The organism is Vineibacter terrae, assembly GCF_008039615.1.
In the GTDB taxonomy this organism is placed as follows: domain Bacteria; phylum Pseudomonadota; class Alphaproteobacteria; order Reyranellales; family Reyranellaceae; genus Vineibacter; species Vineibacter terrae.
In genome coordinates, this window is the sequence record NZ_VDUZ01000014.1 from 115,344 (window position 1) to 158,804 (window position 43,461).

Genomic DNA, 43,461 nt, shown 5'->3' on the forward strand with positions numbered 1-43,461 from the left:
GCGCGCATGGCCGCGTTGGACGCCGCCGACATCGTGGTCGAGGCGGCGGCGGCCGATGTCGTGCCCGGGCTGGCCCGGGCGGTCCTGCCCTGCGGCAAGACCCTGGTGGTGACCAGCGTCTCCGGCCTGTGGCGGGAGCCGGGGCTGGACCGGCTCGGCGGCCGCATCATCGTGCCGTCCGGCGCGACCCTGGCGCTGGACGCGCTGAAGGCGCTGGCCTTCCATGAACTTCGCAGCGTGAAGGCCTGCCTGAGCCTGCCCGCCATCCATGCCCCAGGCGAGGTCGACGACTACCGGGGCACGGCACGGGATGCGGCACGGCGCTTTCCCGGCCATGCCAACAACTTCGTCGCAGCCGCGCTGGCGCTGGGTGTCGATGATTACCCGGTCGAGGTGCGGCGCGACGAGACGGTCGAGGGTCCCACCGTCGAGCTCGACGTCGAGACCGACACCGCGGTGCTGTCGGCCCGGCTTTCCCATCGCCCAAGCCCAGATCACCCAGAGGTCTCGCGCAACATCGCGCTCAGCGTGCTGGCCGCGCTGCGCGGGCTGGAGAGCCCGCTGCAGGTCGGGGTGTAGCTGCTGCATACCTTCTCCCCGCGAAGGCCAGGGCATTGGCATATGCCCCTACCGTCATCCCGAGCGTAGCGAGGGATCTCCCGCGAATTGCGCACCGTGCGCCTAGCCGCAGGAGATCCCTCTCCTGAGCCTGTCGAAGGGGGCGCTCGGGATGACAGCGAGGTCAGATGCGAATGCCCTGCCCCGGAGGCGGGGAGAAGGACTCACGGCCGCACCGCAGGCGACTCAAGCGTCATGCCGCGGGCGCGGCTCAAGAGGAACAGCTCGAGCGCGACGTATTCGGGCGCGTCATAGCCGTAGGCTTCGGCGCGCATGCCGACCAGGCAGTTGCGCAGGCGCCGCTTCAGCGATCCCAGGCCCTGCCATTCCAGGCGGTAGATGGGATAGCCCGTCGGATGCGCCTGCGGGATCGTGGCGCCGCCCAGCTTGCGGCCGGCGTTGTCGTCATGGCATTGCGCACAGGACAGGTTCAGCTGGCCCTGGCGGCGGCGATACAAAGCGTCGCCGGCCGCGATGAAGGGCTGCAGGCGCGCATCGTCGGGCGGCGCGATCGGCCGGCCGCGCGACTGCCGCGCCACATAGGCGGCGAGCGCCAGCAGCTCGCGGCTTTCATCGGCCAACGCATCGGCCTTCTGCTTGTCGGTGCGGCACAGGTTGATCCGCTGCTCCAGGTCGACAGGCCGGCCCAGCCCGGCGGCGAAGGCCGGATAGCGGGCCGCCACGCCCGCCATGCCGCCGACATCGCCATGGCAATCGGCACAGGATTTGTCGGCCGAACCGGCGCGCCGGGTCCACAAGGCGGCGCCTTCCTGCACCCAGAGCATGGCCGGATTGGCCATGTCGTCGTCCTGCATGGCCTGCAGCGACCTGCCCATGTCCTGGTACCCCGACCGCCGTGCCGTGTCCTGGGCAACCGCCAGCGGCGCGACGAGCACGCAGCACGCGCACAGTATCCTCGCTGCCAGCCCGAACGGCGGCCAGCCGATCACGCGGTCACCGTGATCGGCACGGTCTCCTCGGCCATGAAATCCTTGTCGCCGGTCCAGCGCAGGGTCAGCGAGCCCGACTCGGTCGCGACGGTGAAGAAGGCGATGTACGGGTTGGCGGCGATCGCCGGCGACAGCGTCAGGCTGAACACCTCGACGCCGTTGTAGGTGCAGGTGAAGCGCTGGATGATGTTGCGCGGCAGCAGCACGCCGTTGGGACCCGGCCGGAAGCCCGTCTCCATCGGATGCGCGATCAGCGCCTTGATCTCGAAGGCATCGCCGCGCTTGACGGAGGCGGGCACGTTGACGAGTGCGTGGCCCATCAGGTGGGATCCTCGACACAGGCTGCCAGGGTGACGATCACATCGGCGCTGGCGGTCCAGAACTCGCCGGCGCTGGTCTGGGCGATGGCGACGACCTTCTGCGAATCGTTGAGCTTGATGCGCACCGACACCTTGGCCTTGCCGGCACGCGGGCCCAGCGTCGCGCTCATCACATGCGGCTGCGGGTTCTTCTCGTTGAAGACGTGGATGGCCGTGACGTGATCCGATTCGGTCATCGGGCTGTCGACCGAGACGGTCATCGGCACCGTGTTGCCGTTCTCCACCAGCGGCGGCAGGTCGAGCGTCACCTTGCCGGCACGCAGCCTGGCGGTGCCGACGACTGCCTTGATCGCGGCGTCCAGCGACTCGGGCGTCGCCTGCGCGGGCGCCACGCCCAGCGCCAGCGCCGCTGCGCTGCCGGTCGAGCACACCAGGAACGCGCGCCGCGTGGTTTCAGGGGAAGTGTCGATCATGGCTGCATTGATCCTCGTTGAGCGGACGCCATGGCTGCTGCGACGAACGATCGGGCTCACTCCTTCAACGTCACCAGGAAGGCGACAACGTCCTCGATCTGCCCGGCCGACAGGATCGGCTTGCCGGCAAACGCTTTCGCCACCCGCTCCAGGCCCTCGGTGCGATAGTAGGGCGGCATGATCGTGTCCGGATTGAGCCTGCCGGCATCGACGATCCGCAGCCGCAGCTGTCCCGCCGACCAGCGCGAGCCTGCACCTGACAGCGACGGCGCCAGTGTGCCCTGGAAGCGCTCCTCGGGAAACGGGCCGCTATGGCACAGCAGGCACAGGCCTACCTGCCGGCTGGCGACGATGGCGCGGCCGCGCTGCGCATCGCCGGGCTGTCCCGTCAGGCTCGACACGATCGCATCGCCGCTGATCGTGTACGGCCTGGGCGCTTCCTGAGCCCGGGCCGGCGCGCCCGCAACCGCCAGCAGCAGCAGGGCCAGGGCGAGACGCATCGGCGTCAGCCGAAGACCTCGGCCGTGATGGTGCGGAACCAGCCTGCCGCCAGCACCGCTTCCTGGGCCCGGAATGCCGCATCGGCGTCCAGCGGGCTGGTGCCGCCGGCGCCGGCGATATCGGCCAGCTGGCCGTTGGTGGGCCGATAGACGCCGGCGACCGAGATGCCGTAGTCCGGCGCCACCAGGCTGTAGCAGGTGTTGATCAGGCGCGGCTCCGGCGCGTCGTGGCCGGCGAGGCGGGCGATGACGGCGGTGGCGCAGACCTTGGCCTGGGCATTGGCCGCGAAGGCCGATTTCGGCATCGCGCCCATGATGGCGGCGTCGCCGATCACGTGGATGCCCGGCTGCAGCGTCGACTCGAAGGTCGCCGGGTTGACCGGGCACCAGCCGCTGCGGTCGGCGACGCCGGCAATCGCCGCGATGCGTGCCGCCTTCTGTGGCGCAATGACGTTCGCGACCGCCGCGCCGTGGCGCGCGAAATCGGTGACGAAAGTCAGGCTCGCCGGCTCGACGGCCGTCACCTTGCCGCCCGCCGACAGGCCGACCCACTCGATCAGTCCGGGATAGAGCGCAGCCCAGGCGTTCTGGAACAGGCGCTGCTTGGAGAAGGCATCCTTGGCGTCGAGCAGGATCAGCTTCGACTTCGGCTTGCGGGTCTTCAGGTAGTAGGCAATGAGGCTGGCGCGCTCGTAGGGGCCGGGCGGGCAGCGGAACGGGTTGGGCGGCGCCGACATCACCACGACGCCGCCATCGTCCATCGCTTCCAGCTGGCGGCGCAGCAGCGCTGTCTGCGCGCCCGCCTTCCAGGCGTGCGGCATGCGCTCGGCGGCCTCGGGCGAATAGCCGGGCAGGGCCTCCCAGTTGATATCGATGCCCGGCGCCAGGACCAGCCGGTCGAACGGCAGGCGGGTGCCGTCGGCGAGCGTCACCGTTCGCCCCGCGGGGTCGATGCTGGTCGCGGTGCCGCGGGCCAGCGCGACGCCATCGCGCGTCACGGCGTCGTAGCCGAAGCGCTGCTGTGACAGGTCGCGCAGCCCGGCGATCACCTCGTTGCTGAACGGGCAGGCGATGAAGTCGGGATTGGTCTCGACCAGGGTCACCGACAGGGCGGGGTTCAGGCGGCGCAGCTCCCGCGCGCAGGTCGCGCCGGCGAAGCCGCCGCCCACCACGACCACGCGCGCGCGATCCTGCGCGCCAACGATGCGCGGCGCCAGGAGGGCGCCGGCCGCGATCCCGGCCGATCGCAGAAAGGCGCGGCGTGATGTCATGGCGTCACCTTCTGCGCGCCGAACCAGGCGGCGAGGGCATCGATCTCCGAATCGGTGAAGCCCTTGGCGATGCGGCCCATCACGGTCGGCGCCCGCCCGCCGGCCTTGAAGTCGCGCAGCGCCGCGGCGATATCGGCCGGCGCCCGTCCGGCCAGCGGCGGCACGGGCGTATCCACGCCCTTGCCGGCTGGGTGACAGCCCGAGCACGCGGCCGCGCCCGCCGGCGCCTCCGGCGACGCGGCCACGGCCGCGCCCGTCCAGGCGAACGCCACAAGCAGGGCGAGGCAGCAACGCGTCTTGCCTTCTCCCTGCGCAGGCGGGGAGAACGGCCTCATGCCCCGCGCTTGAGGTTGGCGTTCATCAGCGGCAGCGAGCGCACGCGCTTGCCCGTGGCGGCGAAGATGGCGTTGAGCACGGCCGGCGCCGCGACGCCGATCGTGGGCTCGCCGACACCGCCCCAGAAGCCGCCCGACGGCATCAGCACCGTCTCGACATGCGGCATCTCGTCCATGCGCAGCACGTTGTAGCTGTCGAAGTTGGTCTGCTCGATGGCGCCGTCCTTGACGGTGCACTCGCCATAGAGCGCCGCCGACAGGCCGTAGACGAACGAGCCTGCCACCTGGCGCTCGATCTGCGCCGGGTTTACGGCCACGCCGCAATCCGTGGCGGCGGCGATGCGATGGATCTTGAGCACACCGGCGTCGCTCACCGAGACCTCGGCGCAGGCTGCGACGTAGCTGCCGAAGCCCATGATCTGCGCCAGCCCATGGAAACGGCCCGGCGGCGCCTTGCCGTAGCCGGCCTTTTCCGCCGCCGCGTTCAGCACCGCCAGGTGCTTGGGCTTCAGCAGCTTGCGGCGGAACTCCAGCGGATCCTGGCCGGCCGCGTGCGCCAGCTCGTCCATGAAGCATTCGACATAGATCGCATTGTGGTTGAGGTTCACGCCGCGCCAGAACCCGGCCACGATGTGCGGGTTGCGCATCGCGTGATCGATCAACAGGTTCGGGATGTTGTAGCCGAACATGCCCTCGGCGCCGCCGGGGTTCAGCCCCTGGAAGGTGACGGGATCCATCCCGTTCTGCAGGTTCTGCGGCAGCAGCGAGGCCAGGATCGACTGGCCCGAGATGCGCATATGCAGGCCGACCAGGTCGCCCTTGGCATCGAGCGCGCCGACCAGCTTGCATTGCGTGATGGGATGAAACTGGCATTGCGCCATGTCCTCCTCGCGCGACCAGATCAGCTTCACCGGCGTGCCCGGCATCTGCTTGGCGATCAGCACCGCCTGGCGCACGTAGTCGGAGCGGCCGCGGCGGCCGAACCCGCCGCCCAGCAGCATCTTGTGCACGTCGCACTTGGCGACCGGCAGCTCGGCCGCTTCAGCGGCGGCGGCGAGCGCCGCCTCGCCGTTCTGCGTCGGGCACCAGACCTCGCACTTGTCGGCCATGTAGAGCGCCGTGGCGTTCATCGGCTCCATGGTGGCGTGGTTCTGGAACGGATAGCTGTAGACGGCCTCGACCTTCTTGGCCGCGCTGGCGATCGCCCCCTTGGCGTCGCCGGTCTTGTTGCCGACGAAGGCCTGATCGGCGTCGAGACCTTCCTTCAGCATCGCCGCGATGGTGGCGCTCGAGACCGACGCATTCGGCCCTGCGTCCCATTCGACCGGCAGCGCCGCCAGGGCGCTGTGCGCCGACCAGTAGGTGTCGGCCACAACGGCCACGGCGATCCCGTCCAGCGCCATGACGCGCTTCACGCCGGGCATCTTTTCGACCTTGGCGGCGTCGAAGCTCTTCAGCTTCCCGCCCGGCACCGGGCAGGCCTTGACCGTGGCGGTCAGCATGTTGGGCAGGCGCAGATCGCTGCCGTAGAGCTGCTTGCCCGTGAGCTTGTCGAGCGTGTCCAGCCGTTTCACCGCCTTGCCCGCGATCTTCCAGTCCTTGGGATCCTTGAGCGGGATGTCCTTGGGCGGCTCCAGCGTCGCGGCCGCCGCCGCGACCTTTCCGAACGTCACCGTGCGGCCCGACGGCTTATGCGTGATCACGCTGTTGGCCGCCGCGCACTCGCTGGCCGGCACCTTCCAGTCCGCCGCCGCGGCCTGGATCAGCATCATGCGTGCCGCGGCGCCGCCCTGGCGCACGTACTCATGCGACTCGCGGATGCCGCGGCTGCCGCCGGTCGAGAAATTGCGCCACACGCGGTTGCGCGCGACGTTCTGGCCGGGCGTCGGGTATTCGGTCGAGATCTTGGTCCAGTCGCACTCCAGCTCCTCGGCGACCAGCTGGGCGAGGCCGGTGAGCGTGCCCTGGCCCATCTCCGAGCGGGCGACGCGGATCACGACCTTGTCGTCCGGGTGGATCACCACCCAGGCGTTGATCTCGCGGACCTGGTTCGCCCGGGCAGGACCGCTGCCGGGAAGGCCGAAGCCCAGCGAGAAGCCACCGCCGGCAGCGGCGGCCGCTACGAGCAGCGTGCGGCGGTTCAGTGTGGCGACGGGCGTTGCGTTGAGGGTCATCGTGGCCTCCCTCACGCCTTGGCCGCGGCGGCATGGATCGCCGCGCGCACCTGCTGATAGGTGCCGCAGCGACAGATGTTGGTCATCGCGGCGTCGATGTCCTGGTCGGTCGGCTTGGGTGTGCTCTTGAGCAGCGCCGTCGCCGCCATGACCATGCCGCTCTGGCAGTAGCCGCACTGGGGCACGTCATTGTCGAGCCAAGCCTGCTGCACCTTGGTGAGCACGCCGTTCTCGGCCAAGCCCTCGATGGTGGTGATCTTGGCGTTGGCCGCGCTTTCCAGCGTCACCTGGCAGGAACGCGTCGCCACGCCGTCGATATGCACCGTGCAGGCGCCGCATTGCGCGATGCCGCAGCCATACTTGGTGCCGGTGAGGCCGATCGTGTCGCGCAGCACCCAGAGCAGGGGCGTGCCGGGATCGACGGTCACATCATGTGTCTTGCCGTTGATGGTGAGAGCGACCACGAGGCTTCCTCCGTCAAGAGACGACGGCATCGTCCGCAGGCGGTGATGGCCGTCGCTGTCCACCTGCGACCGTAGCCCAGCGGCCCGCGGCAGGCCGCTGTCAAAATTCGACTCCTCCCGGAACTGTGATCATGATTGGCAGGTTAGGGCCGGGCCGTGGCCAAGATTTCATTGTGGATTCACCAATGTGCAGGATGACGGCGTGTGTTGCACCAGCCGCTACCGCGATCAATTGGGTTTCACCCGGAATCGGGAGATGGCCGTGACTGTGACACCGGCCGTGATTACGTATGGGAGCAAAGTATTCGTGGCCTAGAGCCATGCGTATTTCATGTCACATCTCCAGAGGATGTTGGCTCGACCAAGACGGATTGCATAAGCCGCCGCAACTGATGCGATCCCGCCACGGCCTGCCGCATGCGCTTCGCCGGCAGTGAACAGGCGCAACCCTCGCTCGTCCAGAGTACGCGTCCGGTGAAGGCCGCGGTTGAGGTGATGCGCTGATCAGGCCGGCAGCTATGCGAGAGCCTTGGTCTCGCCGCGCAGGCGCTTCCAGTTCCAGGGCAGCAGCTCGTCGATGCGCTTGGCCGGGTGATCCTGCAAGCGGGCCAGGACGTCGGCGAGCCAGGCGCGGGGATCGATATCGTTGAGCTTTGCGGTCTCGATGAGGGTGTAGATGGCGGCGGCCCGGCGGCCGCCATCGTCGGAACCGGCGAAGGTCCAGTTGTTGCGGCCCACGGCAATGCCGCGCAGCGCCCGCTCGGCGGCGTTGTTGGACATGCACAGGCGGCCGTCGTCGAGGAAGCGGATGAGTCCGTCCCAGCGGTTGAGGCTGTAGGCGATCGCCTTGGCGACCTGGTTGGCGGCCGACAGCCTGGCCCGCTGCTGGCGCAGCCAGGCCTCCAGGTCCATCGCCAGCGGCAGGCTGCGCTGCTGGCGCACGCGCCGGCGCTCGTCCACCGGCTGGCCGGTGATCTCGCGTTCGATGGCGAACAGCGCATCGATGCGGGCCACCGCCTCCAGCGCGATCGGCGCCTTGTTCAGCCGTGCCAGGTCGAAGAACTTGCGCCGGGCATGGGCCCAGCACATCGCTTCCACGATCGGCCCCGGCTGGCGCGTCGCCTTGTACAGCTGGTTGAACCCGGCATAGGCGTCGGCCTGCATCAGCCCGGCATAGCCGGCCAGATGCGCTTCGGGATGCTTGCCGCCACGGTCGGGCGAGTAGAAGTACACCGCCGCTGGCGGATCGGCGCCGCCGAAGGGCTGGTCGTCGCGCACATAGGTCCACAGCCGGCCGGTGCGGGTCTTGCCCGCGGCCAGCACCGGCACCGTCGTCTCGTCGGCATGGATGCGCTCGGCCGCGAACACGTGCTGGCCGATCCGCTCGATCAGCGGCCGCAGCATCACCGCGGTGGCACCGACCCAGTCGGCCAGGGTCGACACGTCCAGCGGCACACCCTCGCGGGCATAGGTCGCGCTCTGGCGGGTCAGCGGCAGGTGCAGGCCGTACTTGGCGAACAGCACATGCGCCAGCAGCGCCGGCCCGGCCCGGCCGCGGGCGATCGGATGCGACGGCGCCGGCGGCTGCGTGATCGCCTCGCACGCGCGGCACGAATACTTCGGCCGCACGTGCTGGATCACCTTCCACTGCCGCGGCACCAGCTCCAGCGTCTCCGTCACGTCCTCGCCCAGCGCGTGCAGACGCCCGCCGCAGCACGGGCAGGCCTCGGGCACCGGGTAGACCACACGCTCGCGCGGCAGGTGCTCCGGCAGCGGACGGCGCGCGGGCCGGGCCCGCGCGAGGCTGCGCACCGCCACCTGGGCGCGCTCGGCTGCCACCTCCGCCTCGGCCTCGGCCTGCGACGCATCCGCCTGCAGCTCCGACAGCTGCAGCTCCAGCTGCGCCAGCACCGCGCTGCGCTCCGACGACTGGCCGAACCGTTCGTGCCGCAGCTTGGCGATCGTGTGCTTCAGCTGCTCGATCTGCAGCGCCCGCAGCTTGGCTTCGCTCTCCGCCGCCGCGGCCCGCGCCTCTGCCACCACCAGCGCCTCGCGCATCGTCGCGATCAACGCGTGCGCCGACGCAAGGTCGTTGGGCAGGAGCGAAGCTGTCTTGTCGGTCACGGCAGCATCAAAGCACAGCCGCACCCCACAGTCCGTGCCGGCGCATGAGTCATTCAGTCGCGCCGATGCTAGCCTGCCGCCTGTGGCCGCCAGGTCCGCTGCGGCAGGCGCCAGTCGATGCCCTCCAGCAGGTAGCCCAGCTGCCCCGCCGTGATCGTCACCGGCCCGCCGGCTGCCCGCGGCCACACAAAGCGCCCGCGCTCCAGGCGCTTGCTGAACAGGCACAGCCCCTGGCCGTCGTGCCACAACATCTTCAGCAAGCGCCCGCTGCGCCCGCGGAACACGAACAGGTGGCCGCCGTGCGGGTCGCGCTTCAAGACCTCCTGCACCTGCAGCGCCAGGCCGTCGAAGCCACGGCGCATGTCGGTGTGGCCACTGGCCAGCCACACCTGCACCTCGCTGCCCAACGGGATCATCGACCATGTCCTGCCAGGGCCGTCGCCAGCTGCGCTACCCGGCCCACCGCAGCACCCTGCGGCACGCGCAGCACAATGCCATTGCCCAGGCTCACCTCGATCGCTGTCGCGGTCGCGCCGCCCATCGCCGCTTCGCGCTCGTCCGACGCGATCTTGAGCGGCACAAAGCCCGCACCGCGGCCGACGGCTCCTGGCGACGGCACCATGCGCGCCTGACGCCGCCACCCGTGCAGCAGGTTCTCGTGAACGTCGTTGCGGCGCGCCACCTCGCTCACAACGGCGCCCGGCTGCAGGCTTTCCGCAACGATGCGCGCCTTCTCTGACGCCGGCCACCGCCGGCGGCGCTCTGGACCTGATAAGACCGTTACCGTCGTCATGCGCGCCCGTTAACTCCCTCGTTAGCGGGCTCACCTTCTCACGCGACATCCACTCGCAGATAGGTGGCCTTCACCGGACGCGTACCGTCCAGACAAGGTGACATCGCCATATAATGCATCCGAATCGAATCATGGTCGATCACACCATCAGCGTATGCTTTGTCGCCGCACAGTCTCCTGGACGCGCGCTTCTTTCCTGTTTTCTTCCGCTCCTCTCAATTCCTTAATTCGAATCGCCTATTTTGTAACAAGCCCTGAGTCGAAGTTTAGTCATACTGGCGAGCCTGATTGATCCATCCTTCAATCGCGACAGGTGCAGGAGAACCCCTGAAGCGCTGGCGGATAGCGTGATGGCGCTTGACTGCCGTGCGGCGCTTGCCTTCAAGTGCGGCGCGCACCTCAGCCGTCGCGCCAACACTTTCGAAGATGCGCCCGATCTCATCCCACGTTCCAAAGATGCGAGGAGGCGCCGCCTTAAGTGCCTTCAGTTCTTCGGCACACAGTGTGGCGAAGACCTGTTCGGCCATCGTCATGTCAGCGCCCTCTGTCTTCGCCAACTGATCTGATAGCATGACGAACGTCGTACGGAGATTCCTAGCCCTCCTCAGGGCTCGGAGATCATTGGGCAAAAGGCGCGCGACGCGCACTAGAAGATCGCGTTCGCCTAACCAGCGTCCTACGTCACTTAGTCGTTCGAGGATTCCATCGAGTTCTTCGTCGATCCGCATGACAAAGTCGTCCAGCAATTTTGTCTGATCCGCGCGAGCAAGCAAGCGTTGCCAGGCCTTCTGACGCCAATCGCCTACATGCGACACCTTGAAATCGAGCAACCGTTCGAATGTGCCGAGTAGTGCTGCATCCGGCAGTTCATCAACTAGCTTGGCGAGTTCGTCTTCTCCGCCGAAGTTGGCGATCTCGTAGAAGGCTAACGGGTGGAGCGGATGGTTCGGATCGCGCGCTAGGTCGCGTATGACGCGTGTCCAAATAGGACTGCGTGAGTGATGCGTGCCGTACCACCAAAGCGGCTGAGGCCAACCCACGAACATGTGCACGCACGCGGCGAACAGAGACGCTCCCAGCTTCCGCTCAATCTCCTCTGTTGAACGTTCGAGCGAATCGAGATCACCAGTGAGTACTGCGACGAGCGTTGTGGGTGGACGATGGAGTGTGAGTATCGTAGCGGATAGCCAACGCTGATCGACGCGGTGGTCGCCGATCACTTCCTCAAGTAGTGCTCGTTCAGCGGTGCCCAACTCGTCCCAATTGTGAGCGAGCCAGCGAGTGGTTACGATTCTTGCACCTGTGTCGCGAACCCTGAGTAAGCGTTGCAGGATTGGTACTCGCCCACTCTCGGGCGCTACCGCTAGGAGAGGGTCGACGATTGCGAGTTCGGATTCACTCAATAAGTAGCGATCGAGCCGCTGCAGCAGGCGGTCTCCCCAGGCGTCAAGCACAGGCACCAGCTCGTTAGAGGGAACTGCCCGGATGGCGTCGTCGATGGCCACGCAGAAGCGGTCATCGGCGAACGAGACGCTGATCGGGAGATTGGCGATCACGACAGGCATTAGCGTTGTGAATACCTGCCAAGGCGGTTGCTCGCCGAAGCGCTCAACCCGATTGAATAGCACCAGACGGCTGAGCAGGACGCTTGCGCAGCTGGGCGAACGCGCGTGGGCGACGACGGTGGCCAGGACTCGCTCTCGTCTCTCTTTGGGTAGACTCTCCCAGCTGTGCGCGAGCTCATTCAGCAGTGCGGTGGTCATCGTAGGTGTTGCGTCACCTTCAAGGCGAGCAAGAACGTCCTCGTCGTTATATCGAGGAATTCGTGCCCAAATTCGCGCCACCGTCGCGCGGACCACCGCCTCGTCGGCGCGAAGGAAGCGACGCACTGCGGTTCCAGTAAGAGCCGTTGGATGCGCATCGAGTGTCTGAAGGATGCGACGGGAAAGCGATAGATCGAGACCCAACGGTGATCCGTCTTCTATCGCGTCGAGATACGGCTGGACCTCCTCGATCGGTGAGGCAGCGATGGGCCAATCATACCTATTGGATACGAACCCGAATCCATGTGCGACATCAATGTCCTCGAGTTCGATCACCATTCGCTCCGAAAGGCACGGGAAGTCATCTCTCAGCTCTTCAGGAAGGAGATCGGCGAACTCCACCAAAAATTCGAAGCAGCAGTCGCGCGTCGCGGGAAATAGAGAACGGGTACCTTGATGGGCGATATCGAACACCGTGCTCGTTGCGTGACACTGCAACGCCGATCGCGTCCATCTGAGGTTGCGCGCCGCCGCAAGTGACGTAACGGGAGAGGGACATGCGATAGCGCGCTCCAGTTGAGTACGGATACGTTGCAGGTCGGCTGGTATGTCGGGTGTTACGAGCGCCTGCGCGCCAGCGCGCAGGTAAGGATGGGTAAAATTGTATCGGCCATCGCGATCCTCGATGACGCGTCGCCGTTGCAGCACCTCGAGCCCGTGTCGCTGCTGTTCGGATAGCAGCGGCTCAGATGGGTAGGAGGGCGGTGGTCGAGAGTGGCCGATCGTCACAACATCGACTTTGGGGGCGAGGGCGGGGCGATCGTTTCCGCCGCTGATGATGAAGGCAAGATCTGAGGCGGCGGCCCCATCGGATGCCGTCGTGGCGAGCGCCGAGGCGGTTAGAAGGTCGCTGAGCCCCGGCGTTTGCATTGCGAGCGTCCGCGCGAAATCTGATGCGTCCTTTCTCGCCTGGAGCACTATCTCCGCGTCGAGTGGACGGTGGGAAAGCTCGCTCCATGTTTGTGCTAGGTAGGCGAGTGCACCTGGGTCGCGCAGCCCGGGCTCGCGGGAGATTAGCTCCGCCACTCGGGAAACGCCTACCGCGGGGACCAGTTGCGTTTCGGCAGCCGATCGCCATATCGCCTCGGCCCTCTCGACCGGGAGTGGCTCAAGACGTAGCCAGGCACGTCCGCCGAGGCCACAGGCGATGAGATCGGGAGCTGCTTTCGTCTGCAAGAGGACTTGTTCCGTCTGGGCGACGATCAATCGGCGGTTGGCGGGGATGCGCTCGGTCAGCGCACCTAGCGCGGCAAGTCGGGCATTCGCGTCGGTATGTGGTTCACGCGAGCCGATCGGATCATCAAGTACGTAGACACGCTCCGCGCCCATCGGGTCAGTAAGGAACCGTTCGGCTTCCTCCACAAAGGAGCCCTGCCTAACTTCAAACCCGTCGCGTTGCAGTTGGCCGGCCATCGCTCGTGCAGTCCAGGACTTGCCGGCACGGGGCGGGCCGGTAATTAGCAGTGAGCGATCAGTACGCAACCGCGCCTCGAGAGCAGCTTCGATACCGCGTTCAAGGTATCCATGTGGCCCCAGTGCGCTCGGCGCATGTGCGGCGAGCGCCGTCAGGATTGGGCCGAGAGCATCAGACCGGGTGCGCTTGGACTCTGCAAGGAGGTCACCGAACCGAGCGAGGATGCCTCGAATCGAGAGCGTGTCGAAACGCTCGGCTCGCATTGCGGTATGTAGGTGGACCTCGATAGTTTCAGCGGTCTCCTGTTCTCTCAATGCTATCTTGGCGAGCGCTCGTTCGAAGTCCGCGACCGGTCGCCTCGCGAGGTCTTCAAGGTTGGCCAGGCGTTCAAGGGTGAGCTTGCTCGCATTCTTTGGTGGCTTGGTCGCAGCTTTCGCGCTGACTTCATTGCGAAGCGCCTCCGCCAGCGCACGAGGGGCTATCCGCGAGGCGGGTCGGCCTATGAGTGGGCGGGCAAGCAGCAGCGGTGTGAGGTCGTCGGTGCATCGCGCAGTCAGAATGAAGAGTGCATGTCGATCATCCTGCTCCATGAGCCTCTGGAGAAGTGATCCGGTCACCTCGCGGCTGGGATAGTGGACAAGATAGTCGAGTAGCTCGGCCACACCGGCAGAGCCCTTCGCGCCCTTTACTTGTACCTCCAGCGTGAGGAGGGCGCCGTCGTCCCACGTCAGGCTGGCATCCTCTCCTCCTGTTGGTTCAGGCACGAGTGCGAACGGACCGAATGGGCGGAAACTGAGTGCAAGTTCAATGCATGCCATGTCTTGGAACGCGAACTTCTCGGGACCGATGATGGCTATATCCAATTGTCCCTTCTCCCCATTCGCCCGCTGCGTCGCCTACAGCGAAACCATTTCTACCTCGCGTTCGGGATGCCTCAAAACATGATCCACTCGATTCGGAAACCGGGATGACAGTCAGGCCAGACTCACCCCAGCTGCCGTCGATAGAGCGCCAGCAGGCGTTCCCAGTGCCGCTCCGCCGCCGGCTTGTCGTAGATCTTGCGCTGCGGGAAGGCGAAGCCGTGGTGGACGCCGGGATAGATCTCGAGCTCGCCCTTGGCGTTGGACCGCTGGAACAGGCCCTGCAGCTCCTTGACCATGTCGGGCGGGGCAAGCTCGTCGTGCTCGGCGCAGGCGATGTAGAGCTCGCCCTTCGCCTTGCCCAGCGTGAGGTGCGGACTCTCGACCGCATCGCTCACCAGCCACGTGCCGTAGAACGAGGCCGCGGCGGCGACACGGTCGGGATAGCGCGCGGCGGCGGCCAGCGCATAGGGGCCGCTCATGCAGTAGCCGTGGCAGCCCACCGGTCCCTTGCGCACCTCGCTGCTTGCGTCGACGAAGGCCAGCATCGCCGCGATATCGTCCATCACCGGCGGGATGGTCATCCTGGTGCGCACCGCGCGCATGCGCGTGTGCTCGGCGCTGCCGTGCTCCAGCACATCGGGGCCGTATTTCGTGTCGCGTCCGGCGCGGTAGTAGAGGTTGGGCATCAGAACGCAGTAGCCGGCCGTGCCCAGCCGGCGCGCCATGTCGTGCAGCTCCTCGCGGATGCCCGGCGCATCCATCAGGAAGAACACGGCGGGAAACGGCCCGTTGCGCTCGGGGCGGACAATGAAGGTCTCCATCGCGCCGTCCTTGGTGGCGATGTCCAGTATCTCCTCGATCATGGGCGTGTCCTCGCTCGCGATGCTGCTGTTGCGCCGATCACGCCATAGCTCGCGAGGGTGATCAAGCCGGCCGCCCTCGCGGCGGCGCAGACCTGCCCGTCGTGCCGCCGGATTGACAGCGCGGACATGGTTGATACGGTTTGTCGCCGCGGGAAAGCCGACGACACGATCGGCGAACCTGGGCGGAGGAGACGGGCGGGGGCGGTGACGTACACCTTCAATTTCCGCGACGTGTTTGCTGCCTGGGAGTTCCTGGCCGACGGGCTGGCGCTGACCTTGCTGCTGTCGGGCGTCACCATCGTGGCCGGGTTCGTCATCGGCACGCTGTGCGCCGCCGGCCGCGTCCATGGTCCGCCCTGGCTGCGGCTGGCGATCGCCACCTATGTCGAGGCGATCCGCAACACGCCGCTGATCGTGCAGCTGTTCCTGGTGTTCTTCGGCCTGCCCAGCGCCGGCATCAAGTTCGATGCCGTCACCGCCTCGCTGATCGCGCTCACGATCAATCTCGGCGCCTACACGTCGGAGATCGTGCGCGCCGGCATCGAGGCCATCCCGCGCTCGCAGATCGAGGCCGGCGCCGCCATGGGCCTGTCGGGCGTGCAGATCTTCCGCTACATCGTGCTGTTCCCGGCGCTCAAGATCATCTATCCGGCGCTGGCCAGCCAGTTCGTGCTGCTGATGCTGGCCACCAGCATCGTCTCGCAGATCTCGGCGCCGGATCTGTTCCATGCCGCCTCGATCGTGCAGTCGCGCACCTTCCGCGACTTCGAGATCTATGCCGTCGTGGCCGGCGCCTATCTGGCGCTGGCGCTCATCTTCCGCCTGATCCTGGCGGCGATCTACCAGCTGGTGTTCGTGCGCCGATGATCCGCGAGCTGGCTTTCATCGATGTCCTCTACCTGATCGCGGCCATGCGCTGGACGCTGGCCCTGACGGCGATCGCCTTCGCCGGCGGCGCCGTGGTCGGCCTGTCGGTCGCGCTGCTGCGCGTCTCGCCCGTGGCACCGCTGCGCTGGCTGGCCATGCTCTACGTGCACGCCGTGCAGGGCACGCCGCTGCTGGCCTGGCTGTTCGTCTTCTTCTTCGGCCTGTCGATCGTGGGCATCACCGTGTCGCCCTGGATCGCCGCCGCGGCCGCCTACTCGATCTACGCCGGCGCCTTCCTGGGCGAGATATGGCGCGGCTGCCTGCAGTCGATCCCGCGCACGCAATGGGAGGCCGGCGCGTCGCTGGGCCTGAGCTTCACCGAGCAGCTGCGCCATGTGATCATCCCGCAGGCGGTGCGGGTGGCGATCCCGCCCACGGTGGGCTTCCTGGTGCAGCTGATCAAGAACACGTCGCTGGCCGCCGTGATCGGCTTCGTCGAGCTGACGCGCGAAGGGCAGCTCACGACCGCCACGACGTTCCGGCCGTTCAGTGTCTACCTGATCGTGGCAGCGCTCTATTTCGCGCTCTGCTTCCCGCTCACCCGCTGGAGCCGGCGCCTTGAAGGGAGGCTGCATGTCGCTCGTTGATCTGCGCGACGTGGTCAAGCGCTACGGGCCGCTCACGGTGCTCGACGGCGTGTCCCTCTCGGTCGAGAAGGGCGAGATCATCGCCATCATCGGCCGCTCCGGCTCGGGCAAGAGCACCCTGCTGCGCTGCGTCAACGGGCTCGAGCCGATCCAGGGCGGCGCCGTCACGTTCGCCGGCACCGTGGTCAACGATCCCGGCACCGATCTGCGCAAGCTGCGCCAGCAGGTCGGCATCGTGTTCCAGAGCTTCAACCTCTTTCCGCACCTGTCGGTCGAGCGCAACATCACGCTGGCGCCCACGGTCGTGAAGGGCATGGACCGCCGGGCGGCGCGCGAGCTGGCGCGCACGGTGCTGCGCAAGGTCGGCCTGGAGGAGAAGATCGACGCCTATCCCGACCGCCTGTCGGGCGGCCAGCAGCAGCGGGTCGCGATCGCGCGGTCGCTGGCGATGTCGCCGCAGCTGATGCTGTTCGACGAGATCACCTCCGCGCTCGATCCTGAGCTGGTCGGCGAGGTCTTGAAGGTGCTGGAAGAGATGGCGGCCGACGGCATGACCATGATGCTGGTGACGCACGAGATGGGCTTCGCGCGCAAGGTCGCCAGCCGCGTGGTGTTCATGCACCAGGGCAAGGTGTGGGAGCAGGGGCCGGCGGCGCAGACGCTGGCCAGGCCACGCACGCCCGAGCTCGAGACGTTCCTGAGCGCGGTTCTGCATTGAGGGTGTTCAACCGAGGGGGAAGCGACATGAAGCGGATTCTGACCGGCCTGCTGACGCTGACATTCATGGCCTTGGCGGCGACGGCCGCCAGGGCCGACCGTTTCGAGGACATCCTGAAGAAGGGCGTGGTGCGCATCGCCGTGCCGCTCGATGTGCCGCCCTTCGGCTCGCAGAACCAGAACCGCGAGGCCGAGGGCTTCGACGTCGACCTCGCCAACATGGTGGCCAAGGCGCTGGGCGTGAAGCTGGAGATGCAGCAGGTCACCGGCGCCAACCGCATCCCGTTCCTGCTGACCGACAAGGTCGACATCGTGATCTCGGTGATGGGCCTCACGCCCGAGCGCGCCCGGCAGATCATGTTCACGGCGCCCTATGCCGACACCCAGCTCGCGGTGTTCGGCCCCAAGAGCGCCAACGTGACATCGGCCGATGCGCTGGGCAGCCTCAAGGTCGCGGCCGCCAAGGGCACGACGCAGGACCTCGGGCTGTCGGCGATGAACCCCAAGGCGACGATCATGCGCACCGAGGACGATGCCACGGCGGCGGCGGCCTACATCTCCGGCCAGGCCGACCTGATCGCCACCAACAGCCTGATCGTGCCCGACCTGGCCAAGCGCAATCCCAACAAGGAGTTCGAGCTGAAGTTCACCATCCGCCGCAGCCCGGCCCATATGGGCGTGCGCATGGGCGAGCACAACCTGGTGCGCTGGCTCGACGGCTTCATCTTCTTCAACACCATGAACGGCGAGCTCGACAAGCTGCACCGCAAGTGGCTCGGCATCCCCATGGCCCCGCTGCCGTCGCTGTAGCGTTATCTCCTCTCCCGCTGCGCGGGAGAGGAAGGGGCCCATCGCGAAGCGATGGGAAGGTGAGGGCCCAAGGACGAGGTGCCGAGTCCTGAAGCCCTCTCCCGCCGCGCGCTGTCGCGCCCGTCGACCTCTCCCGCTTGCGGGAGAGGTGAAAACAAGGAGTCTCCCATGACTGAAATCGAATGGTCGCGGCTGAAGGCCGCCGAGATCAAGGCGCTGGCCGGGCGCAATGCCGTCGTGATCGTGCCGATCGGCGCCACCGAGCAGCACGGCCCGCATCTGCCCAGCATGGTCGATTGGCGCCTGGTGCAGGAGGTCTCGCACCGGGCGGCACGCCTCATGACGCGCTCGGTGCCGGTGCTGGTGGCGCCCACCATTCCCTACGGCATGTCCGAGCATCACATGTCGCTCAACGGCACCATCGCGCTCGACTACGCCACGATGCATGCCGTGATCCGCTGCGTGGTGGAGTCGGCGATCCGCCACGGCTTCAAGCGCATCTTCGTGCTCAACGGCCATGGCGGCAACACGACGGCATTGCAGAACATGATCGGCGAGCTGACCGTCGCCCACAAGCTGCCGCTGGCCACCGGCACCTACTGGGACATCGCCGCCGCCTCGATCGCCAGGCTGCTCGAGCGGCAGAAGGCGCTGCTGCATGCCTGCGAGGCCGAGACCTCGATGCTGATGGCCGTGGCGCCGGAGCTGGTGAACCCCGACGAGCTGGCGCAGATGCACGGTCCCTACGTGCCTGGCCTGTCGGCGATCCCGGGCGTCAATGCCGGCGTCTACCGCTGGCGCCAGCTCTCCAGCCGCTCGCCCATCGGCGTGATCGGCGACGCCGCCGCCGCCAGCGCCGACAAGGGCGAGAAGCTGCTGCAGGCCATCGCCGCCGACGTCGCCGAGGCGCTGGCCGACGAGCGGCTATGGAACGCGCCGATCTGATGTCTCTCCTCTCCCGCTCCCACGCAGGGCTGTCCGGGGAAAAGCCTTCATGGTGAGCTTGTCGAACCATGAAGGCCGCGCACGACGGCTCGTGCGAGACGCTTCATGGTTCGACAAGCTCACCATGAAGCGTTGCTGCAGCGAAAAGTGCCACATTCTACCGGGCATCCTCCCCGGACAGCCCTGCGCTCCCGCGGGGAGAGGGATTACCGCTTCGGTGCGCTGGGCTGGCGCGGCAGCAGCGCCGTCAGCAGCCCTAGCAGCAGCAGGTACGGTGTCGCCTTGTAGACCGCATCGATGCCGGCGACGTCGGCAAGCTGACCGAGCGCCGCGGCCCCCAGGCCGCCCAGCCCGAACGAGAAGCCGAAGAACATGCCGGCCACCAGGCCGACGCGGCCGGGCATCAGGTCCTGGGCGTAGACCAGGATCGCGGAGAACGCCGAGGCCATGATCATCGCGACCACCACCGCCAGCACGCCGGTCCAGAACAGGTTGGCGTAGGGCAGCATCAAGGCGAAGGGCAGCGCGCCCAGGATCGAGAACCACATCACCGGGATGCGGCCGACCCTGTCGCCCACGACGCCGCCCACGATCGTGCCGGCGACGATGCCGATCAGGAAGGCGAACAGGTAGAGCTGCGCCGTCTGCACGTCGACGCCGAACTTGGCGATCAGGTAGAGCGTGAAATAGGAGCCCAGGCTGGCGCTGTAGACGTTCTTGGAGAACAGCAGCGCCACCAGGACGGCCACGGCCATGCTGACGCGGCGGCGCGACAGCGTCGGCATGCCGCCGCCCATTGTCGGGGCCTTGGCGCGGGCCGCCGGCTTCTGCGCGGGACGGCGGGCGCGGTACCAGCCGCCGACCTGGAACAGCACCATCATCGCCACCAGGGCCGCGGCGGAAAACCACACGATGCTCTGCTGGCCGTGGGGCACGACGACGAAGGCCGCCAGCAGCGGGCCGGCCGCGGATCCGATGTTGCCGCCGACCTGGAAGAGCGATTGCGCCAGGCCGAAGCGGCCGCCGGCGGCCATGCGCGCCACACGCGAGGCCTCGGGATGGAACACCGACGAGCCCATGCCGATCAGCGCCGCCGCCAGCAGGATCATGGGATAGCTGTGCGCCTGGGACATCAGCAGCAGGCCGACCAGGGTGAAGCCCATGCCGATCATCAGGGAATAGGGCTGCGGCCGCTTGTCGGTGTAGAGGCCGACCACCGGCTGCAGCATCGAGGCGGTGCACTGGAAGGCCAGCGTGATGAAGCCGATCTGCCCGAACGACAGCCCGTGCGAATCCTTGAGGATCGGATAGAGCGCCGGCACCAGCGACTGCATCATGTCGTTGAGCAGGTGGCAGAAGCTCAGCGACAGGATGATGGCGAAGGTCGTGCTCGTGGCCGACGCCGCAGTCGCCGGCGGGGCCTGTACCGCCGCCTCGGCTTCGTGGGCGGCCATCGTGCTGTTGCTCATCGAGGCATGGTAGCAGCGGCTACCCGCGGCGCCACCGCTGGCTCGGCAGGTCTGCGTTGCATGCCGGAGTTCGGTTGCATGACGCCTGCCTGACGGGTTGAGCATCAATCGACGAACGCAATCGATATGCCGCTCCCGCGGCCAAAAAGTGAATCCCATTCACATTGACAAGCCCGATCGGTGCCGTGTTGAATATGCACACGCAAGCTCGGTCGCAAATCCGTGCGCGTGAGGGGTGGAAATGGTGATTGCGCGCCGAGGAGCTGCAGTCCAGCCAATACGGGTCGTTGACGCATGCCGGTGCTGACGGGCGCCAGTGGCGCGCAGGCGGCCGTCGGCGGACCGGCGTTGCGCTGCACCGACATCCAGCGCTCGTTCGGCGGCGTGCAGGCGCTCAAGGGCGTGAGCTTTGACCTGCAGCAGGGCGAGATCTTCGGCCTAGTCGGCCCCAACGGCAGCGGCAAGACCACGATGGTCAACGTCGCCACCGGGTTCTACCCGCCCAATCAGGGCCGCGTGGCGCTGTTCGGCGAGGACATCACCGGCTGGTCGCCGCATCGCATCGCCCGCCACGGCGTCGCCCGCACCTTCCAGAACCTGGCCCTGTTCAAGGGCATGAGCGTGCTCGACAACATCCTGGTCGGCCGCCACATCCACATGCGGCCCAGCGCCCTCGCGACCCTGTTCTACTGGGTCGCCGCCGTGCGCGAGGAGGTGGCGCACCGGCGCGTGGTCGAGGAGATCATCGACTTCATGCAGCTGCAGGACATCCGGTACGAGCCGGTCGAGATCGTGCCGCTGGGCATGCAGAAGCGCGTCGAGCTGGCGCGCGCGCTGGCGGCCGAGCCGCGGCTGCTGATCCTGGACGAGCCCATGGCCGGCATGAACCAGGAGGAGAAGGAGTACATCGCCCGCTTCGTGCTCGACGCGCGTGTCGAGCGCGATCTGTCGGTGCTGGTCATCGAGCACCACATGGACGTCGTCACCGCCATCTGTGATCGCGTGCTGGTGCTGAGCGAGGGCGCGCCGCTGGCCCAGGGCAAGCCGCGCGAGGCGATGGCCGACCCCGCGGTCGTGGCGGCCTATCTCGGCCAGGGCGCTACGGCCGGGCCGGCCCGGGCAAGCGCATGAGCGCTGCCGCCGACGGCCCGCCGACCCTCATCGCGGCGCTGGCGCGCAACGCCGCCGAGCACGGCCGCACCGTCGCGGTGCGCGAGCGCGACCTCGGCATCTGGCAGGAATACAGCTGGACGGCATTCTTCGACGACGTGATGGCCGCCGCCGCCGGCCTGGAGGCGCTGGGGCTGAAGCCGGGCACGGCCATGACGGTGATCGGCGACAACCGCTACAACCTCTACGTCGCGATGCTGGGGGCGGTGGCGCTGGGCGCCTTTCCATCGCCTGTCTTCCCGGACGTGCCGCCGCAGGAGCTGACGCACTACACGCGGCACGGCGCGCCCGACATCGCCGTTGCCGAGGACCAGGAGCAGGTCGACAAGCTGATCGAGCTGCGCGGCCGCATCGGCCGGCCGGCGCATATCATCTACGACGACCGGCGCGGCCTGGGCGAGTACACGGCCGAGGGGCTCGTCGCCTTCGCTCACGTGCTGGCGCGCGGCCGCACGCGGCTGTCGGCCGAAGCGGGCCTGAAGGCCGACATCGCCAGCCGCGCCGGCGGCGACGACATCGCCGTGCTGCTGCATTCGTCGGGCACCACCGGCGCGCCCAAGGGCATCGCGCCGCGCCACCGGCACGTGATCGCCGCCGTGCGCAACGCCGCGGCGGGCGGCTACTTCCACACCGGCGAGGAGCACTACGCCTACCTGCCCACGGCGTGGATCGGCGACTTCGTCTTCACCGTGTGCGCCGGCATCATGCTGCGCTTCCACATCAATATCCCGGAGCGGCAGGAGACGGTGCTGGGCGACCTGCGGCAGGTCGCGCCGACCTTCTACCTCGCGGCGCCGCGCGCCTGGGACAACATGCTGACGCATGTCCAGGTCGGGATGGCCGATTCGACGCCGTTCAAGCGCCGCCTGTTCGACTACTTCATGCCGCGCGCGGTGGCGCGCGAGCGCCGGCGGCTGGCGGGCGAGTCAGACGGCCTGCGCGACCGCCTGATGGGGCTGCTGGGCGAGATGCTGGTGTTCGCGCCGATCAAGGATTCGCTGGGCCTGAGCCGCACGCGGCGCGCCTATACCGGCGGCGAGGCGCTGGGCGAGGACACGTTCCTGTTCTTCCGCGCCTTGGGCATCAACCTGAAGCAGTTCTATGGCCAGACCGAAACCTCGGCCTTCACGGCGGCGCAGGACGACGGCGCCGTGCGGCTGCATACGGTGGGGCGGCCGCTGCCCGGCGTCGATGTCAGGATCGACGACAGCGGCGAGATCCTGGTGCGCTCGCAGAGCGTCGTCGACAGCTACTTCGACGATCCCGACGCCACCGCCAAGGCGTTCGTCGACGGCTGGCTGCGGACGGGCGACGCCGGCTCGATCGATGCCGACGGCCAGCTCGTCGTCCTGGGTCGCGTCGGGGAGGTGGTGCGCACCGCCGCCGGCGAGCGCTACATTCCCAACTACATCGAGAACCGGCTGAAGTTCTCACCCTATATCCGCAACGTCGCCGTGATCGGCGCCGGCCTGCCGGTGCTCAACGCGATCGTGTGCATCGATTTCGATGCCGTGGCCTACTGGGCCGAGCAGCGCGGCATCGCCAGCACCTCCTATGCCGACCTGTCGCAGAAGCCGCAGGTGCTCGATCTCGTGCGCGACGTGATCGCACGCAGCAACCAGAACTTCGAGCCCGGTCTGCGCATCCACCGGTTCGTGAACCTGCACAAGGACTTCGATGCCGACGACGGCGAGATCACCCGCACCCGCAAGCTGCGGCGCAACGTGATCGAGGAGCGCTACGCTCCGCTGATCGCCGGCCTCTATGACGGCAGCACCGAGGTGAGCTTCGACGCGCGCATCACCTACGAGAGCGGCGAGACCGGCACCATGCGCCGCACGCTGGCCATCACCGAGGTAGCGACATGAGCCCGATCACATCCCTCTCCCCGCGCAGGCGGGGTCCTCGCATATGGCCCCTCCGTCATCCCGAGCGCAGCGAGGGATCTCCTGCGGCAAGGCGCACCGTGCGCCATTCGCAGGAGATCCCTCGCTGCGCTCGGGATGACCGAAAGGGCGGCAGCACAACGTTGCGCCGGATGCGATCGCCCTGCCTTCGCGGGCAGAACGAAACCTGGAGCACCCCCTGATGGACTACCTCCTGCTCGGCGAGCTTGCCATCAACGGCGCCCTGGTCGGGCTGATGTACGCCCTGGTCGCGGCCGGCATCGTGCTCGTCTACAAGACGTCGGGGCTGGCCAACCTGGCGCAGGGCGCCATCGCGATGATGGGCGCCTATCTGACCTGGGCCGTGGCCACCGGCCTTGGCGCGCCGATGGCGCTGGCGATCGTGCTGGCCCTGGCCATGATGTTCGTGGTCGGGCTGCTGATCGAGCGGCTGGCGCTGCGCCGCATGGCTGGCCAGCCGGTGATCATGGCCATCATGCTGACCCTGGGGCTGGAGATCATGCTGCGCGGCCTGCTGCCGGGCGTGTTCGGCGCGGCCGTGAAGCGGCTCGACGTCGGCATACCGCAGGCGCCGGTCTTCGTCGGCGAGCTGCTGGTGAACCGCGCCACGCTCTACGGCGGCATCATCTCGGCCGGCGTTATCCTGGTCTCGATGCTCATCTTCAACTCGCGGCTGGGCGTGTTCATGCGCGCCGTCTCGGACGACCAGACGGCGTCCTGGTCGGTCGGCATCCGGGTCGAGCGCGCCATCGCCGTGGCCTGGGGCCTGGCCGCGGTCACGGCGACGGTGTCGGGCATTCTGTGGGGCTCGACCCAGGGCGTCGACTGGTCGCTGTCGCTGCTGCTGATCAAGGCCCTGGCCATCGCCATCCTCGGCGGCCTGGACTCGATTCCCGGCGTGCTGATTGCCGGGCTGATCGTGGGCGTGGCCGAGAGCCTGGCCACCGGCCTGATCGATCCGCTGGTGGGCGGCGGCACGCGCGACATCGTCGCCTCGGTGATCATCCTGCTGACGCTGCTGATCAAGCCGCACGGCCTGTTCGGCCGCGAGCACATCGAGAGGGTGTGATGTTCTACCGTCGCGCCGGCATCCGCCACACCAGCTATCGCGCCGAGCGGCAGCTCTGGCCGCTGCCCTTCGACCGGGCGCTGGTGGCGCTGGTGTTCGCGCTGCTGGTGCTGGCGCCCCTGTACCTGGGCGACCTCTACCTGGCCGGCTACCTGCTGCCCTGGATCATCTGGTCGACGGCGGCGCTCGGGTTGAACTTCCTGATGGGCGGCGCCGGCCAGATCCATCTCGGCTATGGCGCGGTCATGGCGATCGGCGCCTACACCTCCGTCCATCTCGTGCGCGCCGGCGTGCCCCTGGAGGTCGCCATGATCGGCGGCGGCCTGGCCAGCGCCGCGATCGGCATCATGTTCGGCGCCGCGGCGCTGCGCGTGAAGGGCCTCTACCTGGCGATGGCGACGCTCGCCATGCAGTACATCGTCGACTTCGTGATCTCGCACGTGCCGGCGATCAGCGGCGGCACGCAGGCCACGATCCAGGTGCCCACCGTGCGCTTCCTCGGCGTGCCGATCGTCGGCAATACCGCCACCTACTACATGGCCCTGGCGGTGGGCACCGTGGTCACGCTGTTCATGCTCAACGCACGGCGCACCAGCCTGGGCCGGGCGCTGGCGGCGGTGCGCGAGAAGGACTACGCCGCCGAGGTGATCGGGGTCGGCACCTTGCGCTACAAGCTGCTGGCGTTCTGGATCTCGTCGTTCATCGGCGGCGTCGTGGGCGCCGTGCTGGCGGTCTGCTACCTGCGCTCGATCTCGCCCGACCAGTTCCACATCGAGCTGTCGATCCAGCTCGTGGCCATGGTGATCGTGGGCGGCCTGGGCAGCGTGCTGGGCTCCTTCTTCGGCGCGGCCCTGATCCTGTTCGCGCCCATCGTGCTCAACAACGTCATCGGCAGCCTGTCCGACACGTTCGCTCTTTCCATCAGCTCGGACCTTCGCGCGCATGTCCCGCTGATGCTCTACGGCGCGCTCATCATCGGCTTCCTGCTGTGGGAGCCCCTTGGCCTTGCCAAGATCTACGCCAATGTCAGGGACTATTTTCTTGTCTGGCCGTTCCGCCACGCCAGGCGGTGAGGGCCATCGGAGGGAGAAGCGGGCAATGACACTCAATCGTCGCGACTTCGTGGCCGGCGCCGCCGCGATCGGCCTGGCAGCGCCGCTGCCGCTGGGCCGGGCGCTGGCGCAGGAAAAGGTGATCCGCCTGGGCATGCCGCAGGACTTCACGCGGGTCTACACGTTCGTGACCGCCGAATACAGCCAGGGCCAGCGCGACTACTTCACCCTCATCAACGATCGCGGCGGCATCAACGGCCATAAGCTGCTGGCCGAGGTCTCCGACCACGGCAACGATGTGCCGCGCGCGATCGAGGCCTACGAGCGGCTGAAGCAGCAGGGCGCCGTGCTGATCGATCCGCTGTCGACGCCCGTGGCGCGGGCGCTGGTGCCGCGCGCGCTGCAGGACCAGATCAACATGCTGACGACCCTGTCGGGCCGCAGCGATGCCGCCGACGGCAGCGTCTTTCCCTACGTGATGCCGCTGTCGCCGAACTACTGGACGCAGGCCGGGATCCTGGTCGACTTCTTCCGCCAGCAGGACAAGGACCTCAAGGGCAAGAGGATCGTCCTGGTCCATATCGACACGCCGTTCGGCCGCGAGCCGCTGCCGGTCTTCCAGGCGCTGGGCAAGAAGCTGGGATACGAGTTCCAGGCCTTCCCCTACACGCCGCCGGGCAACGACCAGTCCGCGATCTGGCCGCAGGTGCGCCGGGCGCGGCCGGACTGGGTCGTGTTCTGGGGCGCCGGCGTGGGCCAGACCGTGGCGCTGAGCGAGGCGGTCCGCAACGGCATCCGCATGGACCGCGTCTCCTCGTCGGTGTGGCTGTCGGAATCGGACATGGAGGTCGCCGGCAAGTCCGAGACCAAGGGCGTCCTGAAGTTCGAGGCCTGCGCCGGCGGCCGCGAGCCCAAGCTGATCCAGGAGATCCTCAAGGACGTGGTCGGCAAGGGCAAGGGCGCCGGGCCGGAAGGCAAGGTCGGCACCAGCTACTACAATATCGGCGTGATGATGGCCGCCATCATCACCGAGGGCGTGCGCGTGGCGTTCCAGAAGGCGCCCAACGGGCCGGTGACGGGACCGTGGCTCAACGAGGGCCTGCGCGCCATCACCAACTTCACCGCCGAAGGGCTGATGCCGCCCATGACGTCGACCAAGGCCGACCACCAGGGCGGCGGCCGCGGCCGCGTCGTGCGCTGGGACGGCGCCAAGTTCGTGCCGGCCACCGACTGGTTCACGGCCAACCAGGACCTGGTCTGGGACGAGATCCGCAAGGCCTCGGCGGAGTTCAAGGCCAGCGGCAAATAGCGGAAATGTCGATGGCTGCGCCCGGGGGCATTTTCTGTATGTTCCCCCTTGCGGGCAGGGCGATCGCATATGCTGCCGTTACCCCTCGCCCCGCGGCAGCGGGGAGAGGGAGGGGCCCATCGCGTAGCGATGGGAAGGTGAGGGGTACGAGCGACCAGTCCCTGTTCTCTCCGCATGGCCTGATCGTTCCTACCCCTCACCTTCCCATGCCTTCGGCATGGGCCCCTTCCTCTCCCCGCTGCCGCGGGGCGAGGAGACGGCGTCGGTGCGCCATATGCGATCGCCCTGTCCTTGCCGTACGGACGATGACATGACCCTGCTGGCGCTCAACAACGTCGAGGTCGTCTACGACCGCGTCTTCCTCGCGGTGAAGGGCGTGTCGATCGACGTGCCCGAAGGCGGCCTCGTCGCCTTGCTGGGCGCCAACGGCGCCGGCAAGTCGACGACGCTGAAGGCGGTGAGCGGCCTGCTGAAGCCGGAGCGTGGTCTGGTGAGCCGCGGCGACATCCATTTCGGCGGCGACAGCATCGCCGGCGTGGAGCCGGCCGAGCGCGTGCGCCGCGGCATCGTGCATGTGCTCGAGGGACGTCGCGTCTTCGAGCACCTGACGCCGGCCGAGAACCTGCTGGCCGCGACCTCGATGCACCGCAACCGGGCCAAGGTCGCGACGCTGATCGAGCGCACCTTCGACTGGTTCCCGTCGCTGGCGGCGCGCAAGGCGTCGAAAGCCGGCTACCTGTCGGGGGGCGAGCAGCAGATGCTGGCCATCGGCCGGGCGCTGATGACCGAGCCCAGGCTGATCCTGCTCGACGAGCCCAGCCTGGGCCTGTCGCCGCGGCTGGTGGGCGAGATCTTCGCCATCATCCGCCGCATCAACCAGGAGGCCGGCGTGGCCGTGCTGCTGGTCGAGCAGAACGCGACCGCGGCGCTGGCCATCGCCGAGACCGCGTACCTGCTTGAGAACGGCCGCGTCGTGATGAGCGGACCCGCCGCCGTCATCGCCGACAATCCCGACGTCAAGAACGCCTATCTCGGCGGCGACCACGCCGTCGACTACCTGGCCGTCAAGCACTACCGCATGCGCAAGCGCTGGCTGTCGTAGCGTCCCGAAAGGCTTTGCCGAAACAATGCTTCATGGTGAGCAAGGTGAATGCGGAGCATTCACCTTGCTCACCATGAAGGCTTTTGAGAACCTACCGTCCCTGCAGCGCCCGCCACACGCGCTCGGGCGTCGCCGGCATGTCGAGATGGCGGATGCCGCGCTCCGACAGCGCGTCGATCACCGCGTTCATCACCGACGGCAGCGCGCCGGCGCAGCCGGCCTCGCCGCAGCCCTTGACACCCAGGATGTTGGTCCTGGCGGGCACGGGATGGCTCTGCACCGTGAACGCCGGAGCGTCGGCGGCGCGCGGCAGCGCGTAGTCCATGTAGGAGCCGGCGAGCGGCTGGCCCTGCTCGCTGAACACCGTGCGCTCCATCAGCGCCTGGCCGATGCCCTGCACCACGCCGCCATGCGCCTGGCCTTCGACCAGCAGCGGGTTGATCACGGTGCCGAAGTCGTTGACCATCACATAGCGCACCACGTCGATGGCGCCGGTCTCGGGATCGATCTCGACCTCGGCGACATGGCAGCCGTTGGGGAAGGATGACGGCGGCGTGTCCGACACGTGTGCCACGTCCAGCGACGGCGGCACGTCGGGCGGCAGCGCGGCGCCGGCGTGCAGGCGCCGCGCCAGCTCCATGATGCCGATGCCGCGGTCGGTGCCGGCGATGACGAAGCGGCCGCGGTCGAACTCGATGTCGGCGACGGCCGCCTCGAGCAGATGCGCCGCGATCTGCCTGCCGCGGTCGACGACCTGGGCGCTGGCCTCGACGAAGGCCTGGCCGGCGACCAGCATCGAGCGCGAGCCGCCGGTGCCGCCGCCGGCCTTGAGCTCGTCGCTGTCGCCCTGGATCAGCCGCAGCTTCTCGAACGGGATGCCCAGCTTCTCGACCAGCACCTGCGCAAACGGTGCCGCATGGCCCTGGCCATAATCGAGCGTGCCGCTGATCATGGTCACGCTGCCGTCGGCCTCGAAGCGGATGCCACCCATCTCCTTGCCGGGCGGGGCCGTCACCTCGAGATAGCTGCCGACGCCACGTCCGCGCAGCTTGCCGCGGCCCCGGCTGTCGGCCTTGCGCGCCTCGAAGCCGGTCCAGTCGGCCGCCGCGAGCGCCTTGTCGAGCACGCTGGTGAACTCGCCGCTGTCGTAGAGCATGCCCGACGGCGCCTTGTAGGGCATCGCCTGCGGCGGGATGTGGTTGCGCCGGCGCAGCTCGATGCGGTCGATGCCCATCTCGTGGGCCGCCGTGTCGATCAGGCGCTCCATGTAGTAGTTGCCCTCGGGCCGGCCGGCGCCGCGATAGGCCGCAACAGGCGTGGTGTTGGTGAACGCGATCTTGGAGTTCACCTCGATCACCGGCGTGCGATAGACGTCGACGACGTTCTTCACCGCGTTGATGGTGGCCGGCAGCGGCGGATAGATGAAGGCGCCGGCGTTGCCGTAGCCGGTCAGCCGCACGGCGAGGAAGTGTCCGTCGGCATCGAGCGCCAGCTCGGCGATCCGCTGGTGGTCGCGGCCATGATGGTCGGAGACGAAGCTCTCCGAGCGCTCGTCGGTCCACTTGACCGGCCGGGCCAGCGCGCGGGCGGCGAACAGCACGCAGGGATATTCGGGATAGACCGGCGCCTTCATGCCGAAAGAGCCGCCGACATTACCGGTCAGCACATGCACCCTGTCCGGCGCCACGTTGAGCACGTCCTTGGCCAGCGAGCCGCGCATGCCGAACACGCCCTGGCTGCCGACATGCAGGGTCCAGCGTCCGCCGGCCGGATCGTAGCTGCCGATCGCCGCGCGCGGCTCCATGGCGTTGACCACGACGCGGTTGCTGACGATCTCCAGCCGCGTGACATGCGTGGCGCGCGCGAAGGCGGCGGCGACGGCGTCGGCATCGCCATAATGGTAGTCCAGCACCAGGTTGCCCGGCGCCGCGTCATGGAGCTGCGGCGCGCCGGGGGCCAGGGCGGCGGCGGGGTCGGTGACCGCTGGCAGCTCCCCGACATCGAGCATCACGGCTTCGGCCGCATCCTTGGCCTGGGCTGCCGTCTCGGCCACGACGACCGCGACCGCCTCGCCCACAAAGCGCACCTTGTCCTTGGCCAGAGCCGGGCGCGGCGGCGTCTTCATCGGCGAGCCGTCGCGGTTGGGGAACGCCACCGGGCATTTCAGCGGCCCGAAGCCACCCGCTTCGAGATCGGCCTGCGTGTAGATGCCCAGCACGCCCGGCATGGCGCGCGCCGGCGCGAGGTCGATTCCGCGCAGGATGGCATGCGCATGCCGGCTGCGCACCATCACGGCATAGGCCTGGTTCGCGAGGTTGACGTCATCGGTGTAGCGGCCTTCGCCGCGCAGCAGCTTGGGGTCCTCGCTGCGCGGCACGGGCTGGCCGATGCCGAACTTCATCAGCGCCAGATCGGTGTCAGGCTCGTCACGCATAAGAGTACCTCCATGCCGGAACCGCCATGGGGCGGCCGACGACAGGTCTGCAGATATCGGATGGCCTTGATGCTAGCGGCTGCCGCGCCACCCGGGCAACGGCGATTCTGCAAGGGCGATCTGTTTCGGACCGCGCGCGTCCACGCGCGCACTCAGCGAAGCGAAAAGCGAAAGTTGTCGGCGCTGACGCGCCGATGCGCGCGTGGACGCGCGCGGTCCGAAAAAGCCCTTCCCTATTTGTCCGGCCAGGTCGGCCAGGCCTGCGGCACCCGGGTCGCCAGCCAGCGCGCCAGGGCGGCGTTGACCTGCAGCGGGCGCTCCTGCGCCATCCAGTGGCCGGAGGCGACGATTTCGGTCGTGAGGTTGCGGCAGTGCGCGCGCATCGGCTCGGCCAGCCGCGATTCGACGGTCTCGCAGACGTAGTCGTAGCGCGCCGCCAGGAACAGCACCGGCATGTCGAGCCGGCCGCCGTTCACCGCCGTCTCGGCATAGAGGGCGTTGGCCTTGTGGTTCATGTAGTAGGAATCGGGCCCGAAGAAGCCGTTGCGCTCCAGCGCCTCGGCGTAGACGCGCAGATCCTCCTCGCTGACGACGTCGGGGTCACGCGGCAGGTCCGGCGCGGCCGGCAGGCCACGGAACCAGCCGGCATGCTGGCGCGCAAAGGCCGTCACCGCCGGCTGCATGACGCCGGTCGGGTTGCCCTTGCGGAATATCGCCTTCACCATGTTGTAGGGGTTGGCCTCGAACTGCTTCGTGGCGGTCGCGAAGTTCTCCTCGTAGAAGCGCATGTACTCCCACTGTCCGGCCGGGAACTCGCTCTCGGGATAGACCCGCCGGTCGACCAGCGGGATCACGAAGTCGAGCCCGCGCTCCAGGCTGTAGTAGGGCACGCACAGGCTTGCCACCGCGCGGCAGCGGTCGGGATGGTGGCTGGCGATGTTCCAGACCACCGGGCTGCCCCAGTCATGCCCGACCCACACGGCCGACGCTGCGCCCAGCGCGTCCAGCAGCTCGATCATGTCGGCCACGATGTGCTCCTGGGCATAGTCCGCGTGCGTGCGATAGACGCCGGAGCGTCCGTAGCCGCGCATGTCGGGGGCGATGGCGCGAAAGCCCAGGCTCGCCATGCACGGCAGCTGGTGCCGCCAGCTCAGCGACAGCTCCGGCCAGCCGTGCACGAAGATGATCAACGGCCCGTCCCGCGGACCGGCCGCGAGATAGAACGTCTTGTGGCGCGATGTTTCCGCGACATGTTCGGTGAGCACGAAGCAGCCTCCTTATGCGTCCTGGTTGGACGATCGTCCGAAGCTTGTGCGTGGAAGATAGCAAATTGTGAGTCGCCACTGTCATCCCGAGCGTAGCGAGGGATCTCCCGCGAATGGCGCACTGTGCATCCCTCGCAGGAGATCCCTCGCTGCGCTCGGGATGACAGGTGTGTCACCGACCCGCGATTCCAGGTGCTAGGTGATATCCAGGCTGCGCTCGGCGTGCGCCAGCACGGCCTCGACTTGCTCCCACCGGACATCGGAAAACCATTCCAAGAAGTCATTTACAGTGGCGCCGTCTTCCAGGTTCTCGAACAGCGCCTTCACCGGCACGCGCGTGCCCTTGAACAACCAGGCGCCGCTCACCTTGCCGGGTATGCGCTCAACGGCTGGGCAATCGCTCCAGTTCAACATGAGGTGAACCTATGTCGTGCGGTCGACCATCTCAAGACTCTGATCATGCCGGCCAAGATCATCGATGTGGTGCAAAAGCGGAACAAGCGCAAACCCTCCTGAAAGCCGCCGGGAGGCCGTCAGCCCGCCACGGCGCCGGGCCGGCCGTTCTCGACCACGAAGTCCTTCAGCCGCGTGACCCCGGACTGCGGGTCGCGCACGTCGTCGACTGCCTCGAATTGCGCCGACAGGGCCTTGCCGGTCAGCTCGATCGCGACATAGCCGCGCTTGTCGCCACGGCCGTACTTCAGATACAGGAAATGCGCCAGAGCGCGATCCACGGTCGCCTGGCTGGGGCCGTCCGACGTGATCGAGCTGCCCACGAGCTCCGTCGCCACCACCGGGCTGGCCGCGGCGTTGTCGCGCTTCAGGTCGGTGACCCAGAAGGAGTGCACGTCGCCGCCGATCACGACCGGGTTGGCCGTGCGATGCCGGACCAGGCCGTCGAGCAGCCGCTGGCGCGCCGCCGGATAGCCGTCCCAGCGATCGACCATGTAGCCCGGCTTGCCGTCGCTGCCGCGGTCGATCTCGGCCATCAGGGTCTGCTGCGCGATCACCGTCCAGCGTCCCTTGGCGTTCGCCAGGCTGTCGTCGAGCCAGGCTTCCTGCGCCTTGCCCAGGATGGTGCGCTCCGGGCTGCGGCGCTCGGCGCAATCGACCGGCCGCTTGGTGACACGGCTGTCGTCGCTGCAGGGCGGCGGCGAGCGGTACTGGCGGTCGTCCAGCAGCATCAGATCGAGCATGTCGCCGAAGCGGTAGCGGTCGTAGATCCGCAATCCCTCGCCGGCCGGCGCCATCGCCGGCGGCACCGGCATGTGCTCGAACCAGGCCCGGTAGGCGGCGCGGCGGACCGAGAGGAAGAATTTGGGGTCGCGATTGCGCGGCGAGCGGTCGTTGGCGTAGTCGTCGGCGACCTCATGGTCGTCCCAGATCGCCAGCCAGGGGAAAGCCGCGTGCGCCGCCCGCAGGTCGGGATCGCTCTTGTAGAGCGCATAGCGGTCGCGGAACTCCTCCAGGGTCGTGGGGATGGCGCCGGTGTGCTGGCGCACATGCTGGCGGCCCCACGAGAGCTCGTAGATGTAGTCGCCGAGATGAATCACGAGGTCGAGCTCGCGCTGCGCCATATGGCGGTAGGCGCTGAAATAGCCCTGCTCGTATTGCTGGCATGAGGCGAAGGCGAAACGGAAGCGGTCCAGCGGCGCGCCAGCCTGTGGCGCGGTGCGCGTGCGCCCCACCGGGCTCACCGCATCGCCGGCCCGGAAGCGGTACCAGTACCACCGTCCGGGCTTCAGGCCCTGCACCTGGACGTGGACGGCGTGCGCCAGAGCGGGCATTGCCATATGCCGGCCGCGCGCCGCGACGTGGCGGAAGCCGTCATCCTCGGCGATCTCCCAGTCGACTGCCACCGGCGCCGGATCGAGGCCGCCGCCGTTCAGCGGATCCGGCGCCAGGCGTGTCCACAGCACGGCGCTGTCGGGCCGCGGGCATCCCGAGGCGACGCCGAGCTGGAACGGGTCGGCGCCGAACGCATGGGCGGTCGATGTGATCAACGCCGGCGCGGCGACGAGGCCCGCCGCGCCGAGCAGGACCCGGCGCCGGCCAGGCAGACTCTGTGTGCCGCGCAACGACATGGCCGTCACACTGCCGCCGATCGCGCGGCAAGCGCAAGGTCGGGGCGGTCGGTTGTGATCTGCCGGATCGGCTGGCGCAGCCAGTGTGCGATGTCGTCGGGCTCGTTCGGCACCCATGCGCCCAGCCGGCTGCGGCCCAGCCGCGCCAGGCAGAGATCGAGTGTCGCGGACAGCAGGCTCTTCTCGACCGCGACCAGGCAGCCATCGATGGCGGCGAACCGCTCCAGCGCCGGCTCGATGCCGCCCAGCAGCTCGGCCGAGCGGCGGTCCAGCGAGGCCAGCACGCGCTGGTCGGGATCGATGCGCCGTACCGCCTCCAGCACTTCAGGCACGAAGCAGGTGATGATCGCGCGCTGGCGCAGGCCGTGGCGCGCGATCGCGTCGATCAGCCTGCCTTCCAGGCCGGGATAGGCCCGTCCGGCGATATCCGTCTTGATCTCCAGATGCAGCTCGACGGGACTGTCCCGCAAAAGGGCGAGCACCGCGTCGAGCGTCGGCACGCCGGCGCCGCCGGCGTCGCGCAGCCGCGTGGCGGCGAGCTCGGCTGCGGTCAGGCCAGCCACGGCGCCGGTGCCTTCGGTCGTGCGCTCCAGGGTCGGGTCGTGGATCACGACCAGCGTGCCGTCACGTGCCAGGTGCACGTCGAGCTCGATGCCGTCGACGCCCAGGGCCAGCGTGTGGCGAAATCCCTCCAGGCTGTTCTCCGGCCAGAGGTTGCGCGCGCCGCGATGTCCGATGATCAGGACCATGGTCGTGCCAACTCATATGCTGGTCGCTTCATGGTGAGCCTGTCGAACCATGAAGCGGTATGCATCGTCTTGTGTGCGACGTCTTCATGGTTCGACAGGCTCACCATGAAGGCTACTGGGGTTGGTGGTGTCACTTGCTGCTGTCGACCAGCCCCTTCACGAGCCAGCGCTGCAGCACCACGACCACGATCACCGGCGGCAGCATCACCAGCAGGGCGGCATTCATCGCGATGTTCCAGGCCGGCTCCATGTCGGAGCGCGGGATCAGGTTCTTCAGGCCGATCACGGCCGTGGCCATGTCGGACTCGGTGGTGAACAGCAGCGGCCACAGATACTGGTTCCAGCCGTAGAGGAACAGGATGATCGCCAGCGCCACCATGTTGGCGGTCGACAGCGGCAGCAGCACGCTCCAGAAGAAGCGCAGGGGCGAGGCGCCGTCGATGCGCGCCGCCTCGCACAGCTCCTCGGGGACCGTGAGGAAGAACTGCCGGAACAGGAACGTCGCCGTCGCCGAGGCGATCAGCGGCAGGATCAGGCCGCCATAGGTGTCGATCATGTTCCACTCGACCGTGATCTCGACCCTGTGCCCGGTGAGCGCGCCGATCCAGGCGCCGACATCGAGCACGTCGAGCAGCCATTGCAGCGGCAGCGCGGCGTTGGCCACCGCCTCGTAGGTCGGCAGGATGCGCACTTCGACCGGCAGCATCAGCGACACGAAGATCAGCCAGAACGCCAGCATCCGGTAGCGGAAGCGGAAATAGGTGATGGCGAAGGCCGACAGCAGCGACACCGCGATCTTGCCGATGGTGATGCCCAGCGCCACGATCAGCGAGTTGACGAACAGGCGCCCCAGATTGCCTTTCTCCCAGGCCGTGCGGGCGTTCTCGAAGAACTGGTCGCCGGGCAGCCACGGAAAGGGAATCGCGAGCACGTCGGCCACCGTGTGCGAGCCGGCGACGAACGCGAAATAGAGCGGCAGGCAGACCAGCAGCGCGCCGCCGATCAGGATCAGGTGGCAGGCGATGTCCGTGCCGCGCGCGCGCTCGACCATGTCAGACGTCCTTTCGGACCGCGCGCGTCCACGCGCGCATCTGCGCGATAGCGCCGACAATGTTTCGCTCTTCGCTTCGCTGCGAGCGAATGCGGGCGTGGACGCCCGCGGTCCGAAGCACAGATCGCCGCACGCTCATGGCCTACACGTCGTAGTTGACGTTCCGCTCGACGTAGCGGAACTGCAGCAGGGTGAGGATGATGGCGAACGCCATCAGCAGCACCGACTGGGCTGCCGAAGAGCCCAGGTCGATATGGACGAAGCCGTCCTGGTAGACCTTGTAGACCAGGATCATGGTGGCGCCGGCCGGCCCGCCGTGGGTGACGGCGTCGATGATCGCGAAAGTCTCGAAGAAGCCATAGACGAAGTTCATCACCAGCAGGAAGAACACGGTCGGCCCGATCATCGGCAGCGCCACCGTGAAGAAGCGGCGCGTCGGGCCGGCGCCGTCAACGGCTGCCGCCTCCAGCAGCGACGGCGGCACCGCCAGCAGGGCCGCGACCAGGAAGATGTAGTCGTAGCAGATATGCTTCCATGTCGCGGCCAGGGTCACGAGGATGAAGGCGTCGCTTCCGTTGCGGTTGGGATCCCAGGCGATGCCCAGCGCCTGCAGGGCGTGCGCGATCGGCCCCACGGCCGGATTGAACAGGAAGGCCCAGAGGATGCCGGCTATGACCGGCGCCACCGCATAAGGCAGCAGGATCACCGTGCGGTAGAGGCCGCGCGTGCGGATCACGCGGTCGGTGGCGAAGGCCAGCAGGCCGGCGACGGTGATGGTGAGCGCGTTCTGCGCCAGGGTGAACCAGAGCGTGACCCAGACCGACGACTGGTATTCCGGGCTCGCCAGCAGGGCGCGGAAATTGTCGAACCACACGAACTGCATGCGGTTGCCGAAGGGATCGGCCAGCAGGAACGCCTGCGCCAGCGCACGCAGCGCCGGAATGAAGAAGAACAGGGCCAGCACCAGCAATTGCGGCAGCAGCAACAGCAGCGGCAGCCGCGAATGCCGGAAATGGGCCCGCTTCAGGCCGGTCGCTTTGCCCTCTCCCGCGCGCGGGAGAGGGAGGGGCCCGTCGCGCGACAGCGCGATGGGAGGGTGAGGGGCCACGGACGAGATGTGGAGTCCTTGGGCCCTCACCCGCCGGGCGCTGGCGCGCTCGGCGACCTCTCCCGCAAGCGGGAGAGGTGAACGGTCAGTACTTCCCGGCATGCAGCTTCTCGAACTGCCGCAGGATGTCGTTGCCGCGGCGCACGGCGTCGTCAAGCGCCTGCTGCGGCGGCTTCTTGTTGGCGAACACCGCTTCCAGCTCCTGGCGCAGGGCGAAGGTGGTCTGCGTGAAGTTGCCGAAGCGGAAGCCCTGCGAGTTCGCCGTCGGCGTGCCGCGGCTGAGCTGCAGGACGGCGATCTCCCGCGTCGGGTTGGCCGCATAGTAGCCTTCCTGCTTGGCCAGCTGGTAGGCCTTGTTGGTGAGCGGCACGTAGCCCGTGGCCTTGTGCCACCATACCTGCAGCTCGGGGCTGGCGAGGAAGCTCAGGAACGCCGCGACCGCGTCGTATTCCTCGGCCTTGTGGCCCTTGAGCACCCAGATCGTGGCGCCGCCGATGGTGCTGTTGCGTGCCGTGACGCCCGGCTCGGCCGGCAGGTAGGTGGCGCTCCAGGCGATCTTGGCGTTGCGCTCGACGCTGCCATGGGCGGCGGTCGATGCGAAGAAGGTCGAGCACTTGCCCGACGTGTAGAGCTGCTCGGGGTTCAGGCCCTGGCCGGCGATCTGCATGACGCCATCGTCGACCCACTTCTTCAGGCGGGTGACCTGCTGCACCACCAGGGTCTTGTTGTAGACGAACTCGGTGTCGAGCCCATCGAAGCCCTTGGACCTGGTGCCGAAGGGCTGGTCGTTCACCACGCTGTAGTTCTCGACCAGGCTCCAGAAATAGTCGCCGGCCAGCGACGAGCCGCAGTCGGCGATGCCCTTGGCCTTGATCGCGTAGAGCTGCTTCTCGAGCTCCGGCCAGGTCGGCGCCGGGCCATCCTTGAAGCCGGCCTTCGCGAAATGCTCCTTATTGTACCAGAGGATCGGCGTCGAGGAGTTGAAGGGCATGCTCATCAGCTTGCCCTTGTACGTATAGTAGCCGGCGACCGGCTTGATGAAGTCGGACCAGTCGATCGCGTGCTTCTTCTCGGTCAGCAGGTCCTGCACCGGCACGATCGCGTCCGACAGCAGCATGGTCATGAAGCCGCGCTCGTAGATCTGCACCATGTGCGGCGCCTTCTTGGCGCGATAGGCGGCGATGGTGCCGTTGATCACCTCGTCGTAGTTGCCCTTGTTCACGGCCACCACGGTGTACTTGGCCTGCGAGTCGTTGAACTTCTTGACCAGCTCGTCGACGCGCTCGCCCAGCACGCCGCCCATGGCGTGCCAGAACTGCACCTCGACCTTCTGCGCCCATGCCGGCACGGCCATCCCGGCCGTCACACAAGCCGCCAGCAGTCCCGATACGAACTTCTTCCGCGTCGTCATCATCGCACCCCTCCCGTGTACATCCTCCCCCACGCGTAGCGTGGGGGAGGTGCCCCGAAGGGGCGGAGGGGGAGCCGACGTGGTCTTCGTTACATAGACCTCGTCGGCTCCCCTCCGCCCCTTCGGGGCACCTCCCCACTTGCGTGGGGAGGAAAACGCCAGAACCCATCCGCGTCGAACAGGCTGCGCACGGCCTCGTCGAGCCAGCCCAGGTCGTGCAGCAGATCGAGCCCGGTGTAGCGGCGCCGGATCAGCCGCGCGCGCCGGTAGTCGGCGGCGTGCTTCTGGGCCGATACGCCGATGTCGGCGGCGCACGCCGGCCCGCCCACCGCCTGCAGCCATTGCTGCACCTCGCGGGCGCTGGGCAGCATCTGCCGCAGCCGCGCCGACAGTGCCGGCCAGCATTGTTGCAGCGCCTGCAGCCGTCGGCCGGTGGCGGCGGCATCGCCAGCCTTGGCCAGGGTCTCGCGCTCGGCATTGCTTGCCATGAACGGCACGGCAAACGCGGCCGCGACCTCGGCCTGCAGCGCCGCCTGCGATGGCACCCGTGCCGCCAGCGCCGCCGGCGCGATGGCGCCAAGGTCCTGCTGCAGCAGCCATTCATAGGCCGCCAGCATCGAGAGGCAGCCGACGCCGACGCAGGCGCCGTGCGAGACAGGCTCGCCATCGACGGCCAGGCCTTCCATTTCCCAGAGATGCGCGAACTGATGGTCGCTGCCGCTGGCGGGCCGCGAGTTGCCGTGCGCCTGCATGGCGAGGCCTGAAGTCAGCAGGCCGCGCACCAGGCCCTCAAGCGCGGCGCGGTCGCCGCGCCTTATGGCCTCTGGCTGTTTCAGCCACCTGCTCAGGTTGTCCTGCACCAGCGCGAACGGGCCGTCGTTGACCTTGTCCTCGCCCAGCGCGTCGGCCACCACCCAGTCGGCGCCGGCCACCAGCTTGCCCGCTAGGTCGCCGTAGCCCCAGGCCGCCATGCCATCCGGTGCCGTCGCGATCACGTCGGTATCGGCTACCACCACGGCAGGCGCCGGGCAGTCGAAGGTGCGCTTGAAGCCGCCGTCACGCAACGCCGCGCCGGATGCGGCATAGCCGTCCATCGATGCGGCCGTGGGCACGCAGGCGTAGGACAGGCCGGCCAGGGACGCCGCGTATTTCACCAGGTCGTTGATGACACCGGCGCCCACCGCGATGGGGACAGCGGTGCTGGCGCGCAGGGTTCCGGCGAGGCTACGGGCGGTCTCGGCGTATGGCCGGATGCGCGGCGTGCCGCGCAGGATTTGAGGCGCGGCCGTGGCCAGGCCGGCCGCTGCCAGAAGCTGCGTGACCTGCGGGCCGGCGGCGGCCCAGGTGTTCTCGTCGGCGACGATGACATAGCGCGGTGCCGGCAGGATTCGCTGCAGAACCGGTGGCAGGGCCGCCAGCACGCCCGCGCCGACGCGCATGTCCTGCGTCGTCACGATGCGGCGCAATGCGGCCGGCAATTGCTGGTCGAGCGTGTCCATGGGGGTGGCTGCGCTCCTGTCTGTCCGTCGCCACCAGCCTAGCCAGCATATTAACATTTGTATAGTGTCACATACATGTGTTTCAAAACGATTTCAGGCGGCGGCGATCGGTCCTTGTGGTGGCGCGGGTGCCTGCGGCACGGTGCTGCACGCGAAGCCTGATGGATATGGGGGCATGACGGTCGACGACGAGCAGCTGCGCGTGCGCGTGGCCTGGCTGTATTTCATGGAAGGACTGACGCAGGCCGACATCGCCGGGCGGCTGGGCATCACGCGGCTGCGCGCCAACCGGCTGCTGGGCGAGGCGCGCGAAAGCGGGCTCGTCAGCATCCAGGTCAACTCCAGGCTGGCGGACTGCGTGGCCCTGGAGCGCCAGCTGGTGGCGGAAACGGCGCTGCGCGACGCCGTGGTCGTGCCCACGCCCGCCGATCCCGACCAGGTGCCGGTGGTGCTGGGCCGTGCCACTGCCGAATATCTGGCGCGCCATCTCGATGAGAACCGCGTGCGCGGGCTGGGGGTCGGCTGGGGCACGACGCTGCGCGAGACGATCCGCCACATGCGCGCCGCCAACCTGCCCGAGCTCAGCGTCAACTCGATGATGGGCGGCCTCAGCCACGGGCTGGAGCTCAACACCTTCGAGATCGCCAGCGAGCTGGCACGCCGCATCGCGGCGCAGTGCAACTATTTCGCGGCGCCGATCTATGCCGGCAGCGCGAGGTCGCGCGACACGATCCTGGCGCAGGACGTGTTTCGCGATTGCCTGCAGCGGCTTGCCACCAACGACGTGGCCGTGCTCAGCGTCGGCGACCTCAGCCGCCGCTCGCTGCTGATCCGCTACGGCCTGCCGCGGGACGTCACGGTCGAATCGCTGCGCGCGTCGGGCGCGGTGGGTGACATCATGGGCACATTCCTCGATCCGCGCGGCGTGCCGGTGAAGCACGGCCTGAACCAGCGCGTCATCGCGCCGCCGATCGCGATCCTGCGCGACATCGCGACGGTGATCGTGGCCTCGGGCGGCTTGAACAAGGCTGCGACCCTCGCCGCCGTCCTGCGGGCGCGCCTGTGCTCCGTGCTGGTGTCGGACGAGGCCACCGTGCGGGCCGCCATGGGCCTGCTGCGCGGGGCATAGGGAATTCCTCCCCAACGAAGTTGGGGAGGTGCCCCGAAGGGGCGGAGGGGAGCCGACGTGGTCTTTGTAACTGAGACCACGTCGGCTCCCCATCCGGCACAGGTATTTCGACGCAACGCGTCGAAATACCGAATCGGCCACCTTCCCCGCAAGCGGGGAAGGGATGGATGAGTGAGGCCCTCATGTATCTCGGCATCGATATCGGCACATCGAGCGTGAAGGCCGTCCTGGTCGACGACACGGACCGCCTCCTCGCCGAGGCCGCGCATCCGGTGCCGATCGCGCGCCCGCGGCCATTGTGGTCGGAGCAGGATCCGGACGACTGGTGGCGTGCCGTATCCACAGTGCTCGACCGCCTGGCCGCCGAAGCGCCGGCTGGCATGGCGGCCGTGCGTGCCATCGGCCTGTCAGGCCAGATGCTCGGCGTCACGCTGCTCGATGCCGCCGACCGGCCGGTCCGCCCGGCGCTGCTGTGGAACGACGGGCGCGCATCGGCAGAGTGCGCCGCGCTGCACGATGTGTTCGCCGATTTTCCGGACATCGTCGGCTGCCGCGCCATGCCCGGCTTCAGCGCCCCCAAGCTGCTGTGGCTGTCGCGCCACGAGCCGGCGGGGCTGAGCCGCACGCGCCGCATCCTGCTGCCCAAGGACTATGTGCGCCTGCGCCTCACCGGCGCGCACGCCAGCGACCGCGCCGATGCTTCGGCCATGCTGCTGATGGATACGCGCCGCGGCGATTGGCATGACGGCATCATCGCCGCCTGCGGCATCGATCGCGCCTGGCTGCCGCGCCTTGTCGACAGCGCCGAGGTGTCGGGCGGCGTGCGCCCCGGGCTCGCGGCGCGCTGGCGGCTCGCGCCGGGAACGCCGGTCGTCGGCGGCGCCGGCGACAACATGTGCGCCGGTGTCGGCGTCGGCGCCGTGGCGCCGGACGACGCCTATATCAGCCTCGGCACGTCTGGCGTCTACTTCGTCGCCAACGACGTGTTCGCGCCCGCGCGCGGCGCCGGGATGCACACCCACCGCCATGCCGTGGCCGGCTTGTACTGCCAGCAGGCGGTGGTGCTCAGCGCCGCCGCGGCGCTGGCATGGATCGCCGGCGTCCTGGGCCGATCCGACATCGGCGCGCTGCTGGCCGAAGTCGAGGCGGCGCAATTGTCGCCTGCCGACACGCCGGTGTTCACCCCCTACCTCGCCGGCGAGCGCACACCGCATGACGACCCGCACCTCACCGCGACGTTCTCCGGCCTGACCCATTCGACCGGCCCGGCGCATCTCGTGCATGCCGTGCTGGAGGGTGTCGCGCTGGCCCTGGCCGACGGCCATGAGGCGCTTGCCGCCAGCGGCGCGCGCCTGCGGCGCCTGACGCTCACCGGCGGCGGCGCCCGCAGCCGCCTGTGGGCGCGCCTCATCGCCAGCGCGATCGACATGCCGGTATCCGCCGCCGTCCGGGAGGGCCCGGCCCTGGGCGCCGCCCGCCTCGCCCGCGCCGGCGCCGGCGGGCCACTGCTCGCCGGCGCCGAGGCATCGTCGGACGCGATCGTGCCCGAGACCGCCCTGAGGGACGCCTTGCTCGAGAAGCGTAAGGCCTTCCATGCCCACCTGCGGCTTCGCCGGCTGGTACCGTGAGCCTGCTCCGGATCGCAGGCGATGCCCCGTGCCCTATCGCCGAGGCGGCACGACGTGCGGCGTTTTTCGATGCTTTGAAATCGAAGAACCGAGGGTCGGAAATTCCACTGATGGTTCTGGATAACCATTTCGCTTCATGCCAAGTTTCGCGGAGTCCGCGACTGACAAGCTTGTGGGACATGCGAAGGTTTCTTGTACGGCCAAGTCTGTAGGTCATGATTGCATTGCCCTTGGCCCGATATCGCTTCCGCTTCGTTGCCTGCGACGAGGGGTTCCTGCGTACGTTCGCCGGATCGGCTTGGCGCGGCGCGTTCGGTGGCGCATTGAAGCGGGTCGTTTGCGCCATGCGGTTGCGGCCCTGCGAAGGATGCCCTCTCGCGGGCACCTGCATCTACCCGCACCTCTTCGAGGGGCGGCAGGGCGCCGATCCGGTGCGCCTGAAATCGTTGGACCGTATCGCGGTACCCTATGTCTTCGAGCTCGACGATGTCGTGCCGCGATCGTTCGGGGCGGGCAGCGAGGTCACGGTGACACTGACCCTGATCGGCGATGCCAACCGCCGCCTAGCCCGAAGTTACCCCTGAGGGAATTGAGCAAGTTGTTGTGATCGCAGGGATTTGTTGACTGCGAAGTGTTTCGTGCTGCCTACAGCGAGGGTGTCAGGTCGAGCAGATCGAAGGCGCGTTGCTGGACATTGGTTGGGGAGGCGAGGAGCGAGCAGGCATCGTTGTCGGAGAGCGCCACGGTGTTGCGTGTGAGAGTGGCGAGGTGCGCCAGCAGACCGCGCCAGTCATGGACGGGCAGGCCGTCGTCGGTGCGCTTGCGGGCCGCCTTGCGGCGTGCGCGCAGGGAGCGCTGGGCCGGGGCGACGGGCGAGGCGCGGGCCCGTTCGGCGCTGGCCTTGTCGTCGTCCTGGAACAGGATGGAGGCGAGGCGGGCGCGCATGTGCCATTCGATGTGATAGGCGAGCATGCAGAGGAAGACGTGTGCGCGCACGCGCCGGGCACGGCGATGATAGATGGGCCGGACTTCGAGATCGGAGATCTTGAGAGAG

General features: G+C 68.1%; 38 protein-coding genes and 1 pseudogene (1 of these 39 cut by a window edge). 15 read left to right on the forward strand and 24 right to left on the reverse strand.

The annotated features are described in order from the left end of the window. Window positions 1-579 carry the 3' portion of an aspartate dehydrogenase domain-containing protein gene (locus FHP25_RS14440; RefSeq protein ID WP_147847643.1) on the forward strand. The gene continues 123 nt to the left of window position 1, outside the view, so only the last 579 of its 702 coding nucleotides appear in the window; the start codon falls outside the window, past its left edge; its stop codon occupies window positions 577-579. Between the two features lie 203 nt (window positions 580-782). On the opposite strand, the gene soxA is transcribed toward FHP25_RS14440, so the two are convergent. The 13 genes from soxA to FHP25_RS14505 all read right to left on the reverse strand — a co-directional run bounded on the left by soxA (window position 783) and on the right by FHP25_RS14505 (window position 14,985). Beyond that, window positions 783-1,568: a sulfur oxidation c-type cytochrome SoxA gene (gene soxA / locus FHP25_RS14445; RefSeq protein WP_408068526.1), complete on the reverse strand. Its 786-nt coding sequence runs from the start codon at window positions 1,566-1,568 to the stop codon at window positions 783-785. Next, window positions 1,565-1,888, reverse strand: a complete 324-nt coding sequence (gene soxZ / locus FHP25_RS14450) for a thiosulfate oxidation carrier complex protein SoxZ (RefSeq protein WP_147847644.1) — start codon at window positions 1,886-1,888, stop codon at window positions 1,565-1,567. The genes soxA and soxZ overlap by 4 nt, the downstream gene beginning before the upstream one ends. Next, window positions 1,888-2,361, reverse strand: coding sequence for a SoxY-related AACIE arm protein (locus tag FHP25_RS14455; RefSeq protein ID WP_147847645.1), 474 nt, complete (start codon window positions 2,359-2,361; stop codon window positions 1,888-1,890). Before FHP25_RS14455 ends, soxZ begins: the two co-directional genes overlap by 1 nt. A 56-nt stretch (window positions 2,362-2,417) precedes the next feature. Beyond that, window positions 2,418-2,861, reverse strand: a complete 444-nt coding sequence (soxX, locus tag FHP25_RS14460) for a sulfur oxidation c-type cytochrome SoxX (protein WP_147847646.1) — start codon at window positions 2,859-2,861, stop codon at window positions 2,418-2,420. Between the two features lie 5 nt (window positions 2,862-2,866). Then, the gene (locus FHP25_RS14465) at window positions 2,867-4,132 is read right to left on the reverse strand and encodes an NAD(P)/FAD-dependent oxidoreductase (RefSeq protein ID WP_147847647.1); all 1,266 of its coding nucleotides are present in this window, start codon (window positions 4,130-4,132) and stop codon (window positions 2,867-2,869) included. Beyond that, on the reverse strand, window positions 4,129-4,377 hold the full coding sequence (locus tag FHP25_RS14470) for a c-type cytochrome (protein WP_218578379.1): 249 nt from the start codon (window positions 4,375-4,377) through the stop codon (window positions 4,129-4,131). The genes FHP25_RS14465 and FHP25_RS14470 overlap by 4 nt, the downstream gene beginning before the upstream one ends. A gap of 86 nt (window positions 4,378-4,463) precedes the next feature. Then, entirely contained in the window at window positions 4,464-6,641 is a 2,178-nt protein-coding gene (locus tag FHP25_RS14475) for a xanthine dehydrogenase family protein molybdopterin-binding subunit (protein ID WP_147847649.1), read from the reverse strand. An 11-nt stretch (window positions 6,642-6,652) separates the two neighbouring features. After that, window positions 6,653-7,105, reverse strand: coding sequence for a (2Fe-2S)-binding protein (locus tag FHP25_RS14480; protein ID WP_147847650.1), 453 nt, complete (start codon window positions 7,103-7,105; stop codon window positions 6,653-6,655). A 516-nt stretch (window positions 7,106-7,621) separates the two neighbouring features. Beyond that, window positions 7,622-9,163 (reverse strand): IS66 family transposase, encoded by a 1,542-nt coding sequence (tnpC, locus tag FHP25_RS14485; RefSeq protein WP_147847684.1) that lies wholly within the window; start codon window positions 9,161-9,163, stop codon window positions 7,622-7,624. Window positions 9,164-9,297: 134 nt separating this feature from the next. Beyond that, window positions 9,298-9,645, reverse strand: coding sequence for an IS66 family insertion sequence element accessory protein TnpB (gene tnpB / locus FHP25_RS14490; protein WP_147847651.1), 348 nt, complete (start codon window positions 9,643-9,645; stop codon window positions 9,298-9,300). Next, window positions 9,642-10,022 carry an IS66-like element accessory protein TnpA gene (gene tnpA, locus FHP25_RS14495; protein WP_178133536.1) on the reverse strand — a complete coding sequence of 127 codons (381 nt, stop codon included), beginning with the start codon at window positions 10,020-10,022 and terminating at the stop codon, window positions 9,642-9,644. Before tnpA ends, tnpB begins: the two co-directional genes overlap by 4 nt. Window positions 10,023-10,288: 266 nt before the next feature. Further along, window positions 10,289-14,122 carry an nSTAND3 domain-containing NTPase gene (locus FHP25_RS14500; protein WP_147847652.1) on the reverse strand — a complete coding sequence of 1,278 codons (3,834 nt, stop codon included), beginning with the start codon at window positions 14,120-14,122 and terminating at the stop codon, window positions 10,289-10,291. 122 nt (window positions 14,123-14,244) lie between these two features. After that, on the reverse strand, window positions 14,245-14,985 hold the full coding sequence (locus tag FHP25_RS14505) for a dienelactone hydrolase family protein (protein WP_147847653.1): 741 nt from the start codon (window positions 14,983-14,985) through the stop codon (window positions 14,245-14,247). A gap of 204 nt (window positions 14,986-15,189) precedes the next feature. On the opposite strand from FHP25_RS14505, the gene FHP25_RS14510 reads away from it, so the two are divergent. From FHP25_RS14510 to FHP25_RS14530, 5 genes are all read left to right on the forward strand, one after another. Then, the gene (locus tag FHP25_RS14510; RefSeq protein WP_178133537.1) at window positions 15,190-15,852 is read left to right on the forward strand and encodes an amino acid ABC transporter permease; all 663 of its coding nucleotides are present in this window, start codon (window positions 15,190-15,192) and stop codon (window positions 15,850-15,852) included. Next, complete coding sequence (locus FHP25_RS14515; RefSeq protein WP_147847655.1) at window positions 15,849-16,499, forward strand: amino acid ABC transporter permease; 651 nt, start codon at window positions 15,849-15,851, stop codon at window positions 16,497-16,499. Before FHP25_RS14510 ends, FHP25_RS14515 begins: the two co-directional genes overlap by 4 nt. Next, complete coding sequence (locus tag FHP25_RS14520) at window positions 16,486-17,217, forward strand: amino acid ABC transporter ATP-binding protein (protein WP_147847656.1); 732 nt, start codon at window positions 16,486-16,488, stop codon at window positions 17,215-17,217. Before FHP25_RS14515 ends, FHP25_RS14520 begins: the two co-directional genes overlap by 14 nt. 26 nt (window positions 17,218-17,243) lie before the next feature. Continuing rightward, complete coding sequence (locus tag FHP25_RS14525; RefSeq protein WP_147847657.1) at window positions 17,244-18,026, forward strand: transporter substrate-binding domain-containing protein; 783 nt, start codon at window positions 17,244-17,246, stop codon at window positions 18,024-18,026. Between the two features lie 168 nt (window positions 18,027-18,194). Then, entirely contained in the window at window positions 18,195-18,971 is a 777-nt protein-coding gene (locus FHP25_RS14530; RefSeq protein WP_147847658.1) for a creatininase family protein, read from the forward strand. A 206-nt stretch (window positions 18,972-19,177) separates the two neighbouring features. Here FHP25_RS14530 and FHP25_RS14535 read toward each other — a convergent pair whose 3' ends face one another. Then, window positions 19,178-20,440: an MFS transporter gene (locus tag FHP25_RS14535; RefSeq protein ID WP_147847659.1), complete on the reverse strand. Its 1,263-nt coding sequence runs from the start codon at window positions 20,438-20,440 to the stop codon at window positions 19,178-19,180. A 294-nt stretch (window positions 20,441-20,734) separates the two neighbouring features. Here FHP25_RS14535 and FHP25_RS14540 point away from each other — a divergent pair, with 294 nt between their 5' ends. The 6 genes from FHP25_RS14540 (at window position 20,735) to FHP25_RS14565 (ending at window position 28,049) form a co-directional block, all read left to right on the forward strand. After that, window positions 20,735-21,571, forward strand: a complete 837-nt coding sequence (locus tag FHP25_RS14540) for an ABC transporter ATP-binding protein (protein ID WP_147847660.1) — start codon at window positions 20,735-20,737, stop codon at window positions 21,569-21,571. Next, on the forward strand, window positions 21,568-23,478 hold the full coding sequence (locus tag FHP25_RS14545; protein ID WP_147847661.1) for an AMP-dependent synthetase/ligase: 1,911 nt from the start codon (window positions 21,568-21,570) through the stop codon (window positions 23,476-23,478). Before FHP25_RS14540 ends, FHP25_RS14545 begins: the two co-directional genes overlap by 4 nt. 220 nt (window positions 23,479-23,698) lie before the next feature. Continuing rightward, window positions 23,699-24,586, forward strand: coding sequence for a branched-chain amino acid ABC transporter permease (locus tag FHP25_RS14550; RefSeq protein ID WP_147847662.1), 888 nt, complete (start codon window positions 23,699-23,701; stop codon window positions 24,584-24,586). Continuing rightward, window positions 24,586-25,659, forward strand: coding sequence for a branched-chain amino acid ABC transporter permease (locus FHP25_RS14555; RefSeq protein ID WP_147847663.1), 1,074 nt, complete (start codon window positions 24,586-24,588; stop codon window positions 25,657-25,659). Before FHP25_RS14550 ends, FHP25_RS14555 begins: the two co-directional genes overlap by 1 nt. A 25-nt stretch (window positions 25,660-25,684) precedes the next feature. Beyond that, the gene (locus FHP25_RS14560; RefSeq protein ID WP_147847664.1) at window positions 25,685-26,947 is read left to right on the forward strand and encodes an ABC transporter substrate-binding protein; all 1,263 of its coding nucleotides are present in this window, start codon (window positions 25,685-25,687) and stop codon (window positions 26,945-26,947) included. 310 nt (window positions 26,948-27,257) lie between these two features. Further along, window positions 27,258-28,049, forward strand: coding sequence for an ABC transporter ATP-binding protein (locus tag FHP25_RS14565; RefSeq protein ID WP_147847665.1), 792 nt, complete (start codon window positions 27,258-27,260; stop codon window positions 28,047-28,049). Window positions 28,050-28,140: 91 nt separating this feature from the next. Here the strand turns inward: FHP25_RS14565 and FHP25_RS14570 are convergent, their stop codons facing one another. The 9 genes from FHP25_RS14570 to FHP25_RS14610 form a co-directional block, all read right to left on the reverse strand. Continuing rightward, window positions 28,141-30,483, reverse strand: a complete 2,343-nt coding sequence (locus FHP25_RS14570; protein WP_147847666.1) for a xanthine dehydrogenase family protein molybdopterin-binding subunit — start codon at window positions 30,481-30,483, stop codon at window positions 28,141-28,143. Window positions 30,484-30,716: 233 nt separating this feature from the next. Next, window positions 30,717-31,748 carry an alpha/beta fold hydrolase gene (locus FHP25_RS14575; protein ID WP_147847667.1) on the reverse strand — a complete coding sequence of 344 codons (1,032 nt, stop codon included), beginning with the start codon at window positions 31,746-31,748 and terminating at the stop codon, window positions 30,717-30,719. A 195-nt stretch (window positions 31,749-31,943) separates the two neighbouring features. Continuing rightward, window positions 31,944-32,162: a DUF433 domain-containing protein gene (locus FHP25_RS14580; protein WP_147847668.1), complete on the reverse strand. Its 219-nt coding sequence runs from the start codon at window positions 32,160-32,162 to the stop codon at window positions 31,944-31,946. Between the two features lie 119 nt (window positions 32,163-32,281). Next, the gene (locus FHP25_RS14585) at window positions 32,282-33,832 is read right to left on the reverse strand and encodes an alkaline phosphatase D family protein (RefSeq protein WP_147847669.1); all 1,551 of its coding nucleotides are present in this window, start codon (window positions 33,830-33,832) and stop codon (window positions 32,282-32,284) included. A 5-nt stretch (window positions 33,833-33,837) separates the two neighbouring features. After that, entirely contained in the window at window positions 33,838-34,581 is a 744-nt protein-coding gene (locus tag FHP25_RS14590; protein ID WP_147847670.1) for a glycerophosphodiester phosphodiesterase family protein, read from the reverse strand. Window positions 34,582-34,711: 130 nt separating this feature from the next. Continuing rightward, on the reverse strand, window positions 34,712-35,632 hold the full coding sequence (locus FHP25_RS14595) for an ABC transporter permease subunit (RefSeq protein ID WP_147847671.1): 921 nt from the start codon (window positions 35,630-35,632) through the stop codon (window positions 34,712-34,714). Between the two features lie 142 nt (window positions 35,633-35,774). Further along, complete coding sequence (locus tag FHP25_RS14600) at window positions 35,775-36,722, reverse strand: ABC transporter permease subunit (RefSeq protein ID WP_408068527.1); 948 nt, start codon at window positions 36,720-36,722, stop codon at window positions 35,775-35,777. A 103-nt stretch (window positions 36,723-36,825) separates the two neighbouring features. After that, window positions 36,826-38,154: an extracellular solute-binding protein gene (locus FHP25_RS14605; RefSeq protein ID WP_147847673.1), complete on the reverse strand. Its 1,329-nt coding sequence runs from the start codon at window positions 38,152-38,154 to the stop codon at window positions 36,826-36,828. An 86-nt stretch (window positions 38,155-38,240) separates the two neighbouring features. After that, the gene (locus FHP25_RS14610) at window positions 38,241-39,650 is read right to left on the reverse strand and encodes a sn-glycerol-1-phosphate dehydrogenase (protein ID WP_147847674.1); all 1,410 of its coding nucleotides are present in this window, start codon (window positions 39,648-39,650) and stop codon (window positions 38,241-38,243) included. A gap of 175 nt (window positions 39,651-39,825) precedes the next feature. Here FHP25_RS14610 and FHP25_RS14615 point away from each other — a divergent pair, with 175 nt between their 5' ends. The 3 genes from FHP25_RS14615 to FHP25_RS14625 all read left to right on the forward strand — a co-directional run bounded on the left by FHP25_RS14615 (window position 39,826) and on the right by FHP25_RS14625 (window position 42,991). Then, window positions 39,826-40,779, forward strand: a complete 954-nt coding sequence (locus FHP25_RS14615; protein WP_147847675.1) for a sugar-binding transcriptional regulator — start codon at window positions 39,826-39,828, stop codon at window positions 40,777-40,779. Window positions 40,780-40,946: 167 nt separating this feature from the next. Beyond that, on the forward strand, window positions 40,947-42,407 hold the full coding sequence (gene xylB, locus FHP25_RS14620) for a xylulokinase (RefSeq protein ID WP_147847676.1): 1,461 nt from the start codon (window positions 40,947-40,949) through the stop codon (window positions 42,405-42,407). A 230-nt stretch (window positions 42,408-42,637) separates the two neighbouring features. Then, entirely contained in the window at window positions 42,638-42,991 is a 354-nt protein-coding gene (locus FHP25_RS14625; protein WP_178133538.1) for a hypothetical protein, read from the forward strand. A 61-nt stretch (window positions 42,992-43,052) separates the two neighbouring features. On the opposite strand, the pseudogene FHP25_RS40805 reads toward FHP25_RS14625, so the two are convergent. Further along, window positions 43,053-43,461: pseudogene (locus FHP25_RS40805) on the reverse strand (IS1634 family transposase); the annotation flags it as partial.

What these genes read in the sequence shown, in the direction of transcription:
- soxZ (WP_147847644.1), bottom strand. Translation starts at nt 1,888, where the DNA reads ATGGGCCACGCACTCGTCAACGTGCCCGCCTCCGTCAAGCGCGGCGAT.
- FHP25_RS14455 (WP_147847645.1), bottom strand. Translation starts at nt 2,361, where the DNA reads ATGATCGACACTTCCCCTGAAACCACGCGGCGCGCGTTCCTGGTGTGC.
- soxX (WP_147847646.1), bottom strand. Translation starts at nt 2,861, where the DNA reads ATGCGTCTCGCCCTGGCCCTGCTGCTGCTGGCGGTTGCGGGCGCGCCG.
- FHP25_RS14465 (WP_147847647.1), bottom strand. Translation starts at nt 4,132, where the DNA reads ATGACATCACGCCGCGCCTTTCTGCGATCGGCCGGGATCGCGGCCGGC.
- FHP25_RS14475 (WP_147847649.1), bottom strand. Translation starts at nt 6,641, where the DNA reads ATGACCCTCAACGCAACGCCCGTCGCCACACTGAACCGCCGCACGCTG.
- tnpC (WP_147847684.1), bottom strand. Translation starts at nt 9,163, where the DNA reads ATGCGCGAGGCGCTGGTGGTGGCAGAGGCGCGGGCCGCGGCGGCGGAG.
- tnpB (WP_147847651.1), bottom strand. Translation starts at nt 9,645, where the DNA reads ATGATCCCGTTGGGCAGCGAGGTGCAGGTGTGGCTGGCCAGTGGCCAC.
- tnpA (WP_178133536.1), bottom strand. Translation starts at nt 10,022, where the DNA reads ATGACGACGGTAACGGTCTTATCAGGTCCAGAGCGCCGCCGGCGGTGG.
- FHP25_RS14505 (WP_147847653.1), bottom strand. Translation starts at nt 14,985, where the DNA reads ATGATCGAGGAGATACTGGACATCGCCACCAAGGACGGCGCGATGGAG.
- FHP25_RS14515 (WP_147847655.1), top strand. Translation starts at nt 15,849, where the DNA reads ATGATCCGCGAGCTGGCTTTCATCGATGTCCTCTACCTGATCGCGGCC.
- FHP25_RS14520 (WP_147847656.1), top strand. Translation starts at nt 16,486, where the DNA reads ATGTCGCTCGTTGATCTGCGCGACGTGGTCAAGCGCTACGGGCCGCTC.
- FHP25_RS14525 (WP_147847657.1), top strand. Translation starts at nt 17,244, where the DNA reads ATGAAGCGGATTCTGACCGGCCTGCTGACGCTGACATTCATGGCCTTG.
- FHP25_RS14530 (WP_147847658.1), top strand. Translation starts at nt 18,195, where the DNA reads ATGACTGAAATCGAATGGTCGCGGCTGAAGGCCGCCGAGATCAAGGCG.
- FHP25_RS14535 (WP_147847659.1), bottom strand. Translation starts at nt 20,440, where the DNA reads ATGAGCAACAGCACGATGGCCGCCCACGAAGCCGAGGCGGCGGTACAG.
- FHP25_RS14540 (WP_147847660.1), top strand. Translation starts at nt 20,735, where the DNA reads ATGCCGGTGCTGACGGGCGCCAGTGGCGCGCAGGCGGCCGTCGGCGGA.
- FHP25_RS14545 (WP_147847661.1), top strand. Translation starts at nt 21,568, where the DNA reads ATGAGCGCTGCCGCCGACGGCCCGCCGACCCTCATCGCGGCGCTGGCG.
- FHP25_RS14550 (WP_147847662.1), top strand. Translation starts at nt 23,699, where the DNA reads ATGGACTACCTCCTGCTCGGCGAGCTTGCCATCAACGGCGCCCTGGTC.
- FHP25_RS14555 (WP_147847663.1), top strand. Translation starts at nt 24,586, where the DNA reads ATGTTCTACCGTCGCGCCGGCATCCGCCACACCAGCTATCGCGCCGAG.
- FHP25_RS14560 (WP_147847664.1), top strand. Translation starts at nt 25,685, where the DNA reads ATGACACTCAATCGTCGCGACTTCGTGGCCGGCGCCGCCGCGATCGGC.
- FHP25_RS14565 (WP_147847665.1), top strand. Translation starts at nt 27,258, where the DNA reads ATGACCCTGCTGGCGCTCAACAACGTCGAGGTCGTCTACGACCGCGTC.
- FHP25_RS14570 (WP_147847666.1), bottom strand. Translation starts at nt 30,483, where the DNA reads ATGCGTGACGAGCCTGACACCGATCTGGCGCTGATGAAGTTCGGCATC.
- FHP25_RS14580 (WP_147847668.1), bottom strand. Translation starts at nt 32,162, where the DNA reads ATGTTGAACTGGAGCGATTGCCCAGCCGTTGAGCGCATACCCGGCAAG.
- FHP25_RS14585 (WP_147847669.1), bottom strand. Translation starts at nt 33,832, where the DNA reads ATGTCGTTGCGCGGCACACAGAGTCTGCCTGGCCGGCGCCGGGTCCTG.
- FHP25_RS14590 (WP_147847670.1), bottom strand. Translation starts at nt 34,581, where the DNA reads ATGGTCCTGATCATCGGACATCGCGGCGCGCGCAACCTCTGGCCGGAG.
- FHP25_RS14595 (WP_147847671.1), bottom strand. Translation starts at nt 35,632, where the DNA reads ATGGTCGAGCGCGCGCGCGGCACGGACATCGCCTGCCACCTGATCCTG.
- FHP25_RS14605 (WP_147847673.1), bottom strand. Translation starts at nt 38,154, where the DNA reads ATGATGACGACGCGGAAGAAGTTCGTATCGGGACTGCTGGCGGCTTGT.
- FHP25_RS14610 (WP_147847674.1), bottom strand. Translation starts at nt 39,650, where the DNA reads ATGGACACGCTCGACCAGCAATTGCCGGCCGCATTGCGCCGCATCGTG.
- FHP25_RS14615 (WP_147847675.1), top strand. Translation starts at nt 39,826, where the DNA reads ATGACGGTCGACGACGAGCAGCTGCGCGTGCGCGTGGCCTGGCTGTAT.
- xylB (WP_147847676.1), top strand. Translation starts at nt 40,947, where the DNA reads ATGAGTGAGGCCCTCATGTATCTCGGCATCGATATCGGCACATCGAGC.